This window comes from Paenibacillus sp. FW126-R14 (assembly GCF_058789495.1).
The window spans coordinates 61,828-119,498 of record NZ_JBYTBS010000016.1 but is presented as its reverse complement, the minus strand read 5'-3'; the positions used below and the strand labels follow the sequence as shown (position 1 = coordinate 119,498).

Genomic DNA, 57,671 nt, shown 5'->3' with positions numbered 1-57,671 from the left:
ATCTTTTTTCTGCGGCTTCCATCGCATAGATGGCATAATCAATCTGATCCTTGTCCAATGCAAATTCAAAATGCGCCTGAGCCGCCACCCAATTGGCATGAGCCGTACGAATTTCTTGAATCAGCATCTGCTTGTCCCTCAAAAGCTCCTCTTTCACGCTCTTTTTGGATTGTGGATTTTTCCGTCCGTACATGCCTAATAATGCTGGTCTCATTCTGCAACTCCTCCATGGCCCAAATGCGGGTTAATCTATCCTTATGCATATGGGAGGAAAGGAATATTTAGAACTTATGTACTTCTTTTATATAAACAAAAAAGAGAGCTTTTCAGCCCCCTTTTTACAGTAATCCATTTATAATTCCCTGCGGCCTTCCATAGCTTTGGACAGCGTCACTTCATCCGCATATTCCAAATCTCCACCCACAGGCAGTCCGTGTGCGATACGCGTAACCTTGAGACCGAATGGTTTCACTAATCTGGACAAGTACATGGCCGTAGCTTCGCCTTCGATATTCGGGTTCGTTGCCAAAATTAACTCCTGCACGGTTTCATCCCCCAACCGCTTGAGTAATTCTGCGATATGAATTTGATCGGGTCCGATCCCCTCCATTGGGGAAATCGCACCATGCAGAACATGATAGTAGCCTTCGAACTCTTTGGTCCGTTCCAAAGCGACCAAGTCCTTCGGCTCCTGCACGACGCAAATGACAGAACCGTCCCTGTTCTTGTCTTGGCAGATCCGGCATGGATCAACATCCGTAATGTTGCAGCAGACTGAACAATAGTGGAGATTCCTCTTCACATTGACGAGCGCCTTCGCGAAATCAATCACGTCTTCTTCTTTCATGCGAAGCACATGAAAGGCAAGGCGCCCCGCCGTTTTGGGGCCTACTCCCGGCAAACGGGAGAAAGCATCGATTAACTTGGAAATCGGTTCGGGGTAATACAAAGGAAGTTCTCCCTCATCTTTCAGATTTGTAGCTCATGGTTGCGACTAGAACAAGCCAGGGATGTTCATTCCGCCGGTAAATTTGCCCATATCTTTGTTGGCGATTTCTTCCGCTTTGGCCATTGCATCATTTACTGCTGTCAGCACGAGATCTTGCAGCATTTCAACATCGTCCGGATCAACAGCTTCAGGCTTGATTGTAATGCTTTGCACTTTCTTATGTCCGTTTACGACGCAAGTAACAACACCGCCGCCAGCTGTACCTTCAATAATTTTTGTGCCTAGTTCTTCTTGAGCCTTCATCATTTGCTCTTGCATTTTCTTCACTTGCTTCATCATTTGGTTCATGTTATTCATAGTCGTTTGCTCCTTTGTATTTAGTCTAGTCTTCTTTAATGGTTACTAACGATTCGCCAAACAATTGAATCGCTTCGGAGATCCACTCTTCCTTGGGAGGAGCTCCGGGACTACCCTCCTCCGCCACGAGTTCCATGACTTCAGGCGGGGAGCTGGTCGCATCATTCTTGGCGTCGTCCCACTCTTTGCGCATAACCGTAAGCAGCCGCATGGGCTTGCCGAACACAGAGGTCAGCACTTGCTCGATAATAAGCTTGTTTTCCGGTTTCTCCGTGGTGTTGCGGTGCATCTCGTTTTTGAAAGCAACCAATACCACATCGTCCAGCATCGATACCAAATCACCATTCACAAACCAAGCATGGACGGTAATTTTCTTCTCCTTGACCAGACCCAGTACCTGGCTCCATTTCATTAAAGCCGCCTTGGTTTCCGGACCTTCCGAAGCTTTCAAGTAACCATCCAGTTTGATGCCTGACTTCTTAGATGGCGCCGAAGCCACCGGCACTCTCGGGGCCGGCTTCGCTTCAGCCGGCGCACCCGTTACTCCCGATTTTACCAGTCCGGCTATCTGATCTTCAAGTTGTTTGAGCTTTTGGCTCATTTGCGCGATAAGATCGCTTTGAGGCATCCGACTGGCTGCATCCGCCGCCTGGCTTACAGCCGTACTGCCTTCGCCTCTGTGGCCGCCGCACATTTTCATAATGGAAATTTCGAGCAGCGTTTGGGGCTGTACGGAATACTTCATTTCGCTCTGATAATGATTCAGCGTTTCAATCATACCCATCATTTCGTTTGGCGTGAAGTGACTGGCAACCTCGCTGAGCTCACGCATATCAAAAACGCGTTCTGCGATGACGGGCGAATTAGGAACCATGCGAACCATAAGCAAATCGCGGAAGTAGTCAATCAAATTCTCGATGCATTTGTCAGCGCTTTTGCCTTCCTGCATAAACGTATCGATCAGCTCCAGCGCGGCTCCAAGATTCTTCTCCTTAATGCAGAGCACGAGCTTCTTGAATTGATCGGAAGCCACACCGCCGGTGATGGACAAAATATCTGAGAGCTGCACTTCACCCGTCGCAAAAGACGCCGCCTGATCCAACAGGCTAAGCGCATCGCGCATTCCGCCATCGGATAGCCGTGCAATATAATGAAGAGCTTCCTCGTTAATCGAGATCTGTTCCTGATCGCAAATATATGTCAGCCGCTGCACCTGATCATCCATCGAAACCCGCCGAAAGTCGAAACGCTGGCAACGGGAAATAATCGTTGCCGGAATCTTATGCGGCTCGGTCGTCGCTAAGACGAACATGACATGGGCCGGCGGCTCCTCAAGCGTTTTAAGCAGGGCGTTGAAAGCCTCCGTGGTGAGCATGTGCACTTCGTCAATGATATAGACTTTCTGTCTGACTTCGGTAGGGGCATACTTCACTTTATCCCGAATATCCCGAATTTCTTCAACGCCGCGGTTGGAAGCGGCATCGATCTCAACCACATCCATGACAGCGCCATCCGTAATCCGTTCACATGCGGAGCAAGCGTTGCAAGGCTCCTCAGCCGGGCCGTTTAAGCAGTTAACCGCTTTGGCTAATATTTTGGCCGTACTTGTCTTCCCTGTTCCCCGAGGACCGTTGAACAAATAAGCATGGGTAAGGCGATTTTCCCGCAAAGAATTCTGCAGTGTCTGCGTGATATGTTTCTGACCGACAACTTCACGAAACGTCTGAGACCTCCACGTTCGATATAGAGCAATATGTGCCATAGTGTTCCTCTCCAATAATCCCTGCGTGGAATGCTGAATCCATTATACTATAACCCACCTGGGGATGAAATAGAGGATCAAGCATAGGCTTACCCGGACAAAAGAAAAAACGCCCTGCGAGATGGCGTTCTAGTTCAAGTTCGTATTAGGTTCATCATTAAACCGTGCACCTGTTATTGATAAAGTGATACAAGCGTACTCTTATCGTTAGCTCAAGTCAGGCAGCCCTTCGGCACATGAAACATCTCACTTACGGCTGCTTCCTTCCAGACCTGACCGGGTTCATGAGCATCCATTGCGAAGGACCCAACTCTCAACACCACGTGTAAGAGCCAGACCTCACATCACAGTACCGCTAACAGGAATTCAACCTCGCTACAGCGGATTGCGAGTTACAGGGCACCGCTACCTCCCCGTCTAGCACAGTAAAAATAGTATAGCCGATTCCTATTCAAATAGCAACTAAGGGGTAAAATCTACCTGAGTCCGGCTTCCTACATCGGTTTCACCGTAATTTTGTACCGTGGCATATTCGTCACCAAGGCATTTCTGGCTTGCGAAAGCAGCTCTTCGACCTGAGCCGCCGTCATATCCGGTTTCGGTTTTATTTTCACCCGAGCATTCGGTCCGTTAATGGCAATATTGGATTTCTCAATTCCTTGAAATTGTGCGAGCACACCCTTCATTACATTCGCATCGTCCTCATAATGATGATACGTAGGGTTAAGCGGATCGTTCGGATTCACACTTGTGATTCCCAAATAGCCGTCCTTCTTGTAGTGCTGCGCTTTATACTTGGCCTCATTCGTCTGCGGCGGATTCTTGTTGTCCGAACTAATTCCGCAACCAACCAAGCTCATGGCAAGCAGGATGGCTGCTGTTATTCTAAGCATACCCCTGAACATAAAAACACCTCCCATTGGCCTCTAAGTCTAAGCTTAGGATGACCAAGGAAGGATGTCTTATGCTGATTGGCAGCAAAGAAATTGATACCAATTAGATTCCGTATTTCTTTTTGAACTTGTCGACACGGCCGCCTACATCGATAAACTTTTGTTTACCAGTGTAGAAAGGATGGCAATTGGAGCAAATCTCAACGCGAAGATTTTGCTTGATTGAACCCGTTTCGAACACATTACCACAAGCGCAAGTCACTGTGGTTGCATGATAAGTAGGATGAATACCTGCTTTCATGTTGGTTCACCTCTTTCCGCCCTGAATCATTTGCTGAAACAGAGTTAATGGACGTACTTTTGCATTGTAGCATACCCGGAAGTTCTATTGCAATGGAAAAAACAACGGGAAGACTCTTTCTTAGAGAACCAATGTCGCATTCCGGTCGCTGGTGTAGAACTTTGGCGTATGCGAGTAAGATCCAAGCACAACATCCGGCAATTCCTGCTCAAAAATCTCGATCATTTGCTTCATGCCCAGCAGCTCGCCGCGAGCTTTAGGGATAATCCCCAAATAGCTTTCAGGATCAATATTCAGGTTGCGCAATTGAATTAATTTCAAACCCGTTCTGCGCACGAATTCGATCATAGCTTCAATCTCTTCTTCCCGATCGGTTACGCCCGGAAAAACGAGATAGTTGATCGAGGTAATGACACCTTTGTCGGTAGCGTAGCGCAGAGATTTCTCTACATTCTTGAGCGTATACGCTCTTGGCTTGTAGTAAGCATTGTAGTGATCATCCAACGCGCTGATCGTACTAACCCGCATCAGATCAAGCCCTGCATCCACGATGCCGCGGATATGGTCTGTCAGCCCGGCATTCGTATTGATGTTAATGTAGCCCATCTTCGTCTGCTCGCGCACCTGCTTAATAGCCGGAATAATGAGCGCAGCCTGTGTGCTGGGCTCCCCTTCACAGCCTTGACCGAAGGAGATAATACTCTCCGGTGTGCGCAGATGCTCCAGCATGATTTGGGTGATCTCTTCGATCTGCGGCTTGAAATTCATCCGCGTCTGCGGCGCCACGAAGCCGCTCTCATCGGGCTGTTCCGATATGCATCCGAAGCAGCCGGCGTTGCAGGAATAGGAGACCGGAACGGCCCCTTCCCAACGCTGGAGAAACGTATTGGAAGCCGTCAGACACTCATAGCCGAGCGCACAGTTCGACAAGTGGGCATACAGGCGATTTTCCGGATACTTGGCCGTCAAGGTCTTGACCTGGGATTCCAGTTCCGTAACATCGCAATGAATCGGATTCCAGAAGTACGGATTATCCGTCAAACGAGCGGCTACATAGAAAGCGTCATCCTTCCATACAACGGCGGTATAACCAAACAGCGGCAGTGCCTTGGTCTTGTCCGATTTGACATAGCCGGGAAGCAGCAGACGCGTGAAGCCCTGCGGCAGCAGCGCGCCAACGGCATGATAGTCGCCCGGAACGAGTTTCATCTCGCCAGTCTCGGCATCAATGCCTACCGGTCTTGTGAACGGAAGACTAACAAGCGTCGCCCCTTCGGGCAGCGGAATCAGCTCGTCTTCCATAATTTCTGTGATCATTTCCGCGTTTCGACCAAGCGCCAGATAATCCGGATGATCGAACACGTTTCCTTGTGAGTCTGAATAAACCAAATTCATAACGGTACTCCTCTATATGCGTTAAGCATCTTCCGCATCGCTTTAGGATGCAGAGTTTTTCACTTTCCCTTTGCTTGCACCACCTGATGATGAACCGCCGGCTGAAGGAGATGCCAATGAGTCCAGGAACTCTTGATTCGTCTTCGCTTCGGCAAGCTTCTTGATGAAGGATTCGGTATATTCATGGGAATCGTTCATGCCTTTGCGAAGTGCCCAAATTTTCTCGAGCTCTTCTTTGCCTTGAAGCGCTTCTTCGCGGCGCGTACCGGATCTGCGAATATCGATCGCAGGGAAAATACGGCGCTCCGCCATTTTACGATCCAGATGAAGCTCAAGATTCCCTGTCCCTTTAAATTCTTCATAAATGACGTCATCCATACGCGAACCCGTTTCTACAAGCGCGGTGGCGAGAATCGTCAAGCTGCCGCCTTCCTCGATGTTACGGGCAGCCCCGAAGAAACGCTTCGGACGATGGAAGGCACCGGGATCAATACCCCCGGATAGCGTCCGGCCTGTAGGCGGAACGACAAGATTGTACGCCCTGGCCAAGCGCGTGATGCTGTCCAGCAGGATAACAACGTCTTTCTTATGTTCAACTAGACGCATAGCGCGCTCTAGGACTAGCTCTGCAACCTTAATGTGATTCTCAGGCAGTTCATCGAACGTAGATGCAACAACCTCACCTTTCACAGAACGCTGCATATCGGTAACTTCCTCCGGACGCTCATCGATAAGCAGAACGAAAAGCTCAATGTCCGGGTAGTTGGTGGAAATACTGTTGGCGATCTCTTTCAACAGCAATGTTTTCCCTGCTTTAGGAGGCGCTACAATCAAACCGCGTTGACCCAGCCCTACTGGAGCAAGCAAATCCATGATACGCATGGATAATTTGTTAGGCTCCGTTTCCAGGGTAATGCGCTTGTCCGGATAGAGCGGCGTCAACGCCGGGAAATGAAGCCGCTCAGCGGCCGTTTCCGGCTTCTCGCCATTGACCGCTTCAACCTGAAGAAGCCCGAAATAGCGCTCATTCTCCTTAGGCGGACGGCATTTGCCCGAGACAATATCCCCGGAGCGCAAATCAAATTTGCGAATTTGGGACGCAGAAATATAAATGTCCTCTGAGCTTGGAAGATAGTTAATTGGACGCAAGAAACCGAAGCCCTCTTGAAGGATCTCAAGAACACCTTGCATAAACATTAGACCACTCTCAGCAGCTTGTGCACGTAAAATTGCAAAGATGAGTTCTTTTTTCTTCAGCGTACCGTAATATGGAATCTGATGTTTCTTAGCTAGTTTATATAATTCAGTAAGCTTGAGTACTTCAAGCTCAGCAAGCTGCATGCTCATGATTCAACCACCAAACTATTAAATTTTCAATTGGATTCTAGCATTGCCTGTTGTATGGAACTTTATTCCTTAATCTGCGTTCTCGCGCCAAACCTCGGCACCAAGGGAAGACAGATTGAACACCAAGTTCTCATACCCCCGGTCAATAAACTCAACGCCTGACACTTCCGTGATACCGCCCGTTCTTACGCTAAGACCGGCAAGCACAAGTGAAGCTCCCGCTCTCAAATCCGTGGCTCTGACTTTAGCCGAGCTGAGCTGAGAACCTTCGATAATCGCGGAACGTCCTTCGACTTTCATCTTCGCTCCCATACGCACAAGCTCTGGGATGTGTTTGAAGCGGTTGCTGTACACATGATCCGTAAGTATGCTGACACCTCTGGCTTGGCACAGCAGGCTTGCCATCGGAGATTGCAAATCGGTTGCAAACCCAGGGTAAATTAATGCTTTTACATCGACGCTTGAGTATTCCGGCTGACCTACTACACGAATGGACTCATCCATTTCGTAGATATGTACACCCATTTCTTGAAGCTTCGCCGTCAAAGCCTCCATATGTTTAGGAATGACGTTGTCCACGGTTACATCGCCGCGCGTAGCCGCTGCAGCAATCATATACGTCCCCGCTTGGATGCGGTCGGGAATAATGGAATGACGGCAGCCATGCATTTCCGTTACCCCTTCGATCCGGATCGTATCCGTACCGGCTCCCTTAATTTTCGCACCCATCGAGTTTAAAAGTGTAGCCACATCTATAATTTCAGGCTCTTTCGCCGCGTTTTCGATAATCGTGTTGCCTTTCGCGCGCGAGGCCGCCAACATAATGTTAATCGTCGCGCCGACACTCGCCATATCCAAGTAAATTTTCGCGCCGCGCAGCTCTTTAGCCCGAATTCTTAAAGCGCCATTTTCATTGCTCACTTGAGCTCCTAATGCTTCAAAACCTTTGATATGCAAATCGATCGGACGCGGTTCGAAATTGCATCCGCCCGGGAGACCGATGTTTGCTTCACCGAATCTTCCAAGCAGCGCTCCCATCAAATAATAGGAGGCTCTCAATTTCTTAACTTTCCCATTGGGCATCGGCAAGGATTTCATCCGGCTCGGATCAATCGTCATCCGGTCTTCATTCCAATCGATTGTAGCCCCTAAGTCTGTCAAAATTTCTGTATATGTAGCCACATCACTCAAATGCGGCAGATTATCCAACGTTACCGGCGTTTCAGCAAGAATCGCAGCTGGAATAAGTGCAACTGCACTATTCTTAGCTCCGCTAATTTGAACAGTCCCTCGCAGTGGACGTCCCCCGACCACCATTAATTTCTCCAACATCGTTCTCCCCCTAAATCCAGGTGCCTTTCAGCCAATGCAAACTCTACAACTCTATGAACATAAAAAGGGCTCTATTGACACATAAAAAAAATGATAATAAAAAACGCTTACAGCTTCCATGAAGAACAAAAGACAAAAACAGAAGAAGGAAACGCCCGTAAGAACACAAACGATGGATTTCTCCATCCTTCGTCTGCGTCTTACTGCATTTCCTACTGCATCTATACAATTAATAATTAAGCTTGGTTGCTGCTACCGAACAATTGAATTTTGGATTTTACAACTTCGACCATTGCGTTACGAGCTGGGGTGAGATATTTACGAGGATCATAAATTTTTGCGTCCTTGTTCAGAGCCGCGCGGATCGTTTCTGTGCATGCCACTTGGTTTTCAGTGTTAACGTTGATTTTGCCAACGCCTGCTGCGATCGATTTGCGGATCATTTCGTCAGGTACGCCGGATCCGCCGTGCAATACAACCGGAACTGGAATCGCTTTGGAAACTTGTTCGATAATATCAAAGTGAATGTTAGGCTCGCCAGCGTACATACCATGTGCAGTACCTACTGCGATAGCCAGACAGTCAACGCCTGTTTCTTCGTAGAAGCGGATCGCTTCTTCTGGTTTTGCAAGGTTAGCATGCTCTTCGTCCACCGAGATGTCATCCTCAACACCGCCGATTGTTCCAAGCTCACCCTCAACGGATACGCCCATTGCACGAGCAGCTTTAACAACTTCTTTCGTCAAGCGGATGTTTTCTTCGAATGAATAGTGTGAGCCGTCGAACATAACGGAGCTGAATCCTGCGCGGATACATTTCATTGCTACTTCAAAGGAGCTGCCGTGATCTAAGTGCAAAGCAATCGGCAAACCGGATTTCTTAGCCGCTGCTTCCGCAATTGCTACTGTAAATTCGATACCCATATATTTCAGTGCGCCTTCGCTTACACCGTAAATGAAAGGGGATTTCAGTTCCATTGCAGCTTCCACGATCGCTTGAGCAAATTCAAGGTTGTTCATGTTAAACTGACCTACCGCGAATTTGTTCGCTTTTGCCTTAGGTAAAAACTCATTCATTGAAACCAATGCCATGTTTCTCTTCCTCCTAGAACCTTTTTGTAGTTTTGCGTAGACCGCTCTTGTCATACCTGAGTTATTATAGCACATATATTTTCAAATGATAACCAAGCCCTTGCTTCTCAGCCACAAAAAAAGACCCTATGACTAGGATCCCACCGCAAAACCGCTGCTAGATTCATTATTTAACTGCATATTAACCGCCATGCGCAACTCATCAATATCAAACGGCTTCGTAAAATGCATAATGGCACCCAGATCCGTCGCTTCTTTAATCATATCCAGCTCACCATAAGCCGTCATCATAATTACTTTGATAGAGGCATCGATGGCTTTCACATGCTTCAAAATATCAAGGCCGTCCATTCCGGGAATCTTCATATCCAATAATAGTAGGTCAGGCGAAGAATTTTTGACGATTTCTAAAGCCAGTTTACCATTAGAGGCTTGATAAGTATCGTATCCTTCGTTGCTGAATACCTCCATTAACAGTACGCGAATTCCATTTTGATCATCGACAATCAGTACTTTCTTCTTCATCAGCCTAGTTCCCTCCCGAAAAACGAATAGCAAATCCCCTGCACTTCACAGTAGATAAGGTATTCGCTATCCATTTCCATTTTCCTTCAAGAGGGACGGCCAAATTGAAAACTTTTACAAATAAGTTGTTTTTCAGGAGGCGCTTGGCCTCGCCAATTAGTGCTTGATACCTTGAGCCGCCTTCACAAACTCACGGAACAACGGCTGCGGACGGTTCGGACGCGATGTAAACTCCGGATGGAATTGCACCGCCAAGAACCAAGGGTGGCCTGGAAGCTCGACCATTTCGACCAAGCGGCCGTCCGGCGAAGTACCGGAAATGCGCAAGCCGGCAGATTCGATCAGATCGCGGTATTCATTGTTGAATTCGTAGCGGTGACGATGTCTCTCATAAACAAGCTCGTCATTGTAACATTCCTCCGCCAAAGAACCTGGAACGATTTTGCAAGGATACAGACCGAGACGCATCGTACCGCCAAGATTCTCGATATCCTTCTGTTCAGGCAGAAGATCGATAACCGGATAAGGAGTCGTCGGGTTGATCTCGGAGGAGTTCGCACCATCCAAACCGGAAACGGAACGCGCATACTCGATAACAGCCACTTGCATACCCAGACAGATACCGAAGAATGGAATTTTCTTCTCACGCGCATAGCGAATAGCGGATACTTTGCCTTCAATCCCGCGATCGCCGAATCCGCCAGGCACCAGAATGCCTTGAACGCCGGAAAGCAGCTCATCTACGTTATGATCGTAAACCTCTTCAGCATTGACCCAACGAATGCTAATCTCGGAGTCGTTATCAATGCCCGCATGTCCAAGGGCTTCAACAATACTCAAATAAGCGTCATGCAAAGCAACATATTTCCCTACGATCGCGATTTCGGTTTTCTTCGTTAAGGACTTCACTTTGCGAACCAGACTTTCCCACTCAGCCATATCCGGCTCGTTCGTTTTGAGCTTCAGGTGATTGACGACGTAATCGTCAAGTCCTTGCTCGCGAAGCATCATCGGCACTTCGTATAATGTTTCCGCATCTTTACACTCGATCACAGCCGCCGGATCAATATCGCAGAACAATGCAAGCTTACGCTTCATCTCTTCTGTCAAGGAGTGCTCGGTGCGGCAAACGATAACGTGAGGCTGGATGCCTAAGCCGCGCAGTTCTTTCACACTGTGCTGCGTCGGTTTGGTTTTCACTTCGCCGGCCGCTTTAATATAAGGAATCAGCGTAACGTGAATGTACATTACATTCTCGCGGCCGATATCATTTTTCATTTGACGAATGGCTTCTAAGAAAGGAAGGCTCTCGATATCGCCGACCGTACCGCCGATTTCCGTAATGACAACATCCGATTGCGCTTCGCGGCCTGCGCGCAGGACACGATCTTTGATTTCATTCGTAATGTGCGGGATAACCTGAACGGTTCCCCCGAGATATTCCCCTCTGCGTTCCTTGGTAATAACGGAGGAATACACTTTACCTGAAGTTACATTGGAGCTTTTGGACAGGTTGATATCGATGAAACGTTCATAATGGCCTAAATCCAAATCCGTTTCCGCTCCGTCATCAGTTACGAAGACTTCACCGTGCTGGTAAGGACTCATGGTCCCCGGATCCACGTTAATGTACGGATCGAACTTTTGAATCGTAACCTTCAGACCTCTGTTCTTTAGCAGTCTTCCTAAGGAAGCTGCCGTAATTCCTTTGCCAAGGGAAGAAACTACGCCTCCCGTAACGAAAATGTATTTTGTCACTATGTACGCCTCCTTTTAGTTTTCGCCAGATAACTGGCGTCGTGAGCTCGAGCTGGTTGTTGGCCAACTGTCTTTCTATGCAAAAAGCTTACAGCGTAAGCATTCGCTATCGTTGTCGTGATGCCACTGCCTCGGATTTAGTTTCTACCAAATGAGGGTTTTCATGAAAATATGGTGAAAAAACAGCCTGAAAACAAAAAAAAGTGACACCCGTAGTGACGGGGCACTTTTTTGAACGCTTGCGCGATTTGTTAAGATTCTTTTAAAGCCCATGCAATAGTTTACTCTGAACGGGCAGCGGCTGTCAAGACAAGTTATTTGTCGTCGTCTTCCTCGTCATCCAAATCGGAATCGTCTTCATCCAGATCGGCATCGTCGTCCAAATCGTCATCTTCCTCATCGTCGGACTCCTCAATGCCCTCTTCGCCAAGATCCTCTTCCATCTCTTCATCCTCGAAGAATTCCGTATCCTCTTCGGCTTCTTCCTCTTCGGATTCCGTACCAAACGCATCGTACTCGTCTTCCTCAGCGTATGTATCTTCTTCCTCAGCGTAGATGTCTTCATCCAGATCGTCGTCTTCGTCGTTGATGATTCTCGGACGCTTCGCGTTGCCAACCGCATCGTCTGATTTCTCGACAGGATACCAGCGTTTCAAGCCCCACAGGTTCGTACCTACGCAGGCAAAACGTCCATCGATGTTGATTTCCGTATATAGTTGGGCAATCACTTGCATCACATGCTGCTCGGACAACCCTTTAATTTTTGCAATTTCTGCCATCAAGTCACGGTAATAAAACGGCGTATTCGCCGACTTCAGTAATTCAAACGCCAAATCCACCATCGGCATTTCGCGTGCTTGTTCTGTGGTGATTTTGAGTGTGTATTCGCTACTCATCTAAGGCACATCCCTTTCGACCGTCTTCTTCACTTCTTCTATCTACCTTATCCAATATCTTCATTAAGTAAAACCTATTTTTTCTAAAATTGCAACTACCCTCAAAAAACCTTTCAGACAGCCTGCCTAAAATGAATACAAGCGAAGGTCCCCCTTCGCTTGTGACTGTATCCTAAGGAAACGATGTGAACGAGTCACGGCCGTTTCCATTACCTGAGGAAGAGACACTCCTGCTCGCGCCTCTCTATTTATCCTATGTAAAAACAGCTCATCTGACACGGCTTCGCACCCATTTATTTCTATAAAGGCTATCACACGGTCAGAAGAGGTGACCTGTACATAAGATAGGGGAGACTCGATTCTAAGTTGTCATGGGGGGATGGCACGTATGGATATAGCCACCTTTCTTCATTTGCTGCATGAGGAAATCGGACTCACCAAGCAATCCGGCAAAAAGCACATGATCCGTTTCTCATCGGCTAAGGACTACTACGCATGCAAATCCCAGCTAAAGCGAATGAGATCCCGGCTCAGCAACCTCTCCAAGGTCCGTGCTCTAGACATCATTCACGCCTTCTCCTGCACGCTCCATCCCGATTCGAAACTCAAGCATTCTGCTGGCTGCCCGGTCATTGAAGAAGATACGAAAGTTTCCGTTCATCAATTGATCAGGAGCAAACCCACGATCAAGCGAGCCAGCGCGCAATCCGGTTCAGGCTCCAATACAATCCCCTGGGGCGTTAATCAAATTGGGGCGCCTGAAGTTTGGAACAAGTCTTTAGGTTTAAACGTCCGGGTAGGCGTCATCGACACCGGGATCGACTACAATCACCCTGACTTAAGGAATTCAATCTCAAGGGGAATCAATCTTTTAAACCAAAGTATGCTTCCTTTTGATGATAACGGCCATGGTACGCATATTGCAGGCACCATCGCGGCAACCGGCCGCCAAACAGGCATCATCGGCGTAGCGCCCAGGTCCATCATTCATCCCGTCAAAGCATTCGACCACAGCGGAAGCGCTTATGTGTCAGACATTATTGCCGGCATCGATTGGTGCGTTAACAACGATCTCGATATTATCAATATGAGCTTTGGCATGAAGTCATACAACCGTGCTCTGGAGCAAGCGGTATTGAACGCCTACTACAGAGGCAAAGTCATTGTTGCCTCATCCGGCAATGACGGCAAAAGAAAAACGATCGACTACCCCGCCCGCTTCCCGCAGGTCGTCTCCGTAGGAGCGACAACACGGCTGGGCCGTATTGCTCCTTTCAGCAACCGCGGCAAACAAATTGATATTTATGCACCGGGAGAACGCGTCTATTCCTCCTGGCTTCACGGCAAATACAACGAGCTCAGCGGCACTTCGATGGCTACCGCTCATGTCAGCGGCGTTATCGCCTTGATGCTGTCCGTCAAGCCCTTGTCGCCGCAGCAAATCAAAAGCGTGCTGCGCCGCTGCGCGATTGGCTTTAACAAGCGCGAGAGCAAGCGCTGGCAGCCCGGGCATCTCAATGCCCGGCGGGCCTTGCGAGCTGCGAGGCAGGTGTGAGGCTGGGCGAAACATAAAAGGAGTTAAGCCGCGTATTGCCGGCTTAACTCCTTTTTGGTGTTCATGATGGCTGAGCGGGTTACATCCGCTCCGGTGCGGATACGCCAACCACGCGAAGCGTATTGGCCAGGGTCGTGCGCAGCGCGCCGAGCAGCGCAAGGCGCGCTTGAGTCAAGGCTGCGTCCTCTGTGATGACGTAGTGGCCTCTGTAGTAGCTATGGAACTGGCTCGCCAGTTCGTATACATAGCGGATCATCCGGTGCGGCGCGTACTGGTCCGCCGCAATGGCGATCTCCTCCGGAAGCTCGCCGATCTTGCGAAGCAAGTCGAACTCGGCTTCCGAGGAAAGCTGGTGCAGGTCCACCTGCTCCAGCGGGAGCACCGCGATGCCTTGCTCTTCTGCCTGGCGGAAGATCGAGCAGATCCGTGCATGCGCGTACTGCACATAGTACACCGGGTTCTCATTGGACTGGGAAACCGCTAAGTCCATGTCAAAATCCAAATGCGAGTCCATGCTGCGCATCGCGAAGAAATAACGGATCGGGTCCACGCCGACCTCGTCCATGAGATCCTCCATCGTGACCGCTTTGCCGGTCCGCTTGGACATTTTGACCTTTTCCCCGTTTTGGAAAAGGCTCACCATTTGCGCGATCAAGACGACGAGTCGATCCGCTTCGAAGCCCAGCGCCGTCATGGCCGCTTTCATCCGCGGGATGTACCCGTGGTGGTCGGCGCCCCAAATGTTGATCAGGCGCTCGAAGCCGCGTCCGAATTTGTTGCGGTGGTACGCGATGTCAGGCGTCAGGTACGTGAAGGAGCCGTCGTTCTTGATCAACACGCGGTTCTTGTCGTCGCCCAGCGGAGTGGTATTCAGCCATGTCGCGCCTTCTTCTTCATAGATATGTCCATTAGCGCGCAGTTCTTGCAGCACCGGCGGAATGAGATTGTCTTCATAGATCGACGTCTCGGAGAACCAGTTGTCGAAACGCACGCCGAAACGGCTTAAGTCGCGTTTGATTTTGTCGAGTTCCTTTTTCAAGCCATAAGAACGGAAAAACACGCGGCGCTCCTCTTCAGGCAAGCTGAGCAGGCGATCGCCTTCCTCTGCGGCAAGATCTGCCGCAAAGCCTTTGATATCTTCTCCGAAATAGCCGTCTTCCGGCATTTCAGCTTCTTGACCCAGCGCTTGCAAATAGCGGGCTTCGATCGATTTGGCCAAATTCACGACTTGGTTCCCCGCATCGTTAATGTAGTACTCCCGGGAAACTTCGTAACCTGCAAGGTCCAGCACGTTACACAGCACGTCGCCGACGGCCGCCCCGCGGGCATGTCCTAAATGAAGAGAACCTGTCGGGTTGGCGCTGACAAACTCAACTTGCACTTTAAGCCCTTTACCTACGTTTCTCGCTCCGTAACGCTCCCCTTGTTTAAGAACATCCGCAATGACAGGGTAAAGGTATACTTTATTCATTTTAAAATTAATAAAACCCGGTCCGGCGATCTCGGCTTCTGCGATATTCGCTTTATCCTTCTGCAGATTCGCAATAATCTGCTCTGCGATTTGCCTTGGATTCTGCTTCGCAATCCGGGTCAGCTGCATCGCAATGTTCGTTGCGAAATCCCCGTGCGTTTTCTCCTTCGGCACTTCAAGAATAATTTCCGGCAGTTGCGCCGCATCCACAATCCCCGCAGCAGCAACTGCGTCTGCGATCGCTTGTTTCACTATGACTTTGACTTCGTTTAATACGTCCATTCTTCCTACTCCTCCTGAATTAACAACTTAATCCTGTATGTCCCCGCGTGCGTGCCGGAGGCATATAAATCATATTTCCATCGTGTGATTCCGATGCCGTGATCGGCCTCGCTTGTCAGCTCATGCGTGTCGATTTCGAGTTCCAAGCGGCCTTGCGGCGTATGATAAAATCCGATTCGTTTCTCGCCGGGCACAAACGTTTGCTCCGCTTGTACGTCTCCTTGGCGGACGATGCGGATTTGATTCTCTTCCAGCTTGATGAGCGTCACCGTTCGTCCAAGCTCGCTGGGTTCTTCTTCATAGCGAATGTAGGTGTGAGTGCCTTTGCGGTAGAGCTCTCCCCGCGCCTTCTGCACCGTTGTCTCGCTCCCGCTCCGACTTTCAATGCGAATGCGCACGCGCGCTTTATCCGTCATGATTCGTCATTCTCCTATTCTGCAGGTCCTCTTTGCACCTTATGTCAAGATAAGGCAAGTTAGGTATTAGTTTATATGAAAGGATCGACGAATTCAATGCATTGCCACGTCTGGTTTGTGGAACGCCGTCGAAGACAGGGCTTGTCTCACGCAAAAAAGCCTCAAATTTCACGATATCGTGAAAACTGAGGCTTTTTGTTCGCTATTATAGGGCTGGGATCGGCATTCCCATGCTGGCCCACTGCTCCTTGGCAGGACCATAGGCGCCGATAACAGGCAATCCCGCTTGACGCATCAAGATGGTGAGCTGCCCGCGATGGTGAATTTCATGCTTCAGGTAGGCGAACAGCGTTTCGCTAATCGTCCATTGCATGCCGAACATGTTCACAACTTCCTGCAGCTTAGCATCCGTAAACTGCGTGCGGACCGCTTCGAGAATGCCGGCTGTTGTTGCCCGGTAGGCATCGGCAATGGCTGCGGCTTCCAATGGCGGCATGCTGGCCGCGGATGGCGCTTCGAACTTCAGGCCGGTTCCAAGCAGCATGCCGCGATCTGTGTGGACCAAATGCCACGCTATATAACCAAGCGGCCTGTAGCCTTCGGCTTGCGGCTGGTTCAAGGACGCGTCAGTTAAGGTATCGAGCAGTTGCTGTGTTGTCTTCGACTCCCGTTGGTACTCGTTAATAAAGCTTTCTACGGTTGTAAACATGTAAATTACCTCCAGGAATGTTGGATTGGTTTCTTTTCACTTCATGTAGCTAGTATATCGGAACGACACTGACATCAGTGTGGCAGCATTTGTAGCCGCAGGGGGATTTTTTGGGCGGAGTTGCTAGTTGGTGACGCCCTCACACCCCACGTGTAGGGTGGTATGTGCAGGTGGGGCGCTTGGGATGGTTGACTGGTGAGCTGCTGTTGGTGGGATTATGGTACTTTAACTAGTTGAAGAATGGCTCCGGCGGGGACGGAGTTCGGGGTGCAGGTGCAGGTGGGGCGCTTGGGAGGGCTGACTGGTGAGCTGCTGTTGGTCGGATTATGATACTTTAACTAGTTGAAGAATGGCTCCGGCGGGGGCGGAGTTCGGGGTGCAGGTGCTGGTGGATGCTTGGGATGGTTGACTGTTGAGCTGCTGTTGGTGGGATTATGGTACTTTAACTAGTTAGCTGCCTTTGGTAGTTTTCATGCTATGACTGCTAGGACACCGTCTGTGAGCATAATCTGTGGGCTAACGGACTGAGATAACTCTATTTGCTGCTAATGGGATAGGATTGACAGCTTACGGACTCACGAGCCGCTAATGACCATGAACTGCCTTTAACCAACGGCTGCTCAGTCCGATAGCTCCTCACATAAATCTGAATTGGCGGAATAACGCCTTCTGTGTCCGTAAAAGAATGGCTGCCCTCGGGGGTCGGGGTTGGAGTTGAGGTTGAGGTTGCCGTTGCGGTTGCCGTCGCCGTCGCCCGTCCTTCCATCCGTCCGTTCACTCATTCGCCTGTTCGCCCGTTCACCTGTTCACTCGTCGCTCCACGCTCATTCTTCCTTCCACTCGTTCACTCGTCGCCCCACGCTCGTTCTTCCTTCCACTCGTTCACTCGTCGCCTACGCTCGTTCGTCCTTCCACCCATTCACTCGTCCGCTCGTTCCCCGCCCCCTCCCCCCAATCAACACAAAAAAGCCGCCAACTCCTTGTTTCCAAGACGGCTGACGGCTTTTTTCGATTATTTAATCAAATCTTCAACAAATCTAGGCAAAATGAACGCTGCTTTATGCAGGCGTGCTGTGTAGTACTTCGTTGGGAATTCCGGAATGGACGCTTCTTCAACTTGAAGAGGGTCGTGCTTTTTGCTGCCCATCGTGAATGTCCACAGACCGCTTGGGTACGTAGGGATATTCGCGCTGTATACGCGTACGATCGGGAAGATTTCTTTTACATCACGGTTTACCGTTTGGATCAAATCGGCTTTGAACCAAGGGTTGTCCGTTTGCGCAACGAAGATTCCGTCTTCTTTTAACGCGTCATAAATACCTTGGTAGAAACCTTTGGTAAACAGTTCGACCGCCGGACCAACAGGCTCCGTAGAATCGACCATGATGACGTCGTATGTATTTTTGTGATCATGAATGTGCATGTAGCCATCGTTTACGATAACTTCAACGCGCGGGTTGTCCAGTTCGCCGGCAATTGTTGGCAGGTACTTTTTGGAGTACTCGATAACTTTCCCGTCGATGTCGACCAGAACGGCCTTTTTAACTTTCGGATGCTTCATGATTTCACGGATCACTCCGCCGTCGCCGCCGCCTACAACAAGCACGTTCTCAGGGTTCGGGTGAGTAACAAGCGCTGGGTGCGCCACCATTTCATGATATACGAACTCATCTTTTACGGTTGTCATAACCATGCCGTCAAGCGTCAGCATCGTGCCCCACTCTTCGGTTTCGATCATCGCAAGGTCTTGAAAGTCCGTTTGCTCTCTCACGTAAGTCTCTTTTACTTTCGCTGTAATACCGAAGCTGTCCGTTTGTTTCTCTGTGTACCATAAATCCATGTTCATACCTTCTTTCGCTTCTATATTGGATGAATAATGACTGGCATTCGTTATCTCTAACAGTGTTCCACCGGTTGGAAAAGTCATGCAAGGACCGCTAGAATTTCCCGTCCCTTCATACGCACAAATTGTATTATAGTTCATTACCCCCAAAATGCAATAATTTCCTAGGGCTTTTACCTATTTCATAAAAAAAATTTACAATTTGTTGAATACGGACTTCCATGCTTTTCCATACTGGGTAATAGAGCCTTTGGGGTATAAGGGTAAAAGACTTCGTCATCCATAGAAGCAAGGAGGTAGGAATCCGTGTCCGAAAATGAAAACAACCGTCAGCCATCCAAAGGCAGCCCGCACAAAGCAAAGGAGCAAGAGATACCTGCGTCTATGCGATGGATGCGCCGTATTAAGAAGATGTTCTCCTTTTTCTTCACTTCCTGCGTCCTTCTACTCATTGCTGCGGCTGTCTTTTTCGTGTATTTGCGCGCACAGACGCTGCCAGTGACCAAGATGCTGCAAACTTCTCAAATGTTCGATACGCATGGCGAGCTCATCGACACTTTCTATTCCGGACAAAACCGGCAGGTGGTCGCATTGAATGACATTTCGCCATATCTCATAAAAGCAACACTCGCTGTGGAAGATCAGCATTTCTACGATCACTTCGGCGTCGACGTGAAGGCGGTAGCTCGGGCGGCGATTGTCAATGTGCAGGCGATGGCGAAGGTGCAGGGCGCAGGCACGATAACCCAGCAGTTAGCGCGGAATTTATACTTGAATCACGACCGTACATGGACGCGTAAAATCAAAGAAACGATGTTTGCAATCCAATTGGAAATGCAGCTAAGCAAGGATGAAATTCTTGCGGATTATTTGAATCAAATATACTACGGTCATTCGACCTATGGCATCGAAACGGCCTCCGAACTGTTCTTTGGCAAGCACGCCAGCGAATTGACGTTAGCCGAGAGCGCCTTGATTGCCGGTGTCCCGAAAGGGCCGAGATACTATTCACCCTATTATGATATGAAAAACGCCCTGGACCGGCAAAAAATCGTGCTGCAAACGATGGTGCGCAGCGGCTTCATCACCCAGGATGCGGCAGATGCCGCCGGCAAAGAGAAGCTGACGATTCAACCGCTGACGAAGAAAAAGCCCGCAGCAGCCCCTTATTTCCGGGATTATGTGCGGGCGCTGGCCACGGAAAAGCTCGGTATCCCTGAGGAACAGTTCGACGAGGGCGGCATACGCATCTACACGACTCTCGACAAGAAGGCGCAGGAAATCGCCGAAAATGTCGTCACCCAGCAGCTTAGCGGCAAGCCCGATCTGCAAGCCGCCCTCGTTGCCATTGACCCGCGCACCGGGGAAATCAAAGCGATGGTCGGCGGACGCGACTATACCGAGAATCAGTTTAATCGGGCCTTGTCGAATACGAGGCAGCCGGGGTCCTCTTTTAAGCCAATCGTGTATATGGTGGCCCTTCAAAACGGTTATACCCCCGTCACTCAAGTGAAAAGCGAGCCGACGGTATTCACGTACGATGAAGGGCGCCAGCGGTACACGCCGAGAAATTTCAACGACCAATATGTGAATGCGAATATCGATATGCGGCAAGCGATTTCCAAATCGGACAACATCTATGCGGTCCATACGATTCTGGATGTCGGCCCTGCGAAGGTCATCGATCTGGCCCGCAAGCTGGGCATCGATTCTCCAATGAAACCATTGCCGTCACTAGCGCTCGGTTCCTTCCCTGTTAGCCCGCTTGAAATGGCCTCGGCTTTTGGCACGATTGCGAATCAAGGGGTGCATAAGGAAACGACTGCGATTATGCGCATTGAGGATGCCAATGGCCGCATTCTGTATGAGGCTCATCCGAAAACGGAGCAAGTGCTGAACCCTCCCGTTGCTTATGTGATGACGAATCTCATGGAGAGCGTATTCGAGGAGGGCGGCACAGGCAACCGCGTAGCCAGCACGATCAAACGGCCGATCGCCGGCAAAACCGGCACGACCGACACCGACGCTTGGCTGGTCGGCTTCACGCCCGAGCTGGCGACAGCCGTATGGGTCGGCTATGACAAGGACCGGGACATCTCAACCGTCGAGTCGCATCTGGCTTCGCCGATTTTCGCCGAATTCACGGAACAAACGCTGGAGGCCATACCGCCTAAGCTGTTCCAAATTCCGGAAGGTGTAGCAAGCGTCTATATTGATCCCGCGAGCGGAAAACTGGCTAATGAGGACTGCCCGAACTCCCGTCTTGAGGCTTTTATTGCCGGCACGGAGCCAACGACGTATTGCACGGGCAAACCCGCCAAGCCCGCTTCGGGCGGAGATAAGAAAGATTCGTCAAAAGGCCAGAACAGCTCCTGGTGGAATGATATCAAACGCTGGTGGAACGACTGATTCGCCTTCCCCACACAGCTTCCGGAAAACACAAAAAGGCAGAACTAAGCGCGTCTTAGTCTGCCTTTTTGCTGTCCTAGTATATGAGGTAACATACACTAGGGTCTAGTATACCCGGTTCACATGAACGTAACAATGGATGACACATAATGTTCATAACTTCAAATTATGGCTTGGTACAATTACGAAAGGGCATCTTTCAGCGCTTGATCCGAGCGGTTCCACCATTCTTCGTTGTGGGCGATCAGCTGTTTTTTCAAGGCTGCGCGCTCGCTGTCGGACAAGCCGTCAAGAATGAATTTGCGCTTCATGGCGCCATCCATCTTGTTTACGTGGTCGGCCAGAATCTTCCAGCCTCTGCGCGCTTCGGTGTCGATCAGCATCTCGCATGCCGACATTCCGGCGTAGTACGCTCCCTCTTCGGCGCGGTCGACCGCCACCCAGACAATCCACGCTTTGCGTCCGTTCGGCACATCCTCTTTGTTCGTTGAGAATTTGATCCCTTTCTCAATTTTACTCTTCGCGTGTAGCGTACCTTCATCGAGATAAGCTTCATCCCCGTCGATAATAATTCCCGAAACGTTGCTAAGATCGATCGCTCCGGCGCCGAATCCTTTGTGATTGACTTTGGAGCTTACTATATTTAAGGCCAGCTTCTTTTTATCCGCTTCCATAAGGGCACCTTCCACTCTTTCGTAATGTTAAAATAACGCTTTGCTTTCATTGTAGCTAAAGTCCTCCATGAGAACAAGAGCAGAGGAACGGCGCTTGGCCAAAGCCCTCTTTTTCAAGCGAACGAACAAATCTTTTCCACTCACAGAAATAATCCCTAGGTTGTCTACATATACATGCTGTAGATGCTTGTTAGGCGGGGTGAATCTATTGAGTGTTTTATTCAAAAACCGCAAGGTACAATGGTTCGTTGTCATGCTCCTTGCAGCAGGCACAGTCTTGCTGTCTGAAACTTTGCTCCCATCCGCAAGTAAACTGACGGTGCCCGTCGTCTCTAGGGAGGAGCCGTCAGCTCCGGCGCCGGACATGCAGCCTGCAGATCGCGGCAAAGCTGCGGACAAACAAACACAGGAGCCGCTGAGCTACCGCATTGCGGAATATCACATGAACGTTGCCTACACGCCTGAAACGAGGCAGCTCCAAGGGCAGCAAACGTTAACGTGGGAAAATCCGGGGACGGTTCCTGTGCAAGAACTTTATCTGCATTTATATCCGAATGCATTCGCATCTAAGAAAACGACGTTTATGCGGGAATCCGGCGGCAAGCTCCGGCAGGATGAAGCAACGGCTGACAGTATCGGCCGCATGGACTTGCTCTCTGTGAAAACGGCTGACGGAGAGGATCTTACACAGCGAATGGCTTTTGTACAACCCGATGACGGCAATAAAGATGACCATACCCTGCTCAAAATCCCGCTGCTGAAGCCGGTAGGAGCCGGCGAGCGAGTCACCGTTAAGACGGAATTTCTCGTCAAATTGCCGCAAGCCTTCGCCCGTATGGGCTATGTGGACGACTTCGTGATGGCCGGGCAGTGGTTCCCTAAAGTAGCGGCCTATGAACGGGCGGGAACAAGAGGACGCACCGAACCTGGCTGGAATCTCCACCAATATCATGGGAATTCCGAGTTTTATGCGGATTTCGGCCTGTATGACGTGAAAATCCAAGTGCCGGCGAACTATACCGTTGCCGCAACCGGTTTCCCTGTGAAGCCGGCTGTGACGGAGAACGGAACCAAAACGTATCAGTTCTATGCCGATGACGTGCATGATTTCGCTTGGTCCGCTTCGCCTCACTTCGTGTACGTGGAAGAACCTTTCTCTACGCCGCAAATTCCCGGGGTGAAGATCAAGCTCTATCTGGATCCCAACCATCAGGAATTAAAAGACCGATATATGTACGCTGCCAAAAAAGCTCTCTCCCGCTACAGCCAGTGGTACGGCACGTATCCTTACTCGACCCTTTCCATTGTCGTCCCTCCTCCCGGAGGCAACGGCGCAGGCGGAATGGAGTATCCTACCTTGGTGACCGCTTGGGGCGCAAGCGACAAGAAACCGGATCTCGAATTGGAACGCGTTATCGTTCATGAGATCGGACATCAGTTCTTCTATGGCCTTGTGGCCAGCAATGAATTCGAGGAAGCTTGGCTGGATGAAGGCTTTACCTCCTATGCCGAGGACAAAGTGATGGAAGCTGATTTCGGAACATCTCCGAATTTGCCGGTGGAGTCCAGCTATATCACATCTCCCAGCGCGCTCCGGCAAAATGCATGGGACTATACCGGACATGATCAATATGCTGAAAATGTGTATACAAGGGGCAAGCTCGTGCTCAAGGAAATCGAGAAGCAGGTTGGCGCCAAAACGATGGATCGCATCATGCGCACTTATTTTCAGAAGTGGGAATTCAAGCATCCTTCTACCAAGGACTTTCAGAACGTTGTCGAGGAAGTAACCAAAACCAATTGGGACGGCTTCTTCAACGAATATGTCTACGGCTCGATGATGATGGATTACTCTGTTGAGAGCATCCGTGTGAAAGCCACTGGCAGCAAAGGGACAGGGCCTTACGAGAGTACAATCCTCATCGCCAAACGCGGCGGAAATTCGCCGGAAGTGCCGATCCAGTTCCATTTCGCTGACGGCACCGTACTCGATAAAACATGGGACGGCAAAGAAAGCAGCATCGAATTCAAGCTAACCCAAGCGACGCCTGTCGACTGGGTACGTATCGATCCGCACTACTCGCTCATTCTCGAAAACAAACATATTAATAACTTTATGAAAACGGAAGTAGATACCAAGTGGAAAATCCGCTGGAATCTCGGCATTATTCAGTTCCTGCAAGCTATTTTCGGGTGGGTCGCCTGGTAGGCGCCCACTCAGGCCTATGCTTACGAAGATAGTTAAACTCTTAGGAGGGACACCCATGACAACCTATCTCAAATCCGGCTTTAGGGCGGCTCTGCGGCAGCCCTTCGCTACGATCGTCTTATTCATGTACCAGATGTGCTGGGGCATCCTTCTCTATAAGCTTGTGCAAGGGGTGCTCGTCCCGCTCATGCACCGCTATCCGGGCGGCGACCAGCCGAAGGAGGCGCTCCGGCTTTTTCTCGCCGAGAGCCAGTTCCAGCTGCTCAAAACGGATCTCAGCCATCGCTATTTGTGGTGGCTGGCTGCACTGCTCCTGGCTCGCATGCTGCTCACTCCGGTAATGAACAGCGGTGTCTACTATTCCCTCACACATTCCGAGCAAAATGCCGGCTATCGCTTCGTACGCGGAGTTAAGGAACTGACGCTTCCCTTCCTCCTCACCTACATCGTCCGAATCGCCTTGTCCCTACTGCCGCTCATCTGGGCGCTGCCCAAAGCGCAGAAGATGTTCGAACACAGTACATCCTATGAACAGGCCTCCCTGGATTTACTGCCTTGGCTGATGGGCTTCCTGGTTTATGGCTTCCTGCTTCATCTTCTCTTTATGTATGTGCAATTCGCCATTGCCGCACACCTCGGCATTTTATCCACCGTCATTACATTCTTCCGGTTCTCGTTTCCGATCATCGGCCTTTCTCTTATTCTTTTGCTCAGTTCGGGACTTTTGACAGGGATTACAGTCACTGCGACCTACATCTGGGCAGGACTGTTAGCGCTAATCATTTATCAGCTTTTCCCGCTTTTCCATATTTTCCTGCAAATGTGGGCGATAACCTCGCAATTTCAGCTTCTTTCCGCCAAAATGAACCCCTAATAAATAATAAATAAAGCTAGATATGGTTTATATTTGTTCAATCCCCTTGCAAAAGGGGATTTTTTTGTCTGGAAAGCGAACGATAGCACATTTTTCCGGCCCAAATTGCGCTCTAAAGGAGGAATTTCGATGTTTATGACGAATTACAGTGATTAGCATTAAAAAACCAAATATTTCATGCCGAATTCCTCATTTCTTGGGGAAACGGGGGAACCACTCCGGGTGAATTGATCTTGCAAGACAGGGATCATAGGGAACCTTCAACCGAACCCTCCAGCTAACCTCGTAGGCACCGGAAGGAGACAAGCAGTTGAAAAAGGTTGTTGCTCTTTTTTTTAGTCTTGTTTTGTTTTTGAGTGTAGCTTTAGGAAGTGCATCTGCTTCACAATCTAAGTTGGATGAAACGGTTGACGGATTGCTCGGAATTCCGTACAAAGATGCGGGAACGACAACAAAGGGCTTTGATTGCTCTGGGTTTACCTCATACGTTTTCGACCAATTCGGCATTGACCTTCCTCATAGTTCTGCCGCTCAAGATAAAGAGGGCTACTGGATTGACAAAAGTGATCTTCGCAAAGGCGATCTTGTGTTCTTCAACACAGGGGGCAAAGGCATTTCTCACGTTGGTATCTACCTTGGCAACGGTGAATTTATTCATTCCGCTTCCAACGAAGGTATCGTGAAAAACAAGCTAAGCGAATCGTATTACGCGAAGAGGTATGTATCCGCCAGACGTGTTCTGTGGGATGATATCTACAATCAACTAACTGCTGAATCCAAGTAATTTCTTGTACTTATGAATAAAGCCCCGGAAAGCGCCGGCTCGCAAGAGCTGCTCCCAGGGCTTTTATTCATGAGTGCTCATGCTGCCTCATCGACTCGAAGATATAACTTGACATAGCATGTGAGCCGTCCTATAATAGCGGCATTAAGTTTTCTAGGGTTCCGTGGCGCTGCAGCGTCAGTCTGGTCCGAGAGAAAACACACAGCGGATACGCTGTGGTCACGGAGGGAGAAAAGCCCGGGAGTCATATCGCACAGCGATATCGCTTCCGGGCTTTTCTCCTTTTTGCCGCGGCCTTACACCGCATCCAAGCAAACTTCTTAAGGAGTGATTCATTATGGCATGGTTGTATCTCGTCATTGCAGGTGTTTTCGAGGTAGTCTGGGCGATCTCATTGAAATTTTCCAATGGTTTTACCCGACTGATTCCGTCCGGAGTAACAATTGCCGGCATGGTGATCAGCTTTTATTTTCTCGCCATAGCAACGAAAACTCTGCCCATCGGCACAGCCTACGCGGCCTGGACAGGAATTGGCGCCGTAGGGGCGATTATTATCGGCACCCTGTTTTTAAATGAGCCCGTCAGTTTGCTGCGCATCCTGTTCATGATTCTCATCTTGGTCGGCGTTCTCGGCCTCAAATTCACATCCGGACACTAGCTACATGAGCTGGCGTTCGCTGCCGTATCTGCGCTTCAACTGGCTTAAGAAGAACTGCAGTGAGAGGAAGAGCAGAGAGAAGCTCGCTCCTACGCTCAAAATAATCCAAGGATGCAGCCTGATGTACCGCGAGCCGTAAGCGATCAGGGAAAGCCATTCTCCCGATGTCGTAATCGTAATGGAATAGCCGGCGTCGCTGTCGCCGATTGTTTCCGTGCCGCCAAGCACAATGTTAAAGACAGCGAGCTGCCCTAGCAGGAAAAGCACCTGCATGAATTCGCTAAGGAAGATGAACAACATTTCATTTCTCATGCAGGGGACCAGATGCCGGACCGTGCGGTGAAAAACAGTCCCTCCCATCAAACGGGAAGCCTCAATAAATAGCTTGTCGTTATAATAGCGGGTCCGTTCGGCTATTTGATGAGCTAACGGAAACAGGCCGATGAACGTGACCAGAATAACGAAGGTAACGGAGAAGAGCATCTTATACTGCGGGTCCGCTTTCACCCACTGATCCAGCCGCAGCCCGAAATACATGCCCGCCAATGGCGGAAACAAGAATACAAAGGCAGGTACGGAAGCGACTACCCACTGCATAGCCTTAAGAATACCCCACCCTTTGCCGGTAGTCCCGCTCCACATTCCCCAAGGCGCCGCAATGACAAAACGGAGCAGCGTTAACGCCAGTGTCGTTCCCAGCGTATACTTCAATCCGTTAAGCAGCAGGCTCAGCATATCAAAGCCTCGATGATCCGTCCCAAGCAGGAACGTGCTGTTCGGCGAGAACGGCGGAATGCTGTAGCGTGTTTTGCCATCTTGTTGATATTGAATCATGTTGATTTTGTCCTCCGGCGAAATGCCGTGAGGCTTCAGCCATGTGCCGAAAAGAGCCACAAGGAGAATTAGAACGATAAGTGCAAGGGAGATATAGAATGCGCTTGATGAGCGTTTGATCATGATGAGACGGCCTCCCCCGTACGGACGATAAACTTTTTACGCAGCAAAGCGTACAGCACGTGAAATGCCATAGCAAGCAGCGCGAGCGAGATGCAAATGACCGACATCGATGAGACGCTTTGCATAACAGGCGAGATAATGAAGCCCCCCAGGCCGGAAATGCCGCAGATGGCTTCCGCGACAGCCATGCTCGCCAAAGCCAGCGTCGTCGCCTTCGGCAGGACCGAAAGCAAGTCCAGCATCACGTTGCGCAGTACATGGGCGACCAGCACTTCGCCGCGAGTTAACCCTTTGGCTTGCGCAGTGATCACATAGTCCTGGCCCAGCTCACGCGCAATGGCGACGCGCATCGTGCCGTAAATCGTAACCGACGGAATAAGCGCAATGGTGAGAAACGGGATGAGGAACGGTGTTTTATCGCCGACCTGTACGATCAACAGCACATAATGCCCCAATAGCTTCGTCGCATAAATCGCGCCTAATTGGATAAGAACAATTAAGAAAAAGTCCGGCAAGCCCACAAGCAGAGCGTGTACGCCATCCAGTATGGCACCCAGTCTGCGCCACATGGACGCCAGCATCGCCGTAAGCATGCTAAGCACAATGGCCATCAGTAAGCCAGGGATGAAGTACGTGCATGTACGAAGCAGCATGATGGGAAGCTGCTCAATCACAGCGACCTCTTTGCGGTTGAACGGATTGCGGAATTTGCCAAAATCCCCATGAAGGAAGCCCTGGATTTGGTCTTTCACTGAATACGCGTAATAGCGCAATGAAATGACAGGGCGCTCGAGAGGAACGCCGGTCGCACGAAAAATACCTTTGATCGTCATCGTCTTTCCGATGTAGTTCCATGTCTCGCCGTAGGGAACGGCTAACAGCCCCGTTTTCTCATTGAGTACGCGGCTCCCCGGCAGCTGCTCGCTTACTTTCTGGATGCTAGTATCCGGTCCGACAGTAACTCGAATCTGATCTGGTTGGGCAGACAAGAATGCATTTCGGATGTTACTCAGTAAGAAGATGCACACAAGTGTAAACACTCCGAGTAACAGCCACCGAATCGTTGACTTCAACTATTGTCACCTCATTCTTTTATTCACCGTTGGTAGATTACCATTTTCATATTTTACCATGATTCATTTGGGAGTACTATCCATTTTTATAATCAAAAAAAACCTGGCCAGCGATCCGAAGATCGCCGCCAGGTTTTCCCTATGAGCTGAACTGCGCTTGATGCAGACGGCTGTAAACGCCGCCCACCGCGATCAGTTCCTCGTGGCCGCCCTGCTCGGTAATGCCCTGCTCCGTCACGACGACGATGCGGTCGGCATTCTTGATCGTGGCCAGCCGGTGGGCAATCACCAACGTCGTTCGGCCCTGCGACAGCTCGGCCAATGACTGCTGAATCGCCGCCTCGGTCTCGGTGTCGAGCGCCGACGTCGCCTCATCGAGGATGAGGATCGGCGGATTTTTCAAAAACATCCGCGCGATCGCAAGGCGCTGCTTCTGTCCGCCCGACAGCTTGACGCCGCGCTCGCCGACAACCGTGTCCAGCCCCTTCGGCTGGGACTGGATGTAGCCCTCCAGCTGCGCACGCCGCGCAGCTTCCCAAATCTCAGCATCCGTCGCGCCCAGCTTGCCGTAAGCGATGTTCTCCCGCAGAGTGCCGGAGAACAGGAACACGTCCTGCTGCACGATGCCGATTTGGCGGCGCAGCGATTCCAGCTGGATACCGCGTATATCCATGCCGTCGATGGCAATGCTGCCCTCATTGACATCGTAAAACCGGGGCAGCAAGCTGCATATCGTCGTCTTCCCTGCGCCGGATGGACCTACGAAAGCAACGGTTTCCCCTGCCCGAATGGATAAGGAAATGCCATTCAAAACCCGGGCTTCATTCCCATACCCGAAGGAAACGGAATCAAATGTAATTTGGCCTTCCAGATGGATGGCACGCACAGCGTCGGGCCGGTCAGACACCTCGGGCTCCGTATCCATGACTTCGCAATACCGTTTAAACCCGGCAATGCCTTTGGGATAGCTCTCAATGACGTTATTAATTTTCTGAATCGGGCCCAGAAACACATTGGTCAAAAGCACGAACGCAATAAATTCCCCATAGGAAATTTGTTTATCGATCACGAACCAGGTTCCGCAAATAAGGACGAACACCGTCACCAAACGCATGAGAATGTAGCTTAAGGATACGTTCCATGCCATGATTTTATAGGAAAGCAGCTTCGTTAAACGGAATCTCCCATTATTGTCCTCGAACAGCTTCTTCTCATAAGACTCATTCGCGAACGCTTGAACGACACGAATGCCTCCGATGTTGTCTTCCACTCTGGCATTAATATCGGCGAGGTCCCCCATCATCCGGCGGAACGTTTTCGTCATTTTTTGATTAAAATACACAGCAATCCAGAGCAGAACAGGGACGATCACAAAAGTTAACAGCGCCAGCTTCACATTAATGCTCAGCATGAGCAGAAGTGCGCCAATTAGCGTCATAACCGCAATAAATAAATCCTCGGGACCATGATGGGCAACCTCGCCAATCTCCAGCAAATCGTTCGCCATTCGCGACATCAATTGACCTGTTTTGTTATTGTCATAGAATCGGAAGGATAGCTTCTGCAGATGATCGAACATCTTTTTCCGCATATCCGTCTCGATATTAATGCCCAGCTTATGGCCCCAATAGGTGACGATGAAATTCAGCACCGTGTTCAGCCCGTAGACGGCAAGAAGGCCTGCGCAAGCCCATAGTATCCACGTCCAATTTCCGGCAGGCAGCAATTTATCGACAACCCGGTTCACAGCAAGAGGAAAACCAAGCTCCAGAAGCCCAGCCACAACCGCGCAAGTAAAATCCAAAATAAATAAGTGTTTATAAGGCTTATAGTACGAAAAAAAACGCATTAACACGTGACTTCACACCTCCTCCGCTTATTATACATGAAAGAAAAATGCATGGACGTAAAAAAATAGGCCGCTAACCGAAGACAGATGTCCACTATTTTTCATATATATAGTTGAACAGCATTCTGTGTTTGGGTGGAGGAACTGACCATGCTAATCAACTCATTGGACATACGAACCGCCATCTTCTTAGCCGCTATGTGCAAACAGAGCTACGAGCTGCTTGAGAAAGGTCCGGAAGGCGTCATTTTACCCCGCAATTACCGGATGGTTTCTCCCTTTACGGCAACCTCGATCTTTAGTAGGAAAGAGTTATTCGGTTTTATTGCGGAGTCCGACAGGCAGATTGTGATTGCCTTTAGAGGCACATATGGGGCGTCGGATTGGATTTCCGATGTCATAGCCAGGCAGACCGTATTTCCTTATGCCAAAGACGGCGGGCTCGTTCACAAAGGCTTTCTCGATATTTACAACAGCGCCCGCAAGCAGATCATGGCCGTCACAGCCAAGCTTTCCGCCCGTAAAACCCTCTATCTTACCGGACACTCCCTCGGAGGATCCCTCGCCTCCTTGTGTGCTGTTGATCTTGCTGCCAATACCAAGTTTGAGGAACCCTCCATCTATACCTACGCCTCTCCGCGTGTCGGAAATCCGGACTTCGCCAGTCTTTATAACCGGATAACCGGTCCTCGCTATCGCATATACAATACGAATGATATCGTGCCTGAACTTCCGCCTATCATATATAAATCCCCCCGAACCGACCAAGTCTACCATTATCTGCATGTCAAAAAAGGGGCCGAACTCACCTTCCAGGCAGGTTCCGTGTCCGCTAATCATGCGATTGGCAATTATTTCGCCGAGCTGGCCAAACTTGATCCCCGCTATGCGGAGCAATTGCAACGCCGGGCTCCCGGCTTTTGCCCGTGATAAATAAACATATCTCCAGCCTCTAATCCTGACAGACTCTTGTCAGGGTTATTTGTTTATACTTCATTTATATCATAATAAGATGAAATGAAAGGAATGGATCACCTAATGAAATCGACGAACCAAACCGGCATCGTTGTAGCCGGATTATTGCTCGCCATTCTCATGGCTTCAATGGACAACACCATCGTTGCCACAGCTATGGGCTCTATCATCGCAGACCTCGGAGGGCTGGATAAATTTGTTTGGGTCACATCGGCCTACATGGTCGCAGAAATGGCGGGCATGCCGATCTTCGGCAAACTCTCGGATATGTATGGACGCAAACGCTTCTTCATTTTCGGCATCGTGGTATTTATGCTTGGGTCAGCGCTTTGCGGAACCGCTACGTCCATTGTGCAGTTAAGCATTTATCGCGCTGTTCAAGGGATTGGCGGGGGTGCCTTGGTACCTATTGCTTTTACCATCATGTTTGATGCGGTTAAGCCTGAAAGCAGGGGCAAATTAATGGGACTATTCGGTGCGGTTTTCGGCATGTCCAGTATTTTCGGACCGCTGCTTGGCGCTTATATGACCGACTATGTGAAATGGGAATGGATTTTCTATATTAATCTTCCACTAGGTCTGATTGCCTTCCTGATGATTGCCATTTTCTATAAAGAATCGCTCCAGCATGTTAAGCAGCGTATTGATTGGTCCGGTGCCTTAACGCTTGTGGGCGCAATCGTCTGTCTCATGTTTGCTATGGAACTTGGCGGTAAACAGTACGCCTGGAATTCCGCTTTCATCCTTGGACTGTTCGCCGCATTTGCCTTGCTGACCGTCTCTTTCATCTATGCGGAGAACCGGGCAGAAGAGCCGATTATCTCCTTTCGCATGTTCCGGGACCGTCTGTACGCCGCAAGCAATGCCATTGCCATGTTAAGCGGTGCCGCCTTTATTACTGCATCGGTCTATATTCCGATCTTCATTCAGGGCGTTCTCGGCGGAAGCGCCACAAACTCCGGTCTCGTGCTGCTGCCCATGATGCTGGGAACCGTCGTTACCGCTACGGCCGGGGGCTTCCTGATCAGCAAATTTACGTATCGCGCTATTCTCCTCTCGACACTCGTGCTGCTTGTTGGGGGGATGGCCTTGCTGATGACGATAACTCCGGATTCGACGCGTTCGACGATTACACTCTTTATGATTCTCGTAGGCCTTGGAATCGGCGCTTCTTTCTCGGTTCTGAGCAACGCCGCCATTCACTCCGTTCCTGCCACCCAGCGGGGAGCGGCAAGCTCAACTCTGAACTTTCTCCGCTCACTGGGCATGACCATCGGGATTACCGTCTTCGGAATCATTCAAAGCCATTCGCTGACGAAGCATTTGGCGGAAGCCTTCACAGGCGGCTCTTCGGCTTTGCCGCAAGGCTTTGATATGAAAGATCCGCATGCGCTGCTCGACCCTGCAACCCGTACCCAAATTCCCGCAGGGGTACTCGGACAAATTTCAGGCAGCCTCTCGTCCTCTATCGCAACCACGTTTGCTTGGGGACTCATCCCTGCCGTACTCGCTTTGGCTGCCGCATTTGCCATGAGCAGAGAGAAACTCGAAATCCAGCCAAACACCGACACAGAAACGGCTTCCCTTTAAAATAAAAGCCCGCTTCCACTCATCAACGAGTCGGAAGTGGGCTTTATCGATTGTTAGGCTTTTTCCTTCACGGCAAAATGCTTCTGGATCAAGGAAATTTGCCCGGCATGGATGCCTGTATGGTACATTAAGCGTCCAACCGCCTCCAGTGGCGTAGACGTACCTATCGACGTTTCAACGGGAACCAGCCATTTATCTTCCGGCAATTCACGCATAGCTTCGATCAAATAGGCGTTTGAAGCTGTCAGCAGGTCGATCAGCTCCTCTTTGTTCGTAAACACCGCTTTGCTCGCGGAAGGACCACCGCTGGTTTGCAGCTTAAGGCCTTCCGGGTAGCTCCGGCCAAAGAACCAATTGGCGAACATATACTCGACTTCTGCATTATGACGAAGCATATATCCGATCGAGGCCGAACCCAATTCAAGGGTCAAATCCGCCTCAGGCAATTTTTTCATCGAAGCATGAAAACGGTCTTGAATCGCATTCCAAATCGGCAGTACGGTTGTGAAACTCATAGCCATTACACTTCCTTTTTAAAATAATATATTAGGAGGACTTTGGTTGTTGGTGGCCGTCTCTGGCTACATGATCAAATCGCTCTGCCGTCAAGTCGATATCAAACGCTTGCCCGAATCCTGCAACATAGCGGCCTTCTAAGGTCGTTAATTCAAACAACGAGAAGTCGAGCGTCTTCAAGACATTCATCATAGGTTTGCCGAAAGCTTCGCCGAAAAGATCAAAAATCTCATCATGCCCTTCATTGCCGATGTTTACAGCCGTGCATACGAAACGGGCCCGCTGTCTGGCGAACAAGTTTTCAGAGGAGGCTTCGTCCTCAATCAGCATGACATCCACGGAAGGATTGGTTTCCAGATAGCGGAAATGGTTGGCGATGCGGCTGATATAGATATACAGCTTGCCGTCCTTTTTGACGAAAGGTGCATACGAAATGAACGGCTTTCCATTCTCATCGACCGTGCTCAGCATTAGTGATTTAAGACTGTCTGTGAAATTCAGGTATTGCAGTTTAATGCTTTCTTTGTCCAATTGTTTCATAGGGAATCCCTCGACTTTTCTTTAAAATATGTATACGCGGACCGGCACTTTCTTTAATGACACATACCCTATCGCTGTAGGCTAGCTTTCATTGAAGCGCTTTTCATTCTGTATCCCCTTTTGGTGATAATGGTTTTCATTATCATTATATTGATAATGAAAACCATTATCAATAGTTAAATGAACTTTTTAGCTGTACATTTTTTTATCGACCTATTTTTCAGCAAACTTTTGGCAAAGGTTTACAAAAATCTTGTTTTAATTTACAATTTTCTACAGGATCATTAAAATTTCGACACAATCCTACAGAAGGTAAATTTCGATAGGGGCAATTAAGTATGGATCTATTGATAAGCGAGAATCGCAGTCAGAGAAATACGATTGCTTTGCGGTTAATGCTGTTTAATTTCACAATATTAATGACGGTCTTCTCTTTTGCATACCTCAAACTTGGGTTAGCTGCTCCCCATTATTGGTATATGTTTACGGCCAATATGCTGAGTCTATCCGTCTACATCATTTTTTATTGCTACCGCAAGGATTCGGGCTGGATCGGTTACATTCCTATTTTCGGACAGTTTCTAAACACGTTGTTGATCATGACTTTCATACCGGCTGTCACGAATACATTCAGCAGTGTTTACATCGTCGTAATAGCAACCGTTTTTATGCGTAAAAAGGTGATATATATCGCTATTTCGCTTGCTTTGGCAGCGAACGCTTACTTTTTTTTATTTGTACAAGTCAACAGGTTGGCACTGCCCACTCATATACTTATAGGCATCCTAATGTGGTCGTTAATCATTATTTCCAGCTTGCTCATGGTGTCCAGCAGCAATCGGAAGCTCATGGCCCGCTTCTTCACGTTGCAGAAGGAAACGCTGGATAAAGCCGAACAAGTTAAGCTCCTGGCTACCACCGATACGCTCACTCTTCTGCCTAATCGGTTCTCGGCTTATGAACATTTAGAAAATGCGATCCAGAAAGCTGCTGGGTCCGACGGCCGGATCTGTGTCATTTGGGTCAATGTCGATAATTTTCAAATGATCAATGATTCACTCGGGTATGCGACAGGTGATCAGTATCTGCGATGTTTTGCGCGTAAAATGGTACATGCGCTTACTCCCGGCATACACATTTCCCGTTCAGGAGGCGATGAGTTTAACCTCATTGTGGATGTTGGGAGCAGCGATTCGGACTTTAGGAGCACTGTTCTTGCGATTTGGGAAGCCTGCCAATCTCCTTTTCAGGTGGCCGGCGTTTCTTATCCGCTCAAAGCAAGCATGGGAGTCGCTTTGTTCCCGGATCATGGCCATACGGCCGAGCAGCTGCTCAAATGTGCCGATGTCGCTATGCGGAAAGCGAAAACCGGCGGAAAGCATCAGTTCCGTATTTTCGATGAAACGATGCAATTAAATCTGCTGCATCGACGTAAGCTGGAAGATGCGCTGCAAGGGGCTCTGGAGCAAAATCAGTTCACGCTGCATTTTCAGAAACAAGTGCATGTGCCAAGCGGAGAGGTGAAAGGCTACGAGGCTTTGCTGCGCTGGCAGCAGCCGGACGGGCTGTACATCCCCCCAGCGGAATGGATTCAGCTTGCCGAAGAAACCGGCCTCATCGTGCCCATCGGCTACTGGGTGCTGCAAACGGCCTGTCAAACGGCCAAAAAGTGGCAGGACGCCTCGCAGACGTCTTTTACAATATCCGTGAATATCTCTGCCCTTCAGTTAATGCAGCATGATTTTGCGGCTCAAGTGCTGGTCATTATCGCCGAGACCGGGCTCGACCCCCGCCACTTGGTGCTGGAGCTCACCGAGACCCTGCTCATTCAGTCCATTGAAACCTCTACCAACCACCTAAACTTCCTTCGGAATCAAGGTGTGCGAATCGCGCTCGACGACTTTGGAAAAGGCTTTTCTTCCCTGAGCTATATCAAGCAGCTGCCTGTGGACATTATTAAAATCGATAAATCCTTCATTGATCATATTGACGACTGCTCTGAAGACAGGGTGATTATGGAATCGATCGTCTCGCTCGTTCAGCGAATTCATAAAGAGGTTGTCGCCGAAGGGGTTGAGAAGCAGGAGCAGCTTCATATTTTGCAAGCCGTCGGCTGCGATTATGTACAGGGGTACTACTTCAGTAAACCGCTGCCCGAGCATCAGGCTTTCCAGGCACTCATTCAAGCCTAGTAGGAAAAGACCGCTCCCGGTATGGGGCGGTCTTCTGTTTATATGATGAAAATGGCTCTTCCATTCCATTACTCGTCGAATAATGCCGTAGACAAATAGCGTTCGCCGGTATCCGGCAGGATGACCACAATGTTCTTTCCTTTGTTTTCCGGTCGTCTGGCGATTTCCGTCGCAGCGAATGCGGCTGCCCCGGATGAGATGCCGACCAGCAGTCCTTCCGTCTTGGCCAGCGCGCGGGACGTCGCAAACGCATCCTCATCGGATACGCTCAAGATTTCATCGACAACGGAACGATCGAAATTGTCCGGCACGAAGCCGGCGCCAATGCCCTGAATCTGGTGCGCGCCACGGCGTCCTCCCAGCAGCACGGGCGAATGGGATGGCTCTACGGCCACGATTTTCACGGATGGATTTCTTGCCTTCAGAATGCTCCCTACCCCCGTAATCGTCCCGCCTGATCCTACACCTGCTACGAAAATATCGACTTGCCCTTCCGTATCCCGCCATATTTCCTCTGCCGTCGTCTTTCTGTGTACCTCAGGATTGGCAGGATTGCTGAATTGCTGCGGAATGTAGGCGTTCGGCAGCTCAGCCGCCAATTCCTCCGCTTTCTTCATCGCCCCCAGCATCCCCTCCGAGGCAGGCGTAAGCACGACTTCCGCGCCTAGCACTTTTAACAACTTCATTCGTTCTATACTAAACGATTCCGGGATCGTAATGATTAGGCGATACCCCAATGCCGCAGCAGCAAAGGCAAGACCAATCCCTGTATTCCCGCTAGTCGGCTCTATAATAACTGTATCCGGATTGATGCTGCCGGCTTTCTCCGCTTCTTTGATCATGGCGAAACCGATACGATCTTTGACACTTCCAGCCGGGTTAAAATACTCCAACTTCGCCATTATTTTGGCTTGGACTCCCTGCTGCTTATTGTAATTCCAGAGCTCTAATAGGGGCGTATTGCCGATCAGCTCTGTCAAATTCGTATAAATGGTCGCCATCTCGTATGACCTCGCCTTCTTTTATATTAAACCCATGAAATTACTCGGATAATAAAAGTATAGCTTGGAGCGCTTAAGAAATGAAATCAATAATACTGATGGCGAAGCAAGGTATTTTCTTATATATGGGGCGGGGCGGCTCAATGAAAATAGCTGGATTGATCCCAGGATCAATCCAGCACAGACTTAACTATAGCATCGGACTTCATAAATGGCTGCCGATGGGTCTCCATTCGTTGACTGAATGGTGATGCGCAGACGGTCTGCCTCCACACTCTCCGACAGCTCATGTTTGCGGTGACGCTGATAATTGTCGGCTACTTGAACGATAGTTTTCCACTGTCCTTGAACGCAAGCTTCAATTGTATAGTCCTTGGCACACTGAGGATCTCTATAAAATGGCGCGTAAGCATGGTACTCGCGGATCAAATGACCAGGGAATGTAAGCTCCACATGGCGAATGGACTGCGCAGCTTGCCAACTCAACTCCAAATATGCACCAAGGGGTTCATTCGGTTCCGATCTCCAAAGATTGGTGAATTGGTGAGGACGGGTCACACCGCTTATGACATTCTCAGGCCCGAAACACGGCTGCGGTGGCGATACTTTAAAGCTCATCGTGATTCCGTTATCATACCGTCTCATGCGGTTAAGCCCGATTTCATTGGCTGACATATGACCTGGCACAATGCAACCCGCACGATGCCATTCCAGACTGGGATTTTCCAATAAATCCAATCTTACATAGGTCCCTGGCTGCAGATCTTTGGCATTTACTGCCCATTCCACCCAAATCCGTTCGCCTGTAGGAATCTCCAGCGTTTGTTCATTTAATAATGTCCCTGTTTCGACACGATAGTCCCATATATGATCGACACCGACAAGAGCTACTTTAAGCTGCTGCACTTGATCGGAACTATTGCTTATACAGAAGGATAGTGTATCGATATGGTCTGTGCCCACGGCAATCCATTGCCCTCTGCGCTGGAGCAATCGGTCATGAGGGATTTTATGATTCTGATCTCTCCAAACGGTTAGACCCTCATGGAATCCTTTGCTTTCAGGACCCGCTCCGTACAGCAAAGCTTGGCTGCTAGCGGATAGCGATGCTTGACGGGCCAGGTCGGCCGGGTCTTCGTTCTTATAATTGGGCAAGAAGCAGCCATCCCGCAGCAAACCTTGCTGCACTTCCGCGATGGACGTATCCGGAACCGATTGAATTGAAATGCCTTTGCGAAGCGCAATTGCTGCGCTTAACCCTGCTGCCTGCCCCATCAACGCAGTGGTTCCCATCACTCTCACTGTGCCCAAAGCGGCATGTGTTACGCTGACGTTACGGCCGGCCATCATGAGATTGTTCACGTCTTTGCTAATCATGATGCGCAGCGGAATACCGTAAGGTCCGCAGTAGCTTTTGATGGCGTATTCGCTTGACTGCGTGTAGCCTTCTGCGCTTGCCGGCTCGCTATGAGCCGCCAAGAGTCCGCCCGGCGTATGCAGGTCCAGGAACCAACCGCCGTACGCAATTTCATCATGAAACACCGTTCGTTCCGCTGGATCGTGTTCGGTCATGAGATACTGCCCCATAATCCGGCGGCTTTCCCGTTTGCCGGGTACTTGGCCAATCCAGTCAAGGGCATAGTTGGCCGCTTTTTCTTTCGTTTTCGGATCTTTATTTTTGATCCAATCCCAAATGCCAAGCGTATGACGCGTCAATTCATGACGGATATCCTCCGCCTCATAAATCGTATTCCAAGGAACTCCGATCTCAATCCACCAATAGCCGCCTTTCATTTCTTTCGGAAGACGTCCTTGATCGTAGAAATAGCTTGGATCCTCGTGTTTAACTGCCCAATCAGGCGCAGTGAACGGAACCGGCCGCCCCATATCGCGGGCTTTGAAATGGATCGAGTTGCCCATGGTATCCTTGCTTGCCACTTCAGGGGCATGGAATTCTTGAAATTCATCGCGTCCTTCCGAACCCATTCTCCACTCGCAGCCGGCCAAATGAGCAACCGTACCGTCTCCCGTACAATCGATGAACGTTTTTCCGTGAATTGCGATCTCTGTCTCGGCGTTCGCCACATAGCAAACGACAGCAGCAATTTGCTTATCATCCGCCATCAGGACGGAATGGACAGCCGTATTCACATGAAACTTCAGATTCGGTGTTTTCATAGCCAAATCGTACATCGTCATATCCCATACGCTGTTCGTCCAACCGTTCTCCCATATTTCTTCGTGATTGGCGGCTCGTTCTTCAATTAACAGTTCCGACAAAATGCCGGTTTCCCTTGCATAAGCATGGAAAGCTGCAGCGCCATGCGGCGTTACGCGAACTTCCGAAGAACTGTTGCCTCCGAAAACCGGCCGATCTTGGATCAGACAAGTTTTCGCACCGTGGCGGGCAGAAGAGACGGCTGCGCAAAATCCAGCCAGCCCCCCGCCGCAAACAACAACGTCATAAGTTTCTTGTGATATTTTCATCATGCAGTTCCTCCACTTCCCGATCCTCTGTCATTTATTTAGCCAAGCCTAAACTTTTCAACTGCTTCTGGGCTGATTCTTGAAATGCTTTGTAATTGAACTGCGTATCCAACGTTTTGAGGAATTGGTCATATTCGGATAATGGGCGTTTGCCATATAAGAATTTGATAATTTCTTCCGTTCCATAACGATCCGCTTCAGCCGGATTATAGCCGGCAGGAACATCCAGATACCCATTTACCGCCTGAATACGCGGCTGTTTGCTTGCAAAATCAATATACGAAGCTTGATTTACAAATCGGGCAGATAAATATTCCAGCTCTGGACGGCCTGTAAATTGATACGACCAGATGTAGCCGCCTTCTTTGCCAAGCAAATCCGTCGGTTTGGGTTTGCCATTTTCAAGCGTATAATGCTTGCCTTCAATCCCGTACTGAACGAGCTCAGAACCTTTGCCTTCGGATACGTAGTTAAGCAGATCGAATACTTTCTGAAGTTTGGCAGGATTCTTCTCCAACGCCTTCGGAATCCCCAACATCATTGGCGATTTGCCGCTGTCCCATGTGCCGTCGAATTGTCCGGCCGGACCTTTCGGCGCAGCGATTTGGATCCATTCCGCTTTCGGATTGACCGCTTTGGTCTGTTCAACGAATTGATCTTTCTTGATATTCGCCCAGTCGATGTACACGATTCCGGCTTGCCCCTGAATCGCTTTCTGTTGATGCTGCAAGCCTGTGTTGGCCGCAACTTCGGCATCGATCACCTTCGCATCGAAATATTTCTTGGCATCCGTCAAAGCCTCGACCATGGCTGGATCATGGTATGCATCGACAGCCTTGCCATCCTTGATATACACGCTGCCCGGAATACCTACGCCATGTCCGCCAAGAATTGGAGAAAGCGCTGCGCCGATCCCGCCGTTAAAGTTGAAGGTATGGAAGCCTCCGCCGCTTCCTCCCGTAATTCCGATCGTATCTTTCTTCCCGTTGCCGTCAGGGTCATTTTCCGTAAACGCTTTGGCAACCGCATACAGCTCATCCAGTGTCGTCGGTACTTTGAGGTTTAGCTTATCGAGCCAATCTTTACGCACCCAGTAAGTCCAGTAATCGATTTGCGGCGCCTTATTAATCGCATATAATTTCCCGTTGTAGTAACCTTTCTTCAAATTATCCTCGCCTAGAAATTTTTTGACACTCCCCAATTTATCCAGGTAAGGGGTCAAATCGAGCAGAACATCGGATTGCGATAATTGAGCCAACGCCTGTCGATCGACAATTTGGAACAGATCCGGATAGTTAGCGCTTGCAACTCTTACATTCAGATTATTTTGATAGTCGGCAGCCGCCGCATAGGAAGTCACCATTAAATTAAGACCGAGGGCTTTGTCCAGAGCCTGTTTAATAAAATCTGCATCCGGCGCTGGCATGGCGGCAGCGTTTTCAATAACTTCCAGCTTCACAGGATCGCTGGACTTGGCTGCTGAGCTAGCAGCCGGGCTGGTTGCCGGACTGGCTGTGCCCTCCGTTGATTTCCCTGTACTGCTGCAACCCGCTAAGGCCGTGCCAGCCAGCATTGTGGAAACAACTAAACCTAAGGCGAGGCGTCTTTTTTGGCTAAACATATCTATTCCCCTTTTCAAATTTAAATTTTATGAAGGGAGGTCGCCCTCCTAGTCACCGACAATTAACCTTTTACTGCGCCTAACAGCATTCCTTTGGTAAAGTACTTTTGAATAAACGGGTATACTAGAATAATCGGCAAGCTTGCGGAGATGACCGCGGCCATTTGCATCGTGACGGCTGGAACCATGCCTTCCGCACTGCTCATGGACGACAACGTTTGCATAAGTATATCCCGGACGACCACCTGGAGCGGATACAAATTGCGATCCGATACATACATAATCGCTTGAAAAAACTCATTCCAATGAGAAACGGCGTAAAACAAACATAAGGTTAAAAACACCGGGGTAGAGAGCGGCATGACAATTTGCCATAATATTCTGAACTCTTTGGCTCCGTCGATTTTCGCCGATTCGAACAGTTCCTCAGGTAAATTGTCAAAAAAGCTTTTCATAATCAGCACATTATAGCTCCATATAATGTTCGGAACGATCATGGAGAATAGACTGTCCAGCATGCCCGTAGATTTGACGATCAAATACGTCGGGATAATCCCTCCGTTGAATATGAACGTAAACACGATAGCGAACAAAATATATTTCCGTCCTGGAAACCCTTTACGGCTCAAGGGGTAGGCCAGCAGCGTGGTCAGAACAATATTCAGGAACGTTCCCACGATAGTGATCATGATCGTAACGTTAAACGCCCGCGGGATAGTCGATTCTGAAAATAACTGCTTGTAGGCATCGACGGTTATCGATTTCGGTATGATGACGTATCCGCCATTCTTGAGCACCTCGCTGTAAGGCGTGATCGATACAGAAAATACATAAAGCAGCGGAACCAGTGCAATTGCGCCGAGTACGGCAAGCAGCACATACACGATGGTATTAAAAACTAGATCGCCTTTTTGTTTTACCATATGGAGCCTCCCCAACGCTTGGCCAGCTTATTCGCGCCTAGCACCAAGACAAGTCCTACAATCGATTTAAACAATCCGACAGCTGCTCCCAAACTGAAATTCAATTGCTGCAAGCCTGTGCGGAATACCCACGTATCAATGATATCGGCAACCGGGTACACCTGGATGTTGTACATAATATAAATTTGCTCAAATCCGGCATCAAGGAAATGACCCAGACGCAGAATCAGCAGCAAGATAATCACATTGCGAATGCCCGGTAGTGTAATATGCCAAATCATTCGTAATCGGCCTGCTCCATCCACTTTGGCCGCCTCATATAGCGTAGGATCGATAGCTGTCATCGCTGCCAAGTAAATGATTGCTCCGTATCCGATTTGCTGCCAGATATCCGAACCGACTAGGATCGACCGGAACCATGATGTAGATGTCAGGAAGGAGACCGCTTCACCGCCGGATTCCACAATCAACCGATTCACAATGCCTGAACTTTCGGACAGGAAAGCTATCAGTATGCCATAGATGATGACCCATGAAAGGAAATACGGCATGTACGTCAGGGTTTGAATCAAATTTTTGAACCATATGATTCTAGCCTCGTTCAACAGCAATGCTAATAGGATGGGGGGAAATATTCCAAACGCTAATTTGTAAAAACTGATTAAAAACGTATTCGTAAGCAGTTGCGCAAAATAGGGCGAATCATAAAAGGTTTCAAAATGCTTATACCATGGACTAGCCCATGGGCTTGAGATAATCCCCTTAGTGAAGCTGTAATCTTTAAACGCAATCAACGTGCCGTACATCGGCAAGTACCGATACACGATATAATAGAGAACACCAGGCAAAATCATTAAGTATAGCGCTTTAAACTCCCATATTCTCTTCCATAAGCTTCTGGCTTTGCTTCTAAACAAGGAAGATGGCGCCCGTAACGCTGCAGGTTCTCCGATGCCCGCTTTAGTCTCCACTTTCTCACCTCATATCTGAATGTTTACGCTTTCAACTCCCCCTTGCTACTAATCATAACAATCTGAAAACCTATAAAATATACATGAAAATAGTTAAAATGTACGTGAAATAAACATAAAATCCATGATTTTCATCATGGATTCGGATGGATGGGAATTTTTACGCGAATAACCGTGCCAACGCCTTCTTTGGAAATTAATTTCAATCCAAACGGAGCGCCATAATATAGCCGGAAACGTTCATGCACGTTATAAAAACCGATGCTGTTGAGTCTTCCTTTCCGGTTGTTGCGCTCCCTATTGATAAACATTTGCTGCTGTTTCTCCGGACTCATCCCGATCCCATTGTCGGCGACGTAGATGAACAGAGATTGGCCGTGGACCCTCGCCCGGATCTTGATGATCCCTGGCTTTCTGGTCGGCATAATCCCATGGAATATCGCATTTTCCACTAACGGCTGGATGGATAGCTTCAGGATTTCGCACTGCTGCGCTTCCTCTGAAATATCCATTTGTACGTTGAAATTGGGACCGTACCTGACCGACTGAATTTGCACGAACATTCCGATGCTCTCGATCTCCTGGCGAAGCTGCACCTTCTCCGATACCTTGTCAAAGCTGTACGAAAGCAGCCCGCTTAGGGAACGAATGGTCGTCTCAACCTCATGGACGCGTTCCTGCTGGGCCAGACTGTGAATACATGCCAGCGTATTGTGCAGGAAATGAGGGCCGATCTGACTTTGCAGCATTTTGATCTCCAGCTCTTTTCTCCGCTCTGCGGTTTGCTCTCTCTCATTCATCAAGCCTACGATGCGGTCCATCATCAAATTGTAGCTCGTAATCAAACTGCCGATTTCGTCATTGCGCATATCCAATATTTTGAGAGGCACGTCCAACGTACGTACTTTGTTCATTTTGGTAACTAACTTCTTGATCGGATTGGTGAAATACCGGCTGATGATAAAGGTGCAGAGCAGCAAAGCAGCTACCCATAGAAGAAGCGTATCTCGCGCATTCGCATACAGGGACGAAACGCTTTGGTAGAAGTAGTTCTCGTCATAGACCGAAAACAAGCTCCAGCCCAAATAATTCGCCAGCGATTTAACGACGATGAGCTTCCCGTTAGGTCCGGCTACTTCATTGTAGCCGTAATCCAAATCAGACAGCTGCTTGATGAACATCGGTTGAATTCTGGAAGGAACCACGGTGTTATCGTACGGCAGAAGCAGACTCTGGTTGTCTTTCGTTACGATATTTCCCTCTTGTGTAATCACTACAAAGGTTTGATGCACGCCGGCCAGCAGCGGCGACAAGCGCACGGCCAAATTTTCCAAGTCAATTTCCCCTATGACAACAGCGGAAACATGACCGTTATGATCTTTTATGGGCTTCATGAAAGCTATGGTTCTTCCGGATAACAGCGAATTATACGGTTCGCTCCAGGTTAAAGCATTCGAGTTTTCCAAAGCACGCTGATACAGCTGAGGCAAATGGGGATTGCCCAAAATTTCATAATACAATTGACTGTTGGTAAATACCTCACCGTTTTCTGTCACAACGTACAACGTCTTGATATTCAACTGATTCAAATTGCCATACCGCCTGAGCGTGCTCTCAATCATTTCCTTATCGTCTTGCGACCATTCCCTTTCTGCCGACAGCATGGAAAGAATGCTCTTAATGTTTTCCACATAGGCATCGATAAATTGATTGGTTCGAACCATCATTTCCTTCGAATTATTCGTAATTACCTGATTGTACAACACTTCAGAATCTTTATAATTTTTGTAGGCCATGCCGAGGAATAATGTAACCGTAACGACAAAAAGAATGAAAAACAATTTCCAAGCCATGCCCCAGCTCTGTACCCACGCGAACAACTTCTTCATCAGCTTCACCCCTTCTTGAAATCGGATGGTGTAAGCCCTGTCCATTCCCTGAACACATTGGAGAAATATCGGTAGCTCGGGATTCCTACCTTCTCGGCAACCTCATACACTTTTAAATTCGTTTGATTTAACAGACGAATAGCCGTTTCCATTCGCAGCCTTGTCATGTACTCGTTGAACGATTCCCCTGTCTCATCTCGAAACAGCCTGCCCAAATATTGGGGGCTCAGCCCAACTTGCTCCGCTATCGCATTCAGCGTGATGGGCTGTGACAAATCCGCCTCGATCATCGCTTTGACTTCTCTCAATTCGGATCGCAAGCCGGTGGTCGTCCCGCTGCTCCGAATGACATGCATCAGCACCTCCAGAAAGGATACGAACGACTCCTCTTGCAGAAGAGATGCCGCGAAGTCGCTCTCCTTGGGATGAAATCCCCATTCGCGGAACAGATCCGTGCAAATTCGCACAAGAATCTGTTTGAACTCGGCAGGCTTCCATCTCTCGTTTAGCGCAAACGGCCTTAGACCCTCATCGATAAATTGACAAAGCTGCTCCGGGTCGCGGCCTACTTTCCGAAACTCCTCCCGCAAGCTTTTCTCTTGCGCCTCCGTTACGGACTTTAATTCAGCCGGGTTGCCTTTGAAAAGCAGCGGCGAATCCGCTTGGTAGAAAACCGCCTTCTTCCACTTGTTTACCGTCAGATAGTCTTCACGAGCGGTTTCCGGAAGAAACGGGGTACTGAGCAGGACGGCGAACCAGCGGATTTCGTATTGGACAAAAGAAAGCTTTTCTTCCGTCATCGTCTGCAACCGGCCTAACAGTTTGTCGATCTCGCTCGTCCAATACACTTCGGGCGATGTCGCAGCTCCCATAAATAGAAACCATTCGCCGGACTGGGAAGGAACAAAGCTGAACCCGTCATGACAGCCTTCGCGCTGCACTAATATATCTTGTACTTCCTTTTCGAGAAGCAGACTTGCCTGATTTCTGTTTTCCGTGAAGAGTACAGCATAGCACTGTCCTTCCAGATTGGTTGCAGGCGCTTGCTGACTGGAAGACGCGATGGCCGATCCGCGATTCAGGTAAGGCATGAGCTCCCGCGCCCTCTCCCACCGATTTCTCTCTGCCATAGATGACAGAAAGACGGAATCGCGTTCAAGATTCTTTCTCGCTCGATCGAAGAGCTTCACGAAGTCATTCTCCGTGAAGCTCATCTTCAGCAAGTAGTCCAGCGCTCCGTGATGGAGACTTTTGACGGCATAGTCGAAATCGCTATGTGCGGTGAACAACACAACTTGAATCGATGGAAGCTGCTGTTTCAGCGCAATCAACAGACTGATCCCGTCCATAACGGGCATCGTAATATCTGTAATGACAACGTCTGGCTGAAGCTCCTTGCACAAGGACAAAGCCTCTTCCCCATCTTGCGCTTCTCCGATACAAGCTGCACCGAAAGCGGCCCAGTTCAGGGACTGCAGCCTTTGGCGCAGCGGCAGTTCGTCGTCCACAATTAACACAGTTAGAAGTGAGTTCTGCATTTCTGTATCCCCCGCAACATTTTATACATAAATTAACAATTACTTTAACATAAAACACGAATGGAATCCTAACAAGTTGAAATAATAACCGGTACTTAAAATTTGATGCGAACAAAGCGACACCCTGCAGAAAAATCGCAGAGCGCCGCTCGCATGCACCATTTATGTTCTACTGGGCCACCCAAAATTCAATCGAATTGCCTGGCAGTGTTATACTTACATTGCTTCCAGTCACATTGCCGAGCGATTGATCGGCTGTATTTTTGTCATAACGGTGACCCATTAACGTGTAAGCGCCTCCAAGATCCATATTGAATGTGTATGGCGTGCCGCCTCTGTTCGTCAAAGCAAAGACCAGCTTGCCCTCAGGCGTTTTCCAAGCCATGATCCGGTTATCCATTTTAACGTTGGATTCATCTACCTGATAACGCACCGAATTCCACGGCATATACTTCACAAATCCTGCGACAGCGTGCCAGTTCGATTTGATATAGTCGAAATGCCCAGGCTGAATTTGGCTATACTTGGAGAAATCCGTGTCATCTGCCGGTCTCCACAGCCCCAATCCGTAGCCCTCTGATTCCGCGTTATACGTTGGTTTTAATGCATGCAGCCAGAACCAGGTCGGGGAATTCTCAAACGTCATCCAATTCATGATGGACTGGGCTGTATTCATCATTTTGTCAACGCTCGTTGTGTTATCCAGATATTCAAACTCATTGTTGAAAACAGGTTTGCCGGCTGTGTTGGAATTTAAATAATTAGCGTTATTGATCTGCTCGTCGGATTTGGCGCCGATTTGATGCCAAGTCCATCCGTCTACATATTGAAGTGTCCCAGGATCATTACGAATTAATGCCGAGCCTCTGCCGTATTGCCCACTATAACTTTCCGCGTGAATAAACATGTTCGGATATTTGGCTTTCACTTTTGGGGCAACAATTTTAAAGGTATTATAATACTGCGAATTATCATAAGTAGCCGAGGAATAATTGGTGGCTAGATAAGGCTCATTCTGTAACCCCCACATGACAACGGGTATTCCTTTGTTTTCCAGGTAGTCGATATCCCTTACAAGCGCATCTCCAAACTCGTTCAAGAAAGGAGCGTCGAACTGTTTCAAGCTGCCCCCGATATAACTTCCATTAGATTTCCAGTAAGGAGCCGGGGACCAGTATTCCGCAGCTACTCCTTCCATACCCGACTGCTCGATCATTTCCTTTAGTTCATCGGCTTGACCTGGGAATCGTTCTACAATGTTTTTCTGATCGGGGGTTAGTCCGCGGAAGTAAAGGCCCATCGCCAAGCGAGCATAACGGAAACCCTTCAACATCTCATTATAGAACCGGGTTTTCTCGGATGGGACCAAATCGTGAGGAACGCTCACCGTCTTCTCAGGCAATCCGTTGTTGCTCGATCCGATGCTGTCGCTTTGAATTTCCACACCCAATCCCAAAATCGTTTGTTTTGGAATATCGTTGCGGATCTTGTAATTACCTACCGGCGGTGGAGGAAGCTGGCTCTCAGGTACTGGAGGGCCGAATTTAATGGCGTCTGCGATGACATAGTTCCCACTGGCATTATTCGATAATTCCACATACCCGCCAGTTCCGGCTGCAAACGTGTGATTGCCGAGTACTCTCCACACGCCTCCAGAAGTCTCCAGCTGATTCACATAATACGTTTTATCTCCAGTAGAATCATGCACCTTGAATGGGGCGTCGTTCGATCGCCTGCTATCCCCGTTCGGGAGCATGTAATAGACCGCATAAGTGCCCGCTTGCGGTATATTGGGGGTCCACCTTATCGTTGCCGAGCCTGTGCCTGACACTTTCGATGCGTAATTCGAACCGTAATAGTTGGGCATAGTCGTACTGTTGGTCCATGTCCCTGTCGTCGTTGCAGCCGTATTATCAACGATGATCTCTTCAAGTGGAACCATATACTCAAATTTTACAGCGTCGGCGATCACGTAAGTACCACTGGCGTTATCCGATAACTCGACATACCCGCTCAATCCTGCTGCAAATGTATGATTCCCGAGCAAAATCCACCCTGCGCTTGGCCATACCCGCTCATCAACACTGTAGGGATGGTCTCCTGTAGTATCATGCACATTGAACGGAGCGTTGCTTGTCCGATCGCTTGCGCCATCCGGAAGCTTGTAATAGACCTTGTACATGCCTGCCATCGGCAAGTTAGGCGTCCATTTTACTTTTGCCGTTCCGGTTCCGGACGCTTTCGTCAAATAGTTCGTCCCATAGAAGTTCGGTTTATATGTAGATGTTGTCCATGAACCTGTCAGCGCTGCTTCCGTATTATCCACAATGATTTCAGTGCTGGCTTGAGCGAAATTAGGACCACCTGGGCCAAAACCACTTAAGAAAACGCTTACCATTAAGACAAAGCTTAACAAGGACAATAATTTAAACTTTAGCTTACTCATATTTTCCCTCCCGATTCGTTAAATGACTAGTCGCAACTTTCCTTGCTGTTTCAGCACTGTGAGCTGCTACTCCCCTCCTCTCGATAAGCCTCATTGTTGTAATGTATGCGTTTTCATTGGTGTGCTTTTAGAATAATGGATAATCCCGTTTCGATATATACATGAAAATAAGAAAAAAGTACGTTTATTGTATAATTATCTACAAAAAACACATTTTTCTTACTTATTTCGAATAACTCCCCGTTCACTCCAAATAGGAGCTCCCCTCTCCATTCACATGCCCTGCAAGTCCAACTTATGTTACACTATAACGAGAAATCATGTGAACGTAAGGAGAATATGGACGAATGAAACTGGTATCGTGGAATGTGAACGGGTTGCGAGCATGCGTAAATAAAGGCTTTCTGGGCTATGTCGAAGAGACGGGAGCCGATATCATCTGTGTGCAGGAGACGAAATTGCAAGAGGGCCAAATCAACCTTGAGCTGGGTGATAACTACAAGCAATACTGGAATTATGCCGTCAAAAAAGGCTACTCCGGCACCGCCGTTTTCACGAAAGTCGAGCCCCTCTCCGTTCGGTACGGCATGGAGGAAGATGAAGAGCCCGAAGGCCGGATCATCACGCTCGAATTCGAGGACTTTTATCTGGTGACGGTGTATACGCCGAACGCCAAACGCGACCTTTCCAGGCTGGACTACCGGTTGGAATGGGAGGATCGCTTTCGCGGCTACCTTCAGCAGCTGGATGCGAAAAAGCCGGTTATCGCCTGCGGCGATCTAAATGTCGCTCATCAGGAGATCGACCTGAAAAATGCCAAAGGCAACCACAACAATTCCGGCTTCACCCTGGAAGAGCGCGGGAAAATGACCGAGCTGCTGGAAGCCGGCTTCCTCGATACGTTCCGGCATCTCTACCCCGACCGCACCGATGTGTACAGCTGGTGGTCGAATATGCCCGGTGTGCGCGCAAGGAATGTCGGATGGCGAATCGACTATTTTATCGCTTCTGCGAGGCTGGGTCCGAACATCGTTAGTGCGGACATCGACTGCGATACAATGGGCAGCGATCACTGTCCCGTTCGTTTGGAAGTGGATTTTAACCGGGGGGAAGACTAGGTCTTTCTCCTGGGGTCTTGTTTTGGATGAAACAAAGAGCTCTTCAGCCGTTGGCTGAAGAGCTCTGTATTTTCATAGTCAATCAAATGGGTGAGCTAATTTTGCGTGCGGGCGTAGGGCAGTTGCAAAAGCGCAGGCACTTCTTGAGGCATATTTGTAAGCTCTATGTACAAGTTGTAATCGTCTATTTTAAAATGTAGCCCATTGTCGATTCTGGTATGCGGGATACATTTTGCTATTAGGTTTTCTATGATAGCTTCCATATATTGTTGGTTAGGCACACCTAGCGTGACGTTCATCGTTGGCGGAAGAGCGGTCATGGCAATCGGGATCCACTTTCTCATTTTCGAGACGACAACTGCATGCGCTGTTCCTCCGATTGCAAATGTAAAATTATCCCCTATTTTATCCAACTTAAAATCAAAGAGTTCTACCAGCTTCTCCCTGAAAGTAGTCACATCATCCACCGGGAACCCTACTTCTCTAAGATAAAGAATTTTCAAGTCGCCACTAGGAGTCAGAACCCCTTCACGCACATAGTTGTGCGCAATAAGTTCCAGCAAATTTCCGTCTCCATCCCGAAAATAAACATTCCGTCCTGTTTCGAACTCGTCAACCGTATTACCCCCAGGCCATTTTAGAAACGTTACACCGGCTTGCCGAACAACATTCGCCACATGATCGAACGCCGAAAGCGGGACTTCAAAAGCTATATGCACAGGGTTTAATGCCTTCGCAGCCTCCTTAAAGATTAGCGTAAAATATTCCGTAGGCTGAAAATGAATTTCCGCTGCCGATTCAAAAGCGACCGGAAACTTCAATTGATCATGGTAAAATTGCTTAGCGCCTTGAATGGACACTGTCTGCAACTCCAATTGGGCAAAATGTGTAATCATGAGGGGCAACTCCTTCACTACTTTTTTGCCTCCGGCAGTCCCGCGAGACACTGCTTCCAATAACAGATAGCTGTAAATAAGGTAATCTCAGGGCGTTATTTAGCCGAAAAACAACTGTTCGAATGCCTTGGGGGAACTACAGGGCTTTATTTCAGAGATATTGGACTCTTTCAGCTTTGATTGTTGAAATAGTGGCCTGCAGTTCCCTAAATCTAACAAGCTGCACTATTTTCAGTAAAATAGTGCCCTGTAGTTCCCTTGTGCGCCAGCCGTCACTCTTCAAACTTCTCCATGCTGTCATTCGGGGACTGGGTAACTCTTTGTTACCCCATCCTCGTCTTGGAGCCAGCGGGAATATCCCGGACGCTAACAAGTAGTACAGTTCCTCCACGTACTATGGTGTGGGAACGTACAGCGCCAACTGCTGCGACTACGACTCTACTGCTACTCCTCCGACAAAGAGCGCATCCGCCGAAGCGATGGAAACAGGTACATCCATAACCCCGCCACAACGAGCGTGCCGATGCCGCCGACGAAGGCCGCTGGAGCCGCCCCGAGGAATCCGGCCACAATGCCCGACTCGAACTCGCCGAGTTGGTTCGATGTCCCAATGAACAGCGAGTTGACCGCGTTCACTCGGCCTCTCATGTCATCCGGTGTCTGGAGCTGCACCAGCGATGAGCGGATAACGACGCTGACGACATCCGACGCGCCGATGAAGAACAAGGCTACGAGCGATACGACCAGATTCGTGGAAATGGCGAAAAGCATCGTAGCGAGTCCGAACACGCCCAGCGCAGCGAACAGCTTGAGCCCCACGGATTTGCGCAACGGGAAGTAGGCCAATACAATCGACATCAGCAGCGCGCCGACCGCCGGGGCCGTACGCAGCAGCCCGAGACCGACCGGACCCGCATGTAAAATGTCCTGAGCAAAAATCGGAAGCAGCGCCGTCGCCCCGCCCAGGAGCACCGCGAACAAATCGAGCGATATCGTGCCCAGAATCATCGGATGCCGATAAATGAACGACAAGCCCATGAAGACGGATCGTAGCGTAACCGGCTCGAACTTGCGCTCAATCGGCTCTGTGCGAATGAGAAACGTCAAGATTGCCCCGATGAAAAGCGCGGCCGCCGCCGTGCCGTATACGGAAACCGGCCCCAGCGCGAAGAGCAGCCCGCCCAAGGACGGGCCCAAAATTTGCGTCGTTTGCCCGACCGATGTGCTCCAGGCGATCGCCTGCTGCAGCATCGCTTTGGGCACGAGCTGAGGCAGCAGGGCCGACGAAGTTGGCCCTTCAAATGCACGGCAGGCGCCAAGAATAGCCGCCGCCGCATAAATCGCTTCCTTGCCCAGCCAGCCGCCTACGTTGCCGAACAGGAGCAGCCCGGCGATGAGCGCCTCGATCAGTTGGCAAATGAACACGATCCGGCGGCGATCGAAGCGATCCGCAACCTGTCCAACTACAAAAGTAAGCAGCACCATCGGAATAAACTGAGCAAGGCCCACGAAGCCCAGACTGAACGCATCGTGCGTCAAATCGTACATCTGCCAGCCAATCGCGACGGAGAGCATCTGGAACGAGGTCGAGGAGAACATGCGCGAGATCCAAAATTTGTTGAATGACGGATGTCGCAGAATGGAATCTTTCTCTTTAAACAACATGGTCACGCCCTTTTCGTTATGAAGTGAACATCACAAAGCGGTTGGGCCTGTCCCTTCCCTGCAAATGGATTCTTTCTATTATACGTCTGTCGCACGGCGAAATGGAATGCAGAAAACTGTTGGAAAAAATTTTATAAGATGTTAGTATCCGGAATGTAGTCGAATTTATCCAGAGAGGATGTAGAAAAGATGGTTTTCAACATCGAAATGATTCCTAATTATCGGATAGCCTATGTACGTCAAGTCGGCCCCTATGGCCCAGCCAATGTACATGCCATGCAAAAGTTAAAGCAATGGGCAGGGGAGCGAAACTTGCTTACCCGATCTGCGATCCTATTCGGAATTCCGCAAGATAACCCCCTAACAACACCGCCTGACAGCTGCCGATACGATGCCTGCATCGTCCTCCCAGATAAGGAGCCTATCGATCAGGCTGTTTGCGAAGGCAGGTTCGCCGGCACCAGCTACGCCGTCTGTAAAATAAAACACACGAGCGAAGAAGTCCAAAAAGCATGGGCTGAAATTTTTCCAGCCTTACAGCGCGGCGGGTATCGCATCGCCGACAAACCCATTGTGGAAAGGTATACGGGGGATTTGCTTGACAATGAATATTGCGAAATTTGCGTGCCGCTCAGTGATAGCGGCGACTGCAATGAAAGCTAAACAAGCTGACGCCGGCAGAGTACCGACATCAGCTTGCTGTATTGGACTTTTCTCATTGTCCGCTATGATTGGGAGAGCTTCTGGTATTATTGTACGTTATCTTCCATCTTTTTCAACCAAGCTTCGCTTCCGTCCACATTACGGGTGGATTCATGTGAGAAGCTTGCTTCCATGATATCCCCGAAGCCCCAATACGTTAAAGGCACATCCGGGAATAATGACGAGGTACCGGTCAATGGGCCGCGGTACAACATCCGGTTGATCAATGTAACGGCTTCAACGCGGGTAATGTTCGCCGCTGGCTTGAATGTTCCATCCGGATAACCGGCAAGGAATTTTTCACGATACAATTCTTCAATCGCTTGAGCTGCCCAATGGCCCTGAACATCCTTGAAGTGATATTCACCGGTCACACCAACATTCAGCTTCAAGAAGCGTACCATAACCGATGCCAATTCAGCTCTCGTTACCGGCGCTTCCGGACGGAAAGTGCCGTCATCGAACCCATTGAAGAAGCCATGTTTGGTTACGATTTTGATGTAGTTTGCTGCCCAGTGGGTTGCCGGTACGTCGCTGAAGGCCACTGGCGCATCGATTTTCACATTTTCCGTCAATCTTGCAACAATGGCTGCAAGCTCGGCTCGCGTTAATGAGTTATTCGTTTTGAAAGTTCCGTCTGGATACCCCAGAATATAACGTTGATGCTGCAAGCGGTCGAAACGGTCCGAGAATACTTTAACCTTCACGGCCGAACTCGCCTTCACGGCATTTACGCCATTTCCGCCAACCAAGAACTGGCCTTGCAAATTAAAATCAGCATCCGCTGCGGAAATCTGCGGCCACTTCACAACAATGCGATGGCTGCCGGTATGTCCGGCACGCAAGTCTGTAACCGGCCATGTAATCGTGTTGCCGTCAACAATACCGCCGTCAGCATCTACAATCTTTGCACCGTCTGGAACCGTAACAGTAATCTTGCCGTCCGTAATGGTCCACGCTGTCGGATTCGTGTAATCCACTGCAATCGTGGAATTTCCACCTTCCTGCACGAGGTTCTTGTCAACGGACAGGTTTAAGGTTACGCCAGTTGAGGTTGGAGCCGCCGGTACGCTAGACGTCCCTTCCGAAGTTGGGATCGGATCCAATGTAAAGTCTTGTCTAACAATGTCTTTACCAACATGGATATTGTCGATTGTTTTCGTATAATAGCCTTCTTTGGAAACAACCAATTTATAGTCGGTATCCGGGAATACCATGTACGCATAATCACCTAACGCGTCTGTGTATTGCTCAGGGCTTGCATTGCCATTAGGCTCAAATCCTGTAATTGGCGGCAATACAACACCGGTTGTTGTGCCAGCATAGTAGAGAATCACATGTGCGCCCATGATCGGACGATGGGTGACAGAATCCGTTACCTTGCCATAAGGGTCGACCAGCTCTTGCGTAATGTTCATTTCACCGTCTGCCGAAACCTGTACAGTTCTGCGCGATAAAACAATTTCCTTGCCCGGCGCTACCCCGTAGGCGAAATCCAGCGTATAGGTTTCATTTACAGCCAGTCCTCCGACATTGAAGACACCTTGGTTCAAAATGGCGAAGGCCTTTGGATGACCCGGGCTATCCTCGATATAAGTGCCGTCCGACTTTTTCACATAAACTTTCATACTATTCTTCAAATCTGAACTAAGCAGGCTGGATTTGCCTTCTTCCGTACCGTCCTGCTGCTTGAAAAGCACAATGCCTGTTGCTGTTTTCTCAGATTTGAAGTTTTCATTACCGGCGCCGGTTACCGTTCCTACATTGGCTATCTGATGATAAGAAACTAGCGTATCGACGCCACCGATTTTTTCGGTGCGGATAACCTCCAGATGGTACGGTTCGTCGCCTCTTGGCACAGCAATGCTGTATTTGCCATCGCTATCTGTCACCGTCTCTGCCGAGAAGTCAATGATGCCGTCTCCATCAAAATCAGCGGTCAACTTGATCGGAACTCCTGCCAGCACGCTGCTGCTGGTATGACCGTTAGCGATAGTCGTATTCGTGATTTGCCCGACAACGGAAGCAGGCTCGAACGTAATCAGAATTTGCGCCGTATCGTGCAGCCCGTTAGCATCATCATTAACCGTAGCTGTCACCGGAACAAGCTGAGAAAGTATCCCTTCAATTTTAGCCGATTTGAACACAACTGAAGCGACTCCGCTTGCATTGGTCATAGCCGTTGTCCCGGCCGGGAAAGTACCCTTCTGCGCATTAAATACGACCTCGACATTAGGAATCGGATTCCCATTGCGATCAGTAATAACAGCCTTAAGTACCGAAGTGGTGTTGCCGTCACCGACGATGGAAGTTGGAGCAGCCGTCAGGCCGAGCCCGAAGTTGACCAGCAGGAAGTCCTCCCTGATCTCGGTTTGACCCGTTGTTGTCGGCAAAGCATTGATGACCCGTTTCTTCGATGTGTATCCTTGCTTGTCCACCTTAATCAAATATTTCTTGGTGGCGATTCCCTCAAAGCTATAACCGCCATTTGCATCCGTTGTCGTTTCGGCAACCTTGTTCAAACCGGTCGGATCATACAGCGTTACTTTTGCGCCCGGAAGAGGAAGATCCGGACCTGTCTCTTCATCCCTTTGCACTGTGCCGACCAAATTGATTTTCGTCACGACACTGAAGCGATTGTCTGCTAAAAGGTCGCTTGGCTCTGTCTGGAACAGAACATTCTGCTTGTACGTCGTATAAGTAACTGTGTAGGAGCCTGCTATCGCTTTGTCGCTCAATCGATAGTTGACATTCGTCCACTGCGTGCTGACCAATGTTGTCGCATCCTGATTCACCACCAGGTCTACCGTATCGGTTTGATCAACCAGCGTATTGGCCTCATTCCTAATTTTGTACGTAATCGTTGCTTTTGCTGCAGTCGCAAAGATAGAACTGATTGCTGATAGTTTAAGCGGAGCTCCCGGCCCAACAATAACAGGCGGATCAATGACTCCGATACCGTTATTGCCAACCCATCCGTCAAGCGACTTCATAATCGTAATTGTCACCGTAACCGGTTCGCTTTCCAGACCATCCTCGTCTGTAACCTTAAACGTGAAGCTGTCTTCACCTGCGTAACCGTGTACCGGCACATAAGTAAAAGCGCCATACGTATCCATCGTCACAGTGCCATGTCCGGCCTGCGTGCCGATGACATACGTCAATATATCTCCGTTCGGGTCAGTTCCCGCTACCTGCTCCGTCAAACTTACATTTTCCTGTGTTTCGAACGTATTGCCTGCAGCCGTCGGGTTACCGTTCACAATAATGTTGACTGCAGCAGGATTGCTTTCCAAGCCGCCTTCATCCGTAATTGTAAACGTGAAGCTGTCCGTTCCGATATAGCCCGATGCCGGCGTGTAGATCACTGCCCCACTTGTACCAATCTGAGTCAATGTACCGCCATGCAGCGTCGTGCTTGGTACGTGATAAACTAAATTAGTCACAGAGGTCAGATCGTCCGTGCCGCTTAGTATGATCGGTTTGGCTACGTCTTTATTTGTCTTTACATTCTGACCTAATGCCACAGGCGGTGCGTTCACCGTAATCGTCACCGTGGCTTCATTGCTCGACAAATCCCCTTCGTCGGTCACTTTGTACGTGAAGCTGTCCGGGCCTGAATATCCCGCACTCGGCGTATACGTCCACTTGTTCTTGTTTGTCGCGTCCTGCGTCAATGTCCCGTGCAACGGCGCTATTGTTGCCGGTACCGCGTAGATTAGATCATTCACGGCAGTCAGATCGTCCGTAACTCCCAGGGTGATGGCTTTTGGCGTGTTTTGATTCAGAACAACTGATTGTCCTGCTGCCGTCGGCGCTCCGTTCATCGTAATCGTCACAGTGGCTTCGCTGCTCGACAAATCCCCTTCATCCGTCACTTTGTAAGTGAAGCTGTCCGGGCCTGAATATCCCGCATTCGGCGTATACGTCCACTTGTTCTTGTTCGTCAAGTCCTGCGTCAATGTCCCGTGCGCTGGCGCTATTGTCGCCGGTACCGTGTAGATCAGATTATTCACGGCGGTCAGATCGTCCGTAACGCCCAGAGTGATGACCTTCGGCGTGTTTTGATTCAGAACAACTGATTGTCCTGCTGCCGTCGGCGCTCCGTTCATCGTGATGGTGACGGTAGCTTCGCTGCTCGACAAACCTCCCTCGTCGGTCACTTTGTACGTGAAGCTATCTGGACCTGAGTATCCCGCACTCGGCGTATACGTCCACTTGTTCTTGTTTGT

The 57,671-nt window shown here is 49.4% G+C and carries 46 protein-coding genes, 1 other RNA gene and 2 riboswitches (1 of these 49 running past the window's edge); of the genes, 11 read left to right on the top strand and 36 right to left on the bottom strand.

From position 1 onward, the window contains the following. The 14 genes from AC3WRW_RS13160 to rpoE all read right to left on the bottom strand — a co-directional run. On the bottom strand, positions 1 to 214 hold the 5' portion of the coding sequence (locus AC3WRW_RS13160) for a DUF2508 family protein (RefSeq protein WP_492546762.1). Its footprint begins 74 nt before the window's first position; only the first 214 of its 288 coding nucleotides appear in the window; it begins with the start codon at positions 212 to 214; the stop codon falls past the left edge of the window. Positions 215 to 352: 138 nt separating this feature from the next. Further along, positions 353 to 949, bottom strand: coding sequence for a recombination mediator RecR (gene recR / locus AC3WRW_RS13155; RefSeq protein ID WP_127457620.1), 597 nt, complete (start codon positions 947 to 949; stop codon positions 353 to 355). 45 nt (positions 950 to 994) lie between these two features. Further along, the gene (locus tag AC3WRW_RS13150; RefSeq protein WP_167054480.1) at positions 995 to 1,306 is read right to left on the bottom strand and encodes a YbaB/EbfC family nucleoid-associated protein; all 312 of its coding nucleotides are present in this window, start codon (positions 1,304 to 1,306) and stop codon (positions 995 to 997) included. Between the two features lie 25 nt (positions 1,307 to 1,331). After that, positions 1,332 to 3,068, bottom strand: coding sequence for a DNA polymerase III subunit gamma/tau (gene dnaX / locus AC3WRW_RS13145; RefSeq protein ID WP_492546761.1), 1,737 nt, complete (start codon positions 3,066 to 3,068; stop codon positions 1,332 to 1,334). 162 nt (positions 3,069 to 3,230) lie between these two features. Next, an RNA gene (gene ffs, locus AC3WRW_RS13140) (signal recognition particle sRNA large type) lies at positions 3,231 to 3,494 on the bottom strand. A 68-nt stretch (positions 3,495 to 3,562) separates the two neighbouring features. Further along, entirely contained in the window at positions 3,563 to 3,973 is a 411-nt protein-coding gene (locus AC3WRW_RS13135) for a hypothetical protein (protein ID WP_492546760.1), read from the bottom strand. A 91-nt stretch (positions 3,974 to 4,064) separates the two neighbouring features. Then, positions 4,065 to 4,262, bottom strand: a complete 198-nt coding sequence (gene rpmE, locus AC3WRW_RS13130) for a 50S ribosomal protein L31 (RefSeq protein ID WP_029197218.1) — start codon at positions 4,260 to 4,262, stop codon at positions 4,065 to 4,067. A 120-nt stretch (positions 4,263 to 4,382) separates the two neighbouring features. Next, positions 4,383 to 5,657, bottom strand: a complete 1,275-nt coding sequence (locus AC3WRW_RS13125) for a radical SAM family protein (protein ID WP_492546759.1) — start codon at positions 5,655 to 5,657, stop codon at positions 4,383 to 4,385. Between the two features lie 42 nt (positions 5,658 to 5,699). Continuing rightward, the gene (gene rho / locus AC3WRW_RS13120; protein WP_492546758.1) at positions 5,700 to 7,004 is read right to left on the bottom strand and encodes a transcription termination factor Rho; all 1,305 of its coding nucleotides are present in this window, start codon (positions 7,002 to 7,004) and stop codon (positions 5,700 to 5,702) included. 69 nt (positions 7,005 to 7,073) lie between these two features. Then, the gene (gene murA / locus AC3WRW_RS13115; RefSeq protein WP_492546770.1) at positions 7,074 to 8,333 is read right to left on the bottom strand and encodes a UDP-N-acetylglucosamine 1-carboxyvinyltransferase; all 1,260 of its coding nucleotides are present in this window, start codon (positions 8,331 to 8,333) and stop codon (positions 7,074 to 7,076) included. Between the two features lie 239 nt (positions 8,334 to 8,572). Next, complete coding sequence (fba, locus tag AC3WRW_RS13110; protein WP_171685310.1) at positions 8,573 to 9,427, bottom strand: class II fructose-1,6-bisphosphate aldolase; 855 nt, start codon at positions 9,425 to 9,427, stop codon at positions 8,573 to 8,575. Positions 9,428 to 9,559: 132 nt separating this feature from the next. Continuing rightward, positions 9,560 to 9,952, bottom strand: coding sequence for a response regulator (locus AC3WRW_RS13105; protein ID WP_079418635.1), 393 nt, complete (start codon positions 9,950 to 9,952; stop codon positions 9,560 to 9,562). Between the two features lie 156 nt (positions 9,953 to 10,108). Then, positions 10,109 to 11,710: a CTP synthase gene (gene pyrG, locus AC3WRW_RS13100; RefSeq protein ID WP_492546757.1), complete on the bottom strand. Its 1,602-nt coding sequence runs from the start codon at positions 11,708 to 11,710 to the stop codon at positions 10,109 to 10,111. A 314-nt stretch (positions 11,711 to 12,024) separates the two neighbouring features. Next, positions 12,025 to 12,606: a DNA-directed RNA polymerase subunit delta gene (rpoE, locus tag AC3WRW_RS13095; RefSeq protein WP_492546756.1), complete on the bottom strand. Its 582-nt coding sequence runs from the start codon at positions 12,604 to 12,606 to the stop codon at positions 12,025 to 12,027. A 388-nt stretch (positions 12,607 to 12,994) separates the two neighbouring features. On the opposite strand from rpoE, the gene AC3WRW_RS13090 reads away from it, so the two are divergent. Then, entirely contained in the window at positions 12,995 to 14,161 is a 1,167-nt protein-coding gene (locus AC3WRW_RS13090) for a S8 family peptidase (RefSeq protein WP_492546755.1), read from the top strand. Positions 14,162 to 14,240: 79 nt separating this feature from the next. Here AC3WRW_RS13090 and argS read toward each other — a convergent pair whose 3' ends face one another. The 5 genes from argS to speE all read right to left on the bottom strand — a co-directional run bounded on the left by argS (position 14,241) and on the right by speE (position 18,879). Then, positions 14,241 to 15,914 (bottom strand): arginine--tRNA ligase, encoded by a 1,674-nt coding sequence (gene argS / locus AC3WRW_RS13085; protein ID WP_492546754.1) that lies wholly within the window; start codon positions 15,912 to 15,914, stop codon positions 14,241 to 14,243. A gap of 5 nt (positions 15,915 to 15,919) precedes the next feature. Next, positions 15,920 to 16,330: a YwiB family protein gene (locus AC3WRW_RS13080; protein WP_492546753.1), complete on the bottom strand. Its 411-nt coding sequence runs from the start codon at positions 16,328 to 16,330 to the stop codon at positions 15,920 to 15,922. A 205-nt stretch (positions 16,331 to 16,535) separates the two neighbouring features. Continuing rightward, positions 16,536 to 17,039: a DinB family protein gene (locus AC3WRW_RS13075; RefSeq protein WP_492546752.1), complete on the bottom strand. Its 504-nt coding sequence runs from the start codon at positions 17,037 to 17,039 to the stop codon at positions 16,536 to 16,538. 535 nt (positions 17,040 to 17,574) lie between these two features. Further along, positions 17,575 to 17,817: a hypothetical protein gene (locus tag AC3WRW_RS13070; RefSeq protein WP_492546751.1), complete on the bottom strand. Its 243-nt coding sequence runs from the start codon at positions 17,815 to 17,817 to the stop codon at positions 17,575 to 17,577. Positions 17,818 to 18,051: 234 nt separating this feature from the next. Further along, positions 18,052 to 18,879 (bottom strand): polyamine aminopropyltransferase, encoded by an 828-nt coding sequence (gene speE, locus AC3WRW_RS13065; RefSeq protein WP_492546750.1) that lies wholly within the window; start codon positions 18,877 to 18,879, stop codon positions 18,052 to 18,054. 387 nt (positions 18,880 to 19,266) lie between these two features. Here speE and AC3WRW_RS13060 point away from each other — a divergent pair, with 387 nt between their 5' ends. Next, a complete protein-coding gene (locus AC3WRW_RS13060; protein ID WP_492546769.1) occupies positions 19,267 to 21,291 on the top strand; it encodes a transglycosylase domain-containing protein in 2,025 nt (674 codons plus the stop codon). 182 nt (positions 21,292 to 21,473) lie between these two features. Here AC3WRW_RS13060 and AC3WRW_RS13055 read toward each other — a convergent pair whose 3' ends face one another. After that, positions 21,474 to 21,965 carry a YwhD family protein gene (locus AC3WRW_RS13055; RefSeq protein WP_492546749.1) on the bottom strand — a complete coding sequence of 164 codons (492 nt, stop codon included), beginning with the start codon at positions 21,963 to 21,965 and terminating at the stop codon, positions 21,474 to 21,476. A gap of 253 nt (positions 21,966 to 22,218) precedes the next feature. On the opposite strand from AC3WRW_RS13055, the gene AC3WRW_RS13050 reads away from it, so the two are divergent. The 4 genes from AC3WRW_RS13050 to AC3WRW_RS13035 all read left to right on the top strand — a co-directional run bounded on the left by AC3WRW_RS13050 (position 22,219) and on the right by AC3WRW_RS13035 (position 26,490). After that, the gene (locus tag AC3WRW_RS13050; RefSeq protein ID WP_492546768.1) at positions 22,219 to 24,174 is read left to right on the top strand and encodes a M1 family metallopeptidase; all 1,956 of its coding nucleotides are present in this window, start codon (positions 22,219 to 22,221) and stop codon (positions 24,172 to 24,174) included. A 55-nt stretch (positions 24,175 to 24,229) separates the two neighbouring features. Continuing rightward, positions 24,230 to 25,048 (top strand): hypothetical protein, encoded by an 819-nt coding sequence (locus AC3WRW_RS13045; RefSeq protein WP_492546748.1) that lies wholly within the window; start codon positions 24,230 to 24,232, stop codon positions 25,046 to 25,048. 168 nt (positions 25,049 to 25,216) lie between these two features. Continuing rightward, positions 25,217 to 25,355, top strand: a riboswitch (cyclic di-AMP (ydaO/yuaA leader). Between the two features lie 3 nt (positions 25,356 to 25,358). Continuing rightward, positions 25,359 to 25,832 (top strand): C40 family peptidase, encoded by a 474-nt coding sequence (locus AC3WRW_RS13040; protein WP_171685321.1) that lies wholly within the window; start codon positions 25,359 to 25,361, stop codon positions 25,830 to 25,832. Between the two features lie 142 nt (positions 25,833 to 25,974). Then, positions 25,975 to 26,078, top strand: a riboswitch (guanidine-I (ykkC/yxkD leader). Between the two features lie 91 nt (positions 26,079 to 26,169). Further along, positions 26,170 to 26,490, top strand: coding sequence for a DMT family transporter (locus AC3WRW_RS13035; RefSeq protein WP_492546747.1), 321 nt, complete (start codon positions 26,170 to 26,172; stop codon positions 26,488 to 26,490). On the opposite strand, the gene AC3WRW_RS13030 is transcribed toward AC3WRW_RS13035, so the two are convergent. The 3 genes from AC3WRW_RS13030 to AC3WRW_RS13020 form a co-directional block, all read right to left on the bottom strand. Beyond that, entirely contained in the window at positions 26,491 to 27,447 is a 957-nt protein-coding gene (locus AC3WRW_RS13030) for a hypothetical protein (protein WP_492546746.1), read from the bottom strand. Next, positions 27,444 to 28,520, bottom strand: coding sequence for an ABC transporter permease subunit (locus AC3WRW_RS13025; protein ID WP_492546745.1), 1,077 nt, complete (start codon positions 28,518 to 28,520; stop codon positions 27,444 to 27,446). Before AC3WRW_RS13025 ends, AC3WRW_RS13030 begins: the two co-directional genes overlap by 4 nt. Before the next feature lie 139 nt (positions 28,521 to 28,659). After that, positions 28,660 to 30,375, bottom strand: coding sequence for an ABC transporter ATP-binding protein (locus tag AC3WRW_RS13020; protein ID WP_492546744.1), 1,716 nt, complete (start codon positions 30,373 to 30,375; stop codon positions 28,660 to 28,662). A 144-nt stretch (positions 30,376 to 30,519) separates the two neighbouring features. Between AC3WRW_RS13020 and AC3WRW_RS13015 the strand changes: the two genes are divergently transcribed. Further along, positions 30,520 to 31,299 (top strand): lipase family protein, encoded by a 780-nt coding sequence (locus tag AC3WRW_RS13015; protein ID WP_492546743.1) that lies wholly within the window; start codon positions 30,520 to 30,522, stop codon positions 31,297 to 31,299. 108 nt (positions 31,300 to 31,407) lie between these two features. Continuing rightward, positions 31,408 to 32,934, top strand: coding sequence for an MDR family MFS transporter (locus tag AC3WRW_RS13010; RefSeq protein WP_492546742.1), 1,527 nt, complete (start codon positions 31,408 to 31,410; stop codon positions 32,932 to 32,934). A 53-nt stretch (positions 32,935 to 32,987) separates the two neighbouring features. Here AC3WRW_RS13010 and AC3WRW_RS13005 read toward each other — a convergent pair whose 3' ends face one another. After that, positions 32,988 to 33,449 carry a DinB family protein gene (locus AC3WRW_RS13005; protein ID WP_492546741.1) on the bottom strand — a complete coding sequence of 154 codons (462 nt, stop codon included), beginning with the start codon at positions 33,447 to 33,449 and terminating at the stop codon, positions 32,988 to 32,990. Positions 33,450 to 33,480: 31 nt separating this feature from the next. Then, the gene (locus AC3WRW_RS13000; protein ID WP_492546740.1) at positions 33,481 to 33,990 is read right to left on the bottom strand and encodes a HugZ family pyridoxamine 5'-phosphate oxidase; all 510 of its coding nucleotides are present in this window, start codon (positions 33,988 to 33,990) and stop codon (positions 33,481 to 33,483) included. Positions 33,991 to 34,328: 338 nt separating this feature from the next. Between AC3WRW_RS13000 and AC3WRW_RS12995 the strand changes: the two genes are divergently transcribed. Beyond that, positions 34,329 to 36,182, top strand: coding sequence for a putative bifunctional diguanylate cyclase/phosphodiesterase (locus tag AC3WRW_RS12995; RefSeq protein ID WP_492546739.1), 1,854 nt, complete (start codon positions 34,329 to 34,331; stop codon positions 36,180 to 36,182). Positions 36,183 to 36,250: 68 nt separating this feature from the next. Here the strand turns inward: AC3WRW_RS12995 and cysK are convergent, their stop codons facing one another. The 8 genes from cysK to AC3WRW_RS12955 all read right to left on the bottom strand — a co-directional run bounded on the left by cysK (position 36,251) and on the right by AC3WRW_RS12955 (position 49,058). Continuing rightward, positions 36,251 to 37,183, bottom strand: coding sequence for a cysteine synthase A (cysK, locus tag AC3WRW_RS12990; RefSeq protein ID WP_492546738.1), 933 nt, complete (start codon positions 37,181 to 37,183; stop codon positions 36,251 to 36,253). Positions 37,184 to 37,369: 186 nt separating this feature from the next. Next, entirely contained in the window at positions 37,370 to 39,673 is a 2,304-nt protein-coding gene (locus AC3WRW_RS12985) for an FAD-dependent oxidoreductase (RefSeq protein ID WP_492546737.1), read from the bottom strand. Between the two features lie 31 nt (positions 39,674 to 39,704). Then, on the bottom strand, positions 39,705 to 41,291 hold the full coding sequence (locus AC3WRW_RS12980; RefSeq protein ID WP_492546736.1) for a type 2 periplasmic-binding domain-containing protein: 1,587 nt from the start codon (positions 41,289 to 41,291) through the stop codon (positions 39,705 to 39,707). A 62-nt stretch (positions 41,292 to 41,353) separates the two neighbouring features. Next, a complete protein-coding gene (locus tag AC3WRW_RS12975; RefSeq protein ID WP_492546735.1) occupies positions 41,354 to 42,214 on the bottom strand; it encodes a carbohydrate ABC transporter permease in 861 nt (286 codons plus the stop codon). Next, on the bottom strand, positions 42,208 to 43,068 hold the full coding sequence (locus AC3WRW_RS12970; RefSeq protein ID WP_492546767.1) for an ABC transporter permease: 861 nt from the start codon (positions 43,066 to 43,068) through the stop codon (positions 42,208 to 42,210). The genes AC3WRW_RS12975 and AC3WRW_RS12970 overlap by 7 nt, the downstream gene beginning before the upstream one ends. 251 nt (positions 43,069 to 43,319) lie before the next feature. Continuing rightward, on the bottom strand, positions 43,320 to 45,074 hold the full coding sequence (locus tag AC3WRW_RS12965; protein WP_492546734.1) for a sensor histidine kinase: 1,755 nt from the start codon (positions 45,072 to 45,074) through the stop codon (positions 43,320 to 43,322). Positions 45,075 to 45,079: 5 nt separating this feature from the next. Further along, positions 45,080 to 46,612 carry a response regulator gene (locus AC3WRW_RS12960; protein WP_492546733.1) on the bottom strand — a complete coding sequence of 511 codons (1,533 nt, stop codon included), beginning with the start codon at positions 46,610 to 46,612 and terminating at the stop codon, positions 45,080 to 45,082. 169 nt (positions 46,613 to 46,781) lie between these two features. Then, a complete protein-coding gene (locus tag AC3WRW_RS12955; protein WP_492546732.1) occupies positions 46,782 to 49,058 on the bottom strand; it encodes a golvesin C-terminal-like domain-containing protein in 2,277 nt (758 codons plus the stop codon). 347 nt (positions 49,059 to 49,405) lie between these two features. Between AC3WRW_RS12955 and AC3WRW_RS12950 the strand changes: the two genes are divergently transcribed. Continuing rightward, entirely contained in the window at positions 49,406 to 50,176 is a 771-nt protein-coding gene (locus AC3WRW_RS12950) for an exodeoxyribonuclease III (RefSeq protein ID WP_492546731.1), read from the top strand. Between the two features lie 95 nt (positions 50,177 to 50,271). On the opposite strand, the gene AC3WRW_RS12945 is transcribed toward AC3WRW_RS12950, so the two are convergent. Together AC3WRW_RS12945 and AC3WRW_RS12940 are read right to left on the bottom strand one after the other, a co-directional pair. Continuing rightward, complete coding sequence (locus AC3WRW_RS12945) at positions 50,272 to 51,072, bottom strand: VOC family protein (protein WP_492546730.1); 801 nt, start codon at positions 51,070 to 51,072, stop codon at positions 50,272 to 50,274. Between the two features lie 444 nt (positions 51,073 to 51,516). Next, a complete protein-coding gene (locus tag AC3WRW_RS12940; RefSeq protein ID WP_171685578.1) occupies positions 51,517 to 52,737 on the bottom strand; it encodes an MFS transporter in 1,221 nt (406 codons plus the stop codon). A gap of 189 nt (positions 52,738 to 52,926) precedes the next feature. Here AC3WRW_RS12940 and AC3WRW_RS12935 point away from each other — a divergent pair, with 189 nt between their 5' ends. Further along, the gene (locus AC3WRW_RS12935) at positions 52,927 to 53,400 is read left to right on the top strand and encodes an AraC family transcriptional regulator (protein WP_492546729.1); all 474 of its coding nucleotides are present in this window, start codon (positions 52,927 to 52,929) and stop codon (positions 53,398 to 53,400) included. A gap of 86 nt (positions 53,401 to 53,486) precedes the next feature. Here the strand turns inward: AC3WRW_RS12935 and AC3WRW_RS12930 are convergent. Beyond that, positions 53,487 to 57,671 (bottom strand): cadherin-like domain-containing protein (locus AC3WRW_RS12930; RefSeq protein ID WP_492546728.1); only part of this gene is annotated, 4,185 nt, incomplete at its 5' end.

What these genes read in the sequence shown, in the direction of transcription:
- AC3WRW_RS13150 (WP_167054480.1), bottom strand. Translation starts at nt 1,306, where the DNA reads ATGAATAACATGAACCAAATGATGAAGCAAGTGAAGAAAATGCAAGAG.
- dnaX (WP_492546761.1), bottom strand. Translation starts at nt 3,068, where the DNA reads ATGGCACATATTGCTCTATATCGAACGTGGAGGTCTCAGACGTTTCGT.
- AC3WRW_RS13135 (WP_492546760.1), bottom strand. Translation starts at nt 3,973, where the DNA reads ATGTTCAGGGGTATGCTTAGAATAACAGCAGCCATCCTGCTTGCCATG.
- rpmE (WP_029197218.1), bottom strand. Translation starts at nt 4,262, where the DNA reads ATGAAAGCAGGTATTCATCCTACTTATCATGCAACCACAGTGACTTGC.
- AC3WRW_RS13125 (WP_492546759.1), bottom strand. Translation starts at nt 5,657, where the DNA reads ATGAATTTGGTTTATTCAGACTCACAAGGAAACGTGTTCGATCATCCG.
- rho (WP_492546758.1), bottom strand. Translation starts at nt 7,004, where the DNA reads ATGAGCATGCAGCTTGCTGAGCTTGAAGTACTCAAGCTTACTGAATTA.
- fba (WP_171685310.1), bottom strand. Translation starts at nt 9,427, where the DNA reads ATGGCATTGGTTTCAATGAATGAGTTTTTACCTAAGGCAAAAGCGAAC.
- AC3WRW_RS13105 (WP_079418635.1), bottom strand. Translation starts at nt 9,952, where the DNA reads ATGAAGAAGAAAGTACTGATTGTCGATGATCAAAATGGAATTCGCGTA.
- rpoE (WP_492546756.1), bottom strand. Translation starts at nt 12,606, where the DNA reads ATGAGTAGCGAATACACACTCAAAATCACCACAGAACAAGCACGCGAA.
- AC3WRW_RS13090 (WP_492546755.1), top strand. Translation starts at nt 12,995, where the DNA reads ATGGATATAGCCACCTTTCTTCATTTGCTGCATGAGGAAATCGGACTC.
- argS (WP_492546754.1), bottom strand. Translation starts at nt 15,914, where the DNA reads ATGGACGTATTAAACGAAGTCAAAGTCATAGTGAAACAAGCGATCGCA.
- AC3WRW_RS13080 (WP_492546753.1), bottom strand. Translation starts at nt 16,330, where the DNA reads ATGACGGATAAAGCGCGCGTGCGCATTCGCATTGAAAGTCGGAGCGGG.
- AC3WRW_RS13075 (WP_492546752.1), bottom strand. Translation starts at nt 17,039, where the DNA reads ATGTTTACAACCGTAGAAAGCTTTATTAACGAGTACCAACGGGAGTCG.
- speE (WP_492546750.1), bottom strand. Translation starts at nt 18,879, where the DNA reads ATGGATTTATGGTACACAGAGAAACAAACGGACAGCTTCGGTATTACA.
- AC3WRW_RS13060 (WP_492546769.1), top strand. Translation starts at nt 19,267, where the DNA reads ATGCGATGGATGCGCCGTATTAAGAAGATGTTCTCCTTTTTCTTCACT.
- AC3WRW_RS13055 (WP_492546749.1), bottom strand. Translation starts at nt 21,965, where the DNA reads ATGGAAGCGGATAAAAAGAAGCTGGCCTTAAATATAGTAAGCTCCAAA.
- AC3WRW_RS13050 (WP_492546768.1), top strand. Translation starts at nt 22,219, where the DNA reads ATGCTCCTTGCAGCAGGCACAGTCTTGCTGTCTGAAACTTTGCTCCCA.
- AC3WRW_RS13045 (WP_492546748.1), top strand. Translation starts at nt 24,230, where the DNA reads ATGACAACCTATCTCAAATCCGGCTTTAGGGCGGCTCTGCGGCAGCCC.
- AC3WRW_RS13035 (WP_492546747.1), top strand. Translation starts at nt 26,170, where the DNA reads ATGGCATGGTTGTATCTCGTCATTGCAGGTGTTTTCGAGGTAGTCTGG.
- AC3WRW_RS13030 (WP_492546746.1), bottom strand. Translation starts at nt 27,447, where the DNA reads ATGATCAAACGCTCATCAAGCGCATTCTATATCTCCCTTGCACTTATC.
- AC3WRW_RS13015 (WP_492546743.1), top strand. Translation starts at nt 30,520, where the DNA reads ATGCTAATCAACTCATTGGACATACGAACCGCCATCTTCTTAGCCGCT.
- AC3WRW_RS13010 (WP_492546742.1), top strand. Translation starts at nt 31,408, where the DNA reads ATGAAATCGACGAACCAAACCGGCATCGTTGTAGCCGGATTATTGCTC.
- AC3WRW_RS13005 (WP_492546741.1), bottom strand. Translation starts at nt 33,449, where the DNA reads ATGAGTTTCACAACCGTACTGCCGATTTGGAATGCGATTCAAGACCGT.
- AC3WRW_RS13000 (WP_492546740.1), bottom strand. Translation starts at nt 33,990, where the DNA reads ATGAAACAATTGGACAAAGAAAGCATTAAACTGCAATACCTGAATTTC.
- AC3WRW_RS12995 (WP_492546739.1), top strand. Translation starts at nt 34,329, where the DNA reads ATGGATCTATTGATAAGCGAGAATCGCAGTCAGAGAAATACGATTGCT.
- cysK (WP_492546738.1), bottom strand. Translation starts at nt 37,183, where the DNA reads ATGGCGACCATTTATACGAATTTGACAGAGCTGATCGGCAATACGCCC.
- AC3WRW_RS12985 (WP_492546737.1), bottom strand. Translation starts at nt 39,673, where the DNA reads ATGATGAAAATATCACAAGAAACTTATGACGTTGTTGTTTGCGGCGGG.
- AC3WRW_RS12980 (WP_492546736.1), bottom strand. Translation starts at nt 41,291, where the DNA reads ATGTTTAGCCAAAAAAGACGCCTCGCCTTAGGTTTAGTTGTTTCCACA.
- AC3WRW_RS12975 (WP_492546735.1), bottom strand. Translation starts at nt 42,214, where the DNA reads ATGGTAAAACAAAAAGGCGATCTAGTTTTTAATACCATCGTGTATGTG.
- AC3WRW_RS12970 (WP_492546767.1), bottom strand. Translation starts at nt 43,068, where the DNA reads ATGATTTTGCCTGGTGTTCTCTATTATATCGTGTATCGGTACTTGCCG.
- AC3WRW_RS12965 (WP_492546734.1), bottom strand. Translation starts at nt 45,074, where the DNA reads ATGAAGAAGTTGTTCGCGTGGGTACAGAGCTGGGGCATGGCTTGGAAA.
- AC3WRW_RS12960 (WP_492546733.1), bottom strand. Translation starts at nt 46,612, where the DNA reads ATGCAGAACTCACTTCTAACTGTGTTAATTGTGGACGACGAACTGCCG.
- AC3WRW_RS12955 (WP_492546732.1), bottom strand. Translation starts at nt 49,058, where the DNA reads ATGAGTAAGCTAAAGTTTAAATTATTGTCCTTGTTAAGCTTTGTCTTA.
- AC3WRW_RS12950 (WP_492546731.1), top strand. Translation starts at nt 49,406, where the DNA reads ATGAAACTGGTATCGTGGAATGTGAACGGGTTGCGAGCATGCGTAAAT.
- AC3WRW_RS12945 (WP_492546730.1), bottom strand. Translation starts at nt 51,072, where the DNA reads ATGATTACACATTTTGCCCAATTGGAGTTGCAGACAGTGTCCATTCAA.
- AC3WRW_RS12940 (WP_171685578.1), bottom strand. Translation starts at nt 52,737, where the DNA reads ATGTTGTTTAAAGAGAAAGATTCCATTCTGCGACATCCGTCATTCAAC.
- AC3WRW_RS12935 (WP_492546729.1), top strand. Translation starts at nt 52,927, where the DNA reads ATGGTTTTCAACATCGAAATGATTCCTAATTATCGGATAGCCTATGTA.